Annotated in this window: 55 protein-coding genes, 1 tRNA gene and 1 pseudogene (2 of these 57 running past the window's edge); 17 read left to right on the top strand and 40 right to left on the bottom strand. The window is 58.3% G+C overall.

Annotation, left to right across the window (positions count from 1 at the left end; genetic code table 11):
- From truB to rlmE, 12 genes are all read right to left on the bottom strand, one after another.
- A protein-coding gene (gene truB, locus SOP97_RS10405) for a tRNA pseudouridine(55) synthase TruB (protein ID WP_322949174.1) crosses the window boundary here: on the bottom strand, window positions 1-765 show its 5' portion. Its footprint begins 156 nt before the window's first position; 765 of the gene's 921 nt are visible here — the first part of the coding sequence; the start codon lies at window positions 763-765; the stop codon falls past the left edge of the window.
- Window positions 766-769: 4 nt separating this feature from the next.
- A complete protein-coding gene (gene rbfA / locus SOP97_RS10410) occupies window positions 770-1,177 on the bottom strand; it encodes a 30S ribosome-binding factor RbfA (RefSeq protein WP_274086203.1) in 408 nt (135 codons plus the stop codon).
- 108 nt (window positions 1,178-1,285) lie between these two features.
- Complete coding sequence (infB, locus tag SOP97_RS10415; protein WP_274086204.1) at window positions 1,286-3,775, bottom strand: translation initiation factor IF-2; 2,490 nt, start codon at window positions 3,773-3,775, stop codon at window positions 1,286-1,288.
- A gap of 27 nt (window positions 3,776-3,802) precedes the next feature.
- Window positions 3,803-5,284 (bottom strand): transcription termination factor NusA, encoded by a 1,482-nt coding sequence (gene nusA / locus SOP97_RS10420; RefSeq protein WP_274086205.1) that lies wholly within the window; start codon window positions 5,282-5,284, stop codon window positions 3,803-3,805.
- Window positions 5,285-5,352: 68 nt separating this feature from the next.
- Window positions 5,353-5,814, bottom strand: coding sequence for a ribosome maturation factor RimP (rimP, locus tag SOP97_RS10425; RefSeq protein WP_322949175.1), 462 nt, complete (start codon window positions 5,812-5,814; stop codon window positions 5,353-5,355).
- Window positions 5,815-6,115: 301 nt separating this feature from the next.
- A tRNA-Leu gene (locus SOP97_RS10430) sits at window positions 6,116-6,201 on the bottom strand.
- Window positions 6,202-6,233: 32 nt separating this feature from the next.
- A complete protein-coding gene (gene secG / locus SOP97_RS10435) occupies window positions 6,234-6,617 on the bottom strand; it encodes a preprotein translocase subunit SecG (RefSeq protein WP_322949176.1) in 384 nt (127 codons plus the stop codon).
- Between the two features lie 4 nt (window positions 6,618-6,621).
- On the bottom strand, window positions 6,622-7,377 hold the full coding sequence (gene tpiA, locus SOP97_RS10440; RefSeq protein ID WP_274086208.1) for a triose-phosphate isomerase: 756 nt from the start codon (window positions 7,375-7,377) through the stop codon (window positions 6,622-6,624).
- A gap of 65 nt (window positions 7,378-7,442) precedes the next feature.
- Complete coding sequence (gene glmM, locus SOP97_RS10445; RefSeq protein WP_274086209.1) at window positions 7,443-8,780, bottom strand: phosphoglucosamine mutase; 1,338 nt, start codon at window positions 8,778-8,780, stop codon at window positions 7,443-7,445.
- Window positions 8,781-8,798: 18 nt separating this feature from the next.
- A complete protein-coding gene (folP, locus tag SOP97_RS10450; RefSeq protein WP_274086210.1) occupies window positions 8,799-9,650 on the bottom strand; it encodes a dihydropteroate synthase in 852 nt (283 codons plus the stop codon).
- A gap of 8 nt (window positions 9,651-9,658) precedes the next feature.
- Window positions 9,659-11,575: an ATP-dependent zinc metalloprotease FtsH gene (ftsH, locus tag SOP97_RS10455; RefSeq protein ID WP_274086211.1), complete on the bottom strand. Its 1,917-nt coding sequence runs from the start codon at window positions 11,573-11,575 to the stop codon at window positions 9,659-9,661.
- A gap of 162 nt (window positions 11,576-11,737) precedes the next feature.
- Window positions 11,738-12,379: a 23S rRNA (uridine(2552)-2'-O)-methyltransferase RlmE gene (gene rlmE, locus SOP97_RS10460; protein WP_274086212.1), complete on the bottom strand. Its 642-nt coding sequence runs from the start codon at window positions 12,377-12,379 to the stop codon at window positions 11,738-11,740.
- Window positions 12,380-12,480: 101 nt separating this feature from the next.
- On the opposite strand from rlmE, the gene SOP97_RS10465 reads away from it, so the two are divergent.
- Window positions 12,481-12,792: a YhbY family RNA-binding protein gene (locus SOP97_RS10465; RefSeq protein ID WP_274086213.1), complete on the top strand. Its 312-nt coding sequence runs from the start codon at window positions 12,481-12,483 to the stop codon at window positions 12,790-12,792.
- Between the two features lie 65 nt (window positions 12,793-12,857).
- On the opposite strand, the gene SOP97_RS10470 is transcribed toward SOP97_RS10465, so the two are convergent.
- The 8 genes from SOP97_RS10470 to grpE all read right to left on the bottom strand — a co-directional run bounded on the left by SOP97_RS10470 (window position 12,858) and on the right by grpE (window position 23,070).
- Entirely contained in the window at window positions 12,858-13,304 is a 447-nt protein-coding gene (locus tag SOP97_RS10470) for a DUF4149 domain-containing protein (RefSeq protein ID WP_274086214.1), read from the bottom strand.
- Window positions 13,276-13,752: a transcription elongation factor GreA gene (gene greA, locus SOP97_RS10475; RefSeq protein WP_274086215.1), complete on the bottom strand. Its 477-nt coding sequence runs from the start codon at window positions 13,750-13,752 to the stop codon at window positions 13,276-13,278. The genes SOP97_RS10470 and greA overlap by 29 nt, the downstream gene beginning before the upstream one ends.
- On the bottom strand, window positions 13,749-16,970 hold the full coding sequence (gene carB / locus SOP97_RS10480) for a carbamoyl-phosphate synthase large subunit (protein ID WP_274086216.1): 3,222 nt from the start codon (window positions 16,968-16,970) through the stop codon (window positions 13,749-13,751). Before carB ends, greA begins: the two co-directional genes overlap by 4 nt.
- Window positions 16,971-17,006: 36 nt before the next feature.
- Complete coding sequence (gene carA, locus SOP97_RS10485) at window positions 17,007-18,155, bottom strand: glutamine-hydrolyzing carbamoyl-phosphate synthase small subunit (RefSeq protein ID WP_274086217.1); 1,149 nt, start codon at window positions 18,153-18,155, stop codon at window positions 17,007-17,009.
- A gap of 209 nt (window positions 18,156-18,364) precedes the next feature.
- Complete coding sequence (gene dapB / locus SOP97_RS10490; RefSeq protein ID WP_274086218.1) at window positions 18,365-19,168, bottom strand: 4-hydroxy-tetrahydrodipicolinate reductase; 804 nt, start codon at window positions 19,166-19,168, stop codon at window positions 18,365-18,367.
- A gap of 65 nt (window positions 19,169-19,233) precedes the next feature.
- Complete coding sequence (gene dnaJ, locus SOP97_RS10495; protein WP_274086219.1) at window positions 19,234-20,361, bottom strand: molecular chaperone DnaJ; 1,128 nt, start codon at window positions 20,359-20,361, stop codon at window positions 19,234-19,236.
- Window positions 20,362-20,483: 122 nt separating this feature from the next.
- Complete coding sequence (gene dnaK / locus SOP97_RS10500) at window positions 20,484-22,400, bottom strand: molecular chaperone DnaK (RefSeq protein WP_274086220.1); 1,917 nt, start codon at window positions 22,398-22,400, stop codon at window positions 20,484-20,486.
- Between the two features lie 100 nt (window positions 22,401-22,500).
- On the bottom strand, window positions 22,501-23,070 hold the full coding sequence (gene grpE / locus SOP97_RS10505) for a nucleotide exchange factor GrpE (protein ID WP_274086221.1): 570 nt from the start codon (window positions 23,068-23,070) through the stop codon (window positions 22,501-22,503).
- A gap of 155 nt (window positions 23,071-23,225) precedes the next feature.
- Here grpE and recN point away from each other — a divergent pair, with 155 nt between their 5' ends.
- Window positions 23,226-24,899 (top strand): DNA repair protein RecN, encoded by a 1,674-nt coding sequence (recN, locus tag SOP97_RS10510; protein ID WP_274086222.1) that lies wholly within the window; start codon window positions 23,226-23,228, stop codon window positions 24,897-24,899.
- A 71-nt stretch (window positions 24,900-24,970) separates the two neighbouring features.
- Here the strand turns inward: recN and fur are convergent, their stop codons facing one another.
- Window positions 24,971-25,375, bottom strand: a complete 405-nt coding sequence (gene fur / locus SOP97_RS10515) for a ferric iron uptake transcriptional regulator (RefSeq protein WP_090255961.1) — start codon at window positions 25,373-25,375, stop codon at window positions 24,971-24,973.
- Window positions 25,376-25,472: 97 nt separating this feature from the next.
- On the opposite strand from fur, the gene SOP97_RS10520 reads away from it, so the two are divergent.
- Window positions 25,473-25,991 (top strand): outer membrane protein assembly factor BamE, encoded by a 519-nt coding sequence (locus tag SOP97_RS10520; RefSeq protein ID WP_274086223.1) that lies wholly within the window; start codon window positions 25,473-25,475, stop codon window positions 25,989-25,991.
- A 75-nt stretch (window positions 25,992-26,066) separates the two neighbouring features.
- Here the strand turns inward: SOP97_RS10520 and SOP97_RS10525 are convergent, their stop codons facing one another.
- Genes SOP97_RS10525 through SOP97_RS10535 form a run of 3 tightly spaced genes read right to left on the bottom strand, consistent with a single transcriptional unit; the run spans window position 26,067 to window position 28,252 of the window.
- On the bottom strand, window positions 26,067-26,387 hold the full coding sequence (locus SOP97_RS10525; RefSeq protein ID WP_274086224.1) for an RnfH family protein: 321 nt from the start codon (window positions 26,385-26,387) through the stop codon (window positions 26,067-26,069).
- Window positions 26,380-26,814 carry a type II toxin-antitoxin system RatA family toxin gene (locus tag SOP97_RS10530; protein ID WP_274086225.1) on the bottom strand — a complete coding sequence of 145 codons (435 nt, stop codon included), beginning with the start codon at window positions 26,812-26,814 and terminating at the stop codon, window positions 26,380-26,382. The genes SOP97_RS10525 and SOP97_RS10530 overlap by 8 nt, the downstream gene beginning before the upstream one ends.
- A 34-nt stretch (window positions 26,815-26,848) precedes the next feature.
- Window positions 26,849-28,252 carry a sodium-dependent transporter gene (locus SOP97_RS10535; RefSeq protein WP_274086226.1) on the bottom strand — a complete coding sequence of 468 codons (1,404 nt, stop codon included), beginning with the start codon at window positions 28,250-28,252 and terminating at the stop codon, window positions 26,849-26,851.
- 153 nt (window positions 28,253-28,405) lie between these two features.
- Between SOP97_RS10535 and smpB the strand changes: the two genes are divergently transcribed.
- A complete protein-coding gene (gene smpB / locus SOP97_RS10540) occupies window positions 28,406-28,888 on the top strand; it encodes an SsrA-binding protein SmpB (RefSeq protein ID WP_274086227.1) in 483 nt (160 codons plus the stop codon).
- Between the two features lie 61 nt (window positions 28,889-28,949).
- Here the strand turns inward: smpB and SOP97_RS10545 are convergent, their stop codons facing one another.
- The gene (locus SOP97_RS10545) at window positions 28,950-29,579 is read right to left on the bottom strand and encodes a LysE family transporter (protein ID WP_274086228.1); all 630 of its coding nucleotides are present in this window, start codon (window positions 29,577-29,579) and stop codon (window positions 28,950-28,952) included.
- Window positions 29,580-29,660: 81 nt separating this feature from the next.
- On the opposite strand from SOP97_RS10545, the gene SOP97_RS10550 reads away from it, so the two are divergent.
- The 4 genes from SOP97_RS10550 (at window position 29,661) to SOP97_RS10565 (ending at window position 33,028) form a co-directional block, all read left to right on the top strand.
- A complete protein-coding gene (locus tag SOP97_RS10550) occupies window positions 29,661-30,626 on the top strand; it encodes a 2-hydroxyacid dehydrogenase (RefSeq protein ID WP_274086229.1) in 966 nt (321 codons plus the stop codon).
- A 28-nt stretch (window positions 30,627-30,654) separates the two neighbouring features.
- Window positions 30,655-31,653, top strand: coding sequence for a class I SAM-dependent methyltransferase (locus tag SOP97_RS10555; RefSeq protein WP_274086230.1), 999 nt, complete (start codon window positions 30,655-30,657; stop codon window positions 31,651-31,653).
- 244 nt (window positions 31,654-31,897) lie between these two features.
- Window positions 31,898-32,482 carry a TMEM165/GDT1 family protein gene (locus SOP97_RS10560; protein WP_274086231.1) on the top strand — a complete coding sequence of 195 codons (585 nt, stop codon included), beginning with the start codon at window positions 31,898-31,900 and terminating at the stop codon, window positions 32,480-32,482.
- A gap of 102 nt (window positions 32,483-32,584) precedes the next feature.
- Window positions 32,585-33,028, top strand: coding sequence for a ketosteroid isomerase-related protein (locus SOP97_RS10565; RefSeq protein ID WP_274086232.1), 444 nt, complete (start codon window positions 32,585-32,587; stop codon window positions 33,026-33,028).
- 67 nt (window positions 33,029-33,095) lie between these two features.
- On the opposite strand, the gene SOP97_RS10570 is transcribed toward SOP97_RS10565, so the two are convergent.
- Window positions 33,096-33,908: a M48 family metallopeptidase gene (locus SOP97_RS10570; protein ID WP_322949177.1), complete on the bottom strand. Its 813-nt coding sequence runs from the start codon at window positions 33,906-33,908 to the stop codon at window positions 33,096-33,098.
- Window positions 33,909-35,171: 1,263 nt separating this feature from the next.
- Between SOP97_RS10570 and SOP97_RS20390 the strand changes: the two are divergent.
- Window positions 35,172-35,375, top strand: a pseudogene (locus tag SOP97_RS20390) (HAMP domain-containing protein); the annotation flags it as partial.
- A gap of 111 nt (window positions 35,376-35,486) precedes the next feature.
- Window positions 35,487-36,230 (top strand): methyl-accepting chemotaxis protein, encoded by a 744-nt coding sequence (locus SOP97_RS20395; protein ID WP_411912050.1) that lies wholly within the window; start codon window positions 35,487-35,489, stop codon window positions 36,228-36,230.
- A 78-nt stretch (window positions 36,231-36,308) separates the two neighbouring features.
- On the opposite strand, the gene SOP97_RS10580 is transcribed toward SOP97_RS20395, so the two are convergent.
- The 3 genes from SOP97_RS10580 to SOP97_RS10590 all read right to left on the bottom strand — a co-directional run bounded on the left by SOP97_RS10580 (window position 36,309) and on the right by SOP97_RS10590 (window position 37,604).
- A complete protein-coding gene (locus SOP97_RS10580) occupies window positions 36,309-36,926 on the bottom strand; it encodes an SOS response-associated peptidase (RefSeq protein WP_322949179.1) in 618 nt (205 codons plus the stop codon).
- Between the two features lie 235 nt (window positions 36,927-37,161).
- On the bottom strand, window positions 37,162-37,422 hold the full coding sequence (locus SOP97_RS10585) for a putative signal transducing protein (RefSeq protein ID WP_274086236.1): 261 nt from the start codon (window positions 37,420-37,422) through the stop codon (window positions 37,162-37,164).
- The gene (locus SOP97_RS10590; protein WP_274086237.1) at window positions 37,422-37,604 is read right to left on the bottom strand and encodes a CPXCG motif-containing cysteine-rich protein; all 183 of its coding nucleotides are present in this window, start codon (window positions 37,602-37,604) and stop codon (window positions 37,422-37,424) included. The genes SOP97_RS10585 and SOP97_RS10590 overlap by 1 nt, the downstream gene beginning before the upstream one ends.
- Window positions 37,605-37,732: 128 nt before the next feature.
- Here SOP97_RS10590 and SOP97_RS10595 point away from each other — a divergent pair, with 128 nt between their 5' ends.
- Window positions 37,733-38,899: a 1-acyl-sn-glycerol-3-phosphate acyltransferase gene (locus SOP97_RS10595; RefSeq protein WP_322949180.1), complete on the top strand. Its 1,167-nt coding sequence runs from the start codon at window positions 37,733-37,735 to the stop codon at window positions 38,897-38,899.
- 58 nt (window positions 38,900-38,957) lie between these two features.
- Here the strand turns inward: SOP97_RS10595 and SOP97_RS10600 are convergent, their stop codons facing one another.
- Entirely contained in the window at window positions 38,958-39,245 is a 288-nt protein-coding gene (locus SOP97_RS10600) for a hypothetical protein (RefSeq protein WP_322949181.1), read from the bottom strand.
- Between the two features lie 259 nt (window positions 39,246-39,504).
- Here SOP97_RS10600 and SOP97_RS10605 point away from each other — a divergent pair, with 259 nt between their 5' ends.
- On the top strand, window positions 39,505-39,711 hold the full coding sequence (locus SOP97_RS10605) for a hypothetical protein (RefSeq protein WP_322949182.1): 207 nt from the start codon (window positions 39,505-39,507) through the stop codon (window positions 39,709-39,711).
- An 84-nt stretch (window positions 39,712-39,795) separates the two neighbouring features.
- Here the strand turns inward: SOP97_RS10605 and SOP97_RS10610 are convergent, their stop codons facing one another.
- Complete coding sequence (locus SOP97_RS10610) at window positions 39,796-40,380, bottom strand: YajG family lipoprotein (RefSeq protein WP_274086241.1); 585 nt, start codon at window positions 40,378-40,380, stop codon at window positions 39,796-39,798.
- Window positions 40,381-41,289: 909 nt separating this feature from the next.
- On the opposite strand from SOP97_RS10610, the gene mqo reads away from it, so the two are divergent.
- Window positions 41,290-42,792 (top strand): malate dehydrogenase (quinone), encoded by a 1,503-nt coding sequence (gene mqo / locus SOP97_RS10620; protein WP_322949184.1) that lies wholly within the window; start codon window positions 41,290-41,292, stop codon window positions 42,790-42,792.
- A 73-nt stretch (window positions 42,793-42,865) separates the two neighbouring features.
- Here the strand turns inward: mqo and SOP97_RS10625 are convergent, their stop codons facing one another.
- From SOP97_RS10625 to SOP97_RS10635, 3 genes are all read right to left on the bottom strand, one after another.
- Window positions 42,866-43,228: a PilZ domain-containing protein gene (locus tag SOP97_RS10625; protein WP_322949185.1), complete on the bottom strand. Its 363-nt coding sequence runs from the start codon at window positions 43,226-43,228 to the stop codon at window positions 42,866-42,868.
- Between the two features lie 60 nt (window positions 43,229-43,288).
- A complete protein-coding gene (locus SOP97_RS10630; protein WP_322949186.1) occupies window positions 43,289-43,711 on the bottom strand; it encodes a DUF4124 domain-containing protein in 423 nt (140 codons plus the stop codon).
- 67 nt (window positions 43,712-43,778) lie between these two features.
- Window positions 43,779-44,153 (bottom strand): tetratricopeptide repeat protein, encoded by a 375-nt coding sequence (locus SOP97_RS10635; RefSeq protein WP_322949187.1) that lies wholly within the window; start codon window positions 44,151-44,153, stop codon window positions 43,779-43,781.
- Between the two features lie 172 nt (window positions 44,154-44,325).
- On the opposite strand from SOP97_RS10635, the gene pyk reads away from it, so the two are divergent.
- Window positions 44,326-45,777 carry a pyruvate kinase gene (gene pyk / locus SOP97_RS10640; protein ID WP_322949188.1) on the top strand — a complete coding sequence of 484 codons (1,452 nt, stop codon included), beginning with the start codon at window positions 44,326-44,328 and terminating at the stop codon, window positions 45,775-45,777.
- 203 nt (window positions 45,778-45,980) lie between these two features.
- Here the strand turns inward: pyk and SOP97_RS10645 are convergent, their stop codons facing one another.
- Genes SOP97_RS10645 through SOP97_RS10655 form a run of 3 tightly spaced genes read right to left on the bottom strand, consistent with a single transcriptional unit; the run spans window position 45,981 to window position 48,862 of the window.
- Window positions 45,981-46,754: an enoyl-CoA hydratase gene (locus SOP97_RS10645; RefSeq protein ID WP_322949189.1), complete on the bottom strand. Its 774-nt coding sequence runs from the start codon at window positions 46,752-46,754 to the stop codon at window positions 45,981-45,983.
- 46 nt (window positions 46,755-46,800) lie between these two features.
- The gene (locus SOP97_RS10650; protein WP_322949190.1) at window positions 46,801-47,742 is read right to left on the bottom strand and encodes an iron-sulfur-binding ferredoxin reductase; all 942 of its coding nucleotides are present in this window, start codon (window positions 47,740-47,742) and stop codon (window positions 46,801-46,803) included.
- Complete coding sequence (locus SOP97_RS10655; RefSeq protein WP_322949191.1) at window positions 47,735-48,862, bottom strand: GGDEF domain-containing protein; 1,128 nt, start codon at window positions 48,860-48,862, stop codon at window positions 47,735-47,737. Before SOP97_RS10655 ends, SOP97_RS10650 begins: the two co-directional genes overlap by 8 nt.
- Window positions 48,863-49,126: 264 nt before the next feature.
- Here SOP97_RS10655 and SOP97_RS10660 point away from each other — a divergent pair, with 264 nt between their 5' ends.
- Window positions 49,127-50,650 (top strand): fumarate hydratase, encoded by a 1,524-nt coding sequence (locus SOP97_RS10660; protein WP_274086251.1) that lies wholly within the window; start codon window positions 49,127-49,129, stop codon window positions 50,648-50,650.
- Between the two features lie 47 nt (window positions 50,651-50,697).
- On the opposite strand, the gene SOP97_RS10665 is transcribed toward SOP97_RS10660, so the two are convergent.
- From SOP97_RS10665 to SOP97_RS10675, 3 genes are all read right to left on the bottom strand, one after another.
- Entirely contained in the window at window positions 50,698-51,069 is a 372-nt protein-coding gene (locus tag SOP97_RS10665) for a hypothetical protein (protein WP_322949192.1), read from the bottom strand.
- 158 nt (window positions 51,070-51,227) lie between these two features.
- The gene (locus tag SOP97_RS10670; protein WP_322949193.1) at window positions 51,228-51,971 is read right to left on the bottom strand and encodes a phosphatase PAP2 family protein; all 744 of its coding nucleotides are present in this window, start codon (window positions 51,969-51,971) and stop codon (window positions 51,228-51,230) included.
- Between the two features lie 50 nt (window positions 51,972-52,021).
- Window positions 52,022-53,980, bottom strand: a complete 1,959-nt coding sequence (locus tag SOP97_RS10675; RefSeq protein ID WP_322949194.1) for an LTA synthase family protein — start codon at window positions 53,978-53,980, stop codon at window positions 52,022-52,024.
- 105 nt (window positions 53,981-54,085) lie between these two features.
- Between SOP97_RS10675 and SOP97_RS10680 the strand changes: the two genes are divergently transcribed.
- The gene (locus tag SOP97_RS10680; protein WP_274086255.1) at window positions 54,086-54,769 is read left to right on the top strand and encodes a response regulator transcription factor; all 684 of its coding nucleotides are present in this window, start codon (window positions 54,086-54,088) and stop codon (window positions 54,767-54,769) included.
- A protein-coding gene (locus SOP97_RS10685; RefSeq protein ID WP_322949195.1) for a sensor histidine kinase crosses the window boundary here: on the top strand, window positions 54,759-55,989 show its 5' portion. The gene runs 62 nt beyond the window's last position; the window shows 1,231 of its 1,293 coding nt (coding positions 1-1,231); the start codon lies at window positions 54,759-54,761; its stop codon lies off the right edge, out of view. The genes SOP97_RS10680 and SOP97_RS10685 overlap by 11 nt, the downstream gene beginning before the upstream one ends.

Here is a 55,989-nt window from a genome sequence, read left to right on the forward strand (position 1 = left end):
CGAACTGTGCTCGGAGAACTGCAACAGCGGCCAATGCTGCAAACCGCTGTCAGCCGGCAGCAAGAACTGATCAACCGCTTCGTTACCGCCTTCAGCATGCACGCGCTCAAGCTCTTCGAGCGTGACGGTACGGCTCAAGTCGAACGGCCCGGCTTTGGTTCTGCGCAGCTCTGCAACATGTGCACCGCAACCCAGCAAATGGCCAATGTCCTCGACCAGCGTGCGGATATAGGTGCCTTTGCTGCAATCGACCGCCAGACGCGCCTGCTCCGCCTCACAGCCCAGTAATTCCAGGCGCGCAATAGTAACAGAACGCGGCTCGCGCTCCACTACTTCACCGGCACGGGCCAGCTTGTAAAGCGGCTGGCCGTCACGCTTGAGCGCTGAGTACATCGGCGGTATCTGGCTGATTTCGCCACGAAACTGCGGCAATACCGCTTCGATATCGGCGCGACCAACGGTCACTGGACGACGCTCCAGCACGTCACCTTCGGCATCTGCGGTGGTGGTGGTCACCCCCAGCTGCATCAAGGTTTCGTAGCCTTTGTCGGCATCCAGTAGGTACTGGGAAAACTTGGTCGCCTCGCCAAAGCACAACGGCAATACGCCAGTGGCCAAAGGATCGAGACTGCCGGTGTGCCCAGCCTTCTCAGCATTCAGCAACCAACGGACCTTTTGCAGGGCCGCGTTGGAGCTAAAGCCTTTAGGCTTATCCAGAAGGATGATGCCATCGACGGCACGACGAATACGTTTCACCTGGGCCACGCGCTTACTCCTTGGCCTCAGTCGATTCGTCATCGTGCTGGCGGTCTTCGCTGACCGCACGCTCGATCAGTGCAGACAGCTGCGCACCGCGAATCACGCTTTCATCGTAATGGAAGCGCAGGTTCGGCACGCTGCGCAGCTTCATCGCACGGCCCAACTGCATGCGCAGGAAGCCACTGGCATCGTTGAGCACCTTGATGCTCTGCGCCACGGTATCGACACCTTCTTCCGGCTCGCCACCCATAACGGTGACGAACACCTTGGCGTGACTGGAGTCACGGCTGACTTCCACCGCGGTGATGGTCACCAGGCCGCCAAGACGCGGGTCTTTGACTTCCAGGCGGATCAACTGCGCCAACTCGCGCTGTATCTGGTCGCCGATGCGCTGGGCCCGGCTAAATTCTTTGGCCATTTTTACTACCTTCACTCGCCGCACTGCCCGAAAAAGCAGTGGACCTAAAAGCGGCAAACGCCCGGCCGCGCAAAAGCGGGGCCGGGCGCTGCATGTTGCGACTCGTGCTTACAAGCTACGAGCCACTTGGACTTTCTCGAACACTTCGATCTTGTCGCCGACCTTAACGTCGTTGTAGCTCTTCACGCCGATACCGCACTCCATGCCGTTACGCACTTCGGAGGCATCGTCTTTAAAGCGACGCAGGGATTCCAGCTCGCCCTCGAAGATCACCACGTCATCGCGCAGTACGCGGATCGGACGGTTACGGTAAACAGTCCCCTCGATCACCATACAACCGGCAATCGCACCGAATTTCGGCGAGCGGAACACGTCACGCACTTCCGCCACGCCCAGAATGTTCTCGCGAACATCGCTGCCGAGCATGCCTGTAAGGGCCTTCTTAACGTCTTCGATGATGTCGTAGATGACGTTGTAATAACGCATATCCAGACCTTCCTGCTCGACGATCTTGCGCGCGCCAGCATCGGCACGCACGTTGAAGCCGAACAGTACAGCATTGGAGGCCAGCGCCAGGTTGGCATCGGATTCGGTGATACCACCGACGCCGCCACCGACCACACGCACTTGCACTTCATCGTTACCCAGACCGCTGAGCGAGCCTTGCAGCGCCTCCAGCGAACCACGGACGTCAGACTTGAGGACGATATTGAGCGTCTTCTTCTCTTCCTGACCCATGTTCTCGAAGATGTTTTCCAGCTTGCCAGCGTGAGCACGAGCCAGTTTCACTTCGCGGAACTTGCCTTGACGGAACAAAGCAACTTCACGGGCTTTCTTCTCATCAGCCAGCACGCTCATGTCGTCGCCAGCTTCCGGCGTACCGTCCAGGCCGAGGATCTCGACAGGGATCGACGGGCCGGCTTCTTTAATCGCCTTACCGTTTTCATCGAGCATGGCGCGGATACGGCCGTAGTTGGAACCGATCAGCACCATATCGCCTTGGCGCAGCGTGCCGTCCTGAACCAGTACGGTCGCAACAGGGCCACGGCCCTTGTCGAGACGCGATTCAACCACAACACCACGGCCTGGAGCCGACGGTGTGGCTTTCAGCTCAAGCACTTCAGCTTGCAGCAGTACGGCTTCGAGCAGGTCATCGACGCCGGTACCGGCTTTAGCCGAGACGGAGACGAACGGTGTATCACCACCCCACTCTTCCGAGGTCACGCCGTGAACCGACAACTCGCTACGGATGCGATCAAGATCGGCGCCCGGCTTGTCAATCTTGTTCACTGCAACCACCAGAGGTACACCAGCAGCCTTAGCGTGCTGAACGGCCTCAATGGTCTGCGGCATCACGCCGTCATCGGCGGCAACCACCAGAATCACGATGTCGGTCGCTTTGGCACCACGGGCACGCATTGCGGTAAACGCGGCGTGACCCGGGGTGTCAAGGAAGGTGACCATGCCACGATCAGTTTCAACGTGGTAAGCACCGATATGCTGGGTAATGCCACCGGCTTCGCCAGCAGCAACCTTGGCACGACGAATGTAGTCGAGCAGCGAGGTCTTACCGTGGTCAACGTGACCCATGACGGTCACGACCGGCGCACGCGAAATCGCTTCACCTTCGAACTTCAACGACTCAGCCAATTGCTCTTCCAGGGCATTGTCGCTGACCAGCTTGACCTTGTGGCCCAGCTCTTCGGCGATCAACTGGGCAGTTTCCTGATCCAGAACCTGGTTGATGGTCACCGGGGTGCCCATCTTGAACATGAACTTGATAACTTCAGCAGCCTTGACCGACATCTGATTGGCGAGATCGCCAACAGTGATGGTTTCGCCGATTGCCACGTCACGTACCACTGGGCCGGTTGGGCTCTGGAAGCCATGAGCATTACGCTTCTTCAGCTTGCCCTTGCCACGACCACCACGACGGAAGCTGTCGCTTTCCTCGTCGATGGAGCGCGGAGCAACACGTGGCGCAGGAGCCTTTTCCTTAACGGTCGGACGATGCTGGGTGGTCTTACGATCACCACCGCGACGGTCTGCATCATCATTACGCGGCTTGTCTGGACGGCGTGGTTCGTCTTTCTTGCGCTCGTCTGCTGCAGGAGCAGCCACAGCAGGACGCTCAACGGCGACAGCCGGAGCGGCCTCAGTCGCGGCAGCACCGCCAGCAGGGGCAGCACGCGACGCTTCTTCTGCGGCGCGACGCTTGGCTTCTTCGTCAGCTTTGGCCTTGGCGGCTTCAGCTACCGCACGCTGTTCAGCCAGCTCACGCTGCTTTTCAGCTTCAATTTCTTCAGCGCTGCGCTTGACGAAGGTCTTCTTCTTGCGCACTTCAACGCTAATGGTCTTGCTACCGCCAGCACGCAGGGTGCTGGTGGTTTTGCGCTGCAAGGTAATCTTGCGCGGCTCTTCTGTTTTGCTGTCGCCGTGACTGCTTTTGAGGTGGGCCAACAGGGCCTGCTTCTCACTATCAGTGACCGCTTGCTCAGCGCTCATGTGCGGCAAACCAGCCTCGCGCATTTGCTGCAGCAGGCGTTCAACCGGCGTATTGACCACTTGGGCCAGTTCTTTAACCGTGACTTGCGTCATGCATTTCTCTCCTCAGGCCGCAACTGCTTACTCGAACCAATGGGCTCGGGCGGCCATGATCAACTTGCCGGCTCGCTCAGCGTCGATACCGTCGATGTCGAGCAGGTCATCAATAGACTGCTCGGCCAGGTCTTCGCGGTTAATAACGCCGCGCACTGCCAGTTCATGCGCAAGCGCCTTATCCATCCCCTCTAGCGAGAGCAAGTCTTCGGCTGGGTGGGCATCTGCCAGCTTTTCCTCGTTGGCGATGGCTTTAGTCAGCAAGCGATCTTTGGCACGGGCGCGGAGCTCGCTGACGATATCCTCGTCAAAGCCATCAATGCTGAGCATTTCTTCCATCGGTACGTAGGCAATTTCTTCAAGGCTGGTGAAGCCCTCTTCGACCAACACCTGGGCCAGCTCTTCGTCGACTTCCAACTCATCGATAAAGCGCTGCAGGATGTCGCCTGTTTCCGCTTGCTGCTTGGCTTGGATGTCCGCCTCGGTCATCACGTTCAAGGTCCAGCCAGTCAACTGACTGGCCAACCGCACGTTCTGACCGCCACGACCAATGGCCTGAGCAAGGTTGTCTGCGCCAACGGCGATGTCCATGGCATGGGCATCTTCGTCAACGATAATGGCGGCCACTTCAGCCGGCGACATGGCGTTGATCACGAACTGTGCAGGATTGTCATCCCACAGCACGATATCCACACGTTCACCCGCCAACTCACCGGAGACCGCTTGTACGCGCGAACCACGCATGCCGATACATGCACCCTGCGGGTCGATACGCTTATCTTTGGAACGCACGGCCAGTTTAGCGCGCGAACCCGGGTCACGGGACGCACCCATGACTTCGATCAGCTCTTCGGCAATTTCCGGCACTTCAATGCGGAACAGCTCAATCAGCATTTCCGGCGCAGTACGCGACAGAATCAGCTGTGGGCCGCGGTTCTCGGTGCGAATTTCCTTGAGCAGCGCACGCAGGCGCACGCCGACACGGAAAGTTTCGCGCGAAATAATGTCTTCACGCGCCAGCATGGCTTCTGCGTTGTTACCCAGATCAACGATCACGCTGTCACGGGTCACTTTCTTCACGGTGCCGGAGATGATTTCTCCCAGACGCTCGCGATAAGCCTCAACCACCTGAGCACGCTCAGCTTCGCGGACTTTCTGCACAATCACCTGCTTGGCGGTTTGCGCGGCAATACGACCGAATTCGATGGACTCGATCTTCTCTTCCAGCACATCACCCACTTTAGCGTTGGCTTCAACAGCACGCGGCATATCAGTGGTGACCTGGTGTGCAGGATCATCAAAGTCACTTTCTTCCACTACCGTCCAGCAGCGGAATGTTTCGTAGTTGCCCGTCTGACGATTGATCGCCACACGCAACTCGACTTCATCTTCAAAACGCTTCTTGGTAGCCGTGGCCAAAGCCAACTCCAGCGCTTCAAAAATTACGCTAGCCGGCACGCCCTTTTCGTTGGAAACCGACTCAACAACCAGCAGTACTTCTTTGCTCATCGTACGCCTCGCCTTTCGCAATCCATTGGATCCTGCGCAATCCGCGCAGCTCTCGCGGGATCCGCGTCTCAGTCAAACCTGGGGATAATGTTGGCCTTGTCGATCATGTCGATCGGCAACAGGAATTCATGGTCATCCACCTGCACTACCACGTCCTGCTCTTCCACACCGCGTAGAAGGCCCTGAAAGTTGCGTCGCCCTTCAAAAGGCGATCGCAGCTTGATCTTCACTTGCTCGCCGGCATGAGTGGCAAACTGTTCAAGAGTGAACAGCAGACGATCCATGCCCGGCGAGGACACCTCAAGGGTGTACTCGGCGCTGATCGGGTCCTCGACATCGAGCACACCGCTGATCTGCCGACTGACAATTTCACAGTCCTCGATCAGTACGCCGTCAGGCTGCTTATCAATATAAATTCGCAGCAGAGAATGCCGCCCCTGTGACAGGAACTCGACACCCCAACATTGATAGCCTAGAGCCTCGACTACCGGGGCCACCAAGGCTTGCAACTGTTCTAGCTTGCTCGACACCTGAACCCCTCGCGCATGCTGTAAAAATAAAAAATGGGCGAATCGCCCATCATCAAACCGCCCTCTAAAGGCCGGCAAAGCTGTCGCCCAGCTAGCAAAAAGCCCCTTTAAAGGGGCTCCTCTGCAACTCAATGCGGGGGCTGGTTTAACCCAGCCATCATCGGATTCAACACCCGAGGAGAGACCTTACTGCTCAATCCCACATCAAAGCTGGGGCCGGATTATACGACTTAACCCCAAGCAGGGTCAATCGACACTCCAGCAACAAAAAGGCCCGCATCATGCGGGCCCTTTTGAAAATTGGTACCGAGAAGGGGACTCGAACCCCTACAGCCTATGGCCACTACCACCTCAAGGTAGCGTGTCTACCAATTCCACCACCTCGGCAAAATCACTTACTGCGTACAACTTTTTACGTGTTACTGCTGCTCTGGAGCCTGAGGTACGTCCGCCGCATTAGTAGCCGGCTTAGTTGCATCTAGAACAGGTACATCTTCAGCAGCTGGAGTAGCCTGCTGTACTTCCAAGACTGCTGGATCAGGCAAACCAACCTGAGCCATGCCATCAGCTTTGTCTTTAGCAAAGAACGCTAAACCCAAGCTAGTCATGAAAAAAGCGGTGGCAAGTATAGCAGTAACTCGACTCAGAAAGGTAGTACTTCCTTGACTGCCGAATACAGTAGAAGAAGCACCCGCGCCAAAAGAGGCGCCCGCGTCTGCACCCTTACCCTGCTGCAGCAAAACCAGCACAACAACACCGACGGCACCCAGCAGATGAAGAACAACGATAACTGTTTCCAGCATTTTCTCAGCTTCCTGCGGCGCGACAAATCGCACCGAACTCATCCGCATTCAGAGAGGCTCCACCCACAAGCCCTCCATCGATATCCGGCATACCGAATAACTCGGCTGCACTGGCGGCCTTAACACTGCCCCCATAAAGAATTCTTACCTTGCCAGCCAACCCAGGGCTTTTCGACGCCAACTGCGCACGAATGGCCGCATGCACCTGCTGAGCCTGCTCCGGCGAAGCGGTTAAGCCAGTACCAATCGCCCAAACAGGCTCATAGGCAATGACCGCATTCGCAAACACCTCAACACCCAACGCATCAGTTACCGCAGACAACTGCGCAACCACCACATCAAGTGTCTGACCAGCCTCGCGCTGCGCAAGCGTCTCCCCGACACACAACACCGGAACAAGACCACAAGACTGCGCCGCAGCAAACTTGCGCGTCACAAGCTCATCCAACTCACCCAGCAACAACCTGCGCTCGGAGTGACCAACCAACACCAGCGAGCAACTCGCATCACTCAACTGAGTTGCGGCCACTTCACCAGTTAAAGCACCCTGCAGGGCTTCGCCGGCGCAATCTTGCGCACCAACCGCTACAGCCGTTCCAGCGAGACCATCAACTACCTGAGTGAGATGTAAACACGATGGAAACACCGCGACATCTACGCCAGCAGGCAAATCCTGCTCAGTAAGACCGTTTATCAGCTCTGCAACGCTGGCGCGGGTACCGTGCATTTTCCAGTTACCAGCAACCATTGGGCGACGCATGCTTTACCTCGTCGGTCAAAGAGGGCGCAGATGTTACCCAACAGCCACCCCGCTGGCAAGCCGAATCAAGCACATACATCCGCAACAACTTTAGCTAATTCATTGGCATAGCTGCGCACCATGGTTTCGTCATCACCTTCAACCATCACACGCACCAAAGGTTCGGTGCCCGATTTGCGCAACAGCACCCGGCCACGGCCGGCCATTTTCTCGGTGACCTGCGCGCTCGCCTCCTGCACTGCCGGGTGCTCCAGCGGATCTACACCACCGGCAAAGCGCACATTCACCAGCACCTGAGGACACTTGCGCATACCCAACCGGGCCTCACCCAGCGTTTGCCCACGACGCTTCAGCGCCATAAGCACCTGCAGGGCTGCAATAATCGCGTCACCTGTAGTGGTGTGCTGGAAACACACCAGATGCCCCGAATTCTCGCCACCCAATTGCCAGTTACGCGACAGCAACTCGGCAATCACATAACGGTCACCCACCTTGGCCCGCACAAAAGGAATGCCCTGGTCAGCCAAACCGAGTTCCAGCCCCAGGTTACTCATCAGCGTACCAACTACGCCGCCCTGAAGCTTGCCGCGCTCCTGTAGGTCGCGAGCGATGATAAACAACAACTCATCACCATCAACCACAGCACCCGAATGATCGACCATCAACACCCGATCAGCGTCACCATCAAAGGCGATACCCAGATCAGCATGCTGCGCCTGCACTTCTGCTTGTAACGCCTCGATATGCGTGGAGCCGCACGCATCGTTGATATTTAAACCATTGGGCTGCGCCGACAACACCGTCACCTGCGCACCTAGCTCGCGAAATACGCTGGGCGCCACTTTATAGGCAGCCCCATGAGCACAGTCGACGACTATCTTCAGACCGGCAAAGCTTGTACTGGTAGGCACACTGCTCTTACAAAATTCGATATAGCGCCCGGCCGCATCATTGATTCGCGACACCTTACCCAACTGCTCGGACTCCACCACCGTCATCGGTGCATCGAGCAACTCTTCGATCATCAGCTCAATCTCATCCGGCAGCTTGGTGCCCTGCCCGGAAAAGAATTTGATGCCATTGTCGTAATGCGGATTATGCGAAGCACTGATCACAATGCCTGCCTCAGCTTGAAAGGTACGCGTCAAATACGCGATTGCTGGCGTCGGCATCGGCCCCAACAACATCACATCCGCCCCTGCAGCGGAAAGACCCGCTTCCAATGCAGACTCAAACATATACCCAGAAATGCGCGTGTCCTTACCGATCAGGATGCGGCACTTGCCGTGCTTACGAAACGCCATCCCAGCCGCCCAACCGAGCTTGAGCATGAATTCCGGGGTAATTGGAAAATCGCCAACACGCCCACGAATACCGTCAGTACCAAAATATTTTCTGCCCATACCAGCATTCCTTTTAACTTATTCTGCAGCTTGAACCGCGGCGATCATCCGCACCACATCAACTGTTTCAGCTACATCATGTACCCGCAGGATGTGTGCACCCTTGCTCAGCGCAAGCGCAGCCAAGGCCAGGCTGCCATATAAGCGCTCACCGACCTCATACCCTAAAACCTTGCCAATCATGCTCTTGCGCGACACGCCAACCAACAAGGGCCGACCCAACTCATGCAACACCTGCAGATGCTTGAATAATGAAAGATTGTGCTCAAGGCTTTTTGCAAAACCAAAGCCTGGATCAAGAACGATGCGCTCAGCAGTAATTCCCACCGCCGCACAGGCCGCCAGTCGCTCAAGCAGGAATTCGCGGACCTCAGCCACCACGTCAGGGTACTGAGGGTTGTGCTGCATCGTGGTTGGCTCACCGCGCATATGCATCAAGCACACCGGCAAACCGCTATCAGCAGCCGCATCCAGAGCACCATCGCACTGCAATGAACGCACGTCATTGATCAAGCCGGCACCTAACCGCGCCGTCTCACGAATGACCGCAGGCGTCGAAGTATCCACCGAGATGATCACATCCAACTCGCGAGCAATTGCCTCGACAATAGGCGCAACCCGCTCCAACTCTTCGACTGGAGAAACCGCACGAGCACCCGGGCGCGTCGACTCACCACCAACATCAATCAGGGTTGCACCAGCCCGCCACATCGCTTCAGCGTGACGCAAGGCTGCATCACACTGAGCAAAGCGACCGCCATCAGAGAAAGAGTCAGGGGTGACATTTAGGATGCCCATCACTTGCGGGCTGCTTAAATCAAGAAACCGGCTGCCACAGGGCAGCCGGTTAAAGGTTGAAACAACAGACATGGAGAACCTTAGATTTCTGCGGCAGGACCACCGATTGGCTTGCCCACAGGCTTTGAGACCTCAACAGGCGCAGTGGGCGTGCCGTTATTATCATCACCGCCCTGCCAGCCTTTGGGCTCACGCGGAGCAAGACCATTCATGATGTCTTCAATCTGCTCGGCGTCGATGGTTTCGTACTTCATCAGCGCTTCAGCCATCGCATCCAGCTTGTCGCGATTCTCTTCCAGCAGGCGCTTGGCAATGCCATAGCACTCATCAATGATGCTACGCACTTCTTGATCAATCAGCTTAGCAGTATCAGCAGAAACGTTGCTCTGGTTGCTGCCCATGCTGCGCCCAAGGAAAACCTCACCCTCTTCTTCCGCATACATCAGCGGGCCAAGCTTTTCCGACAACCCCCACTTGGTGACCATATTCTTGGCCAATTGGGTGGCACGCATGATGTCGTTGGATGCCCCGGTGGTCACACCATCAAAGCCCAGGGTCATTTCCTCGGCGATACGACCACCAAACAACGAGCAAATCTGGCTGATCAGCGCACGCTTGCTCAGGCTGTAGCGATCTTCCTCAGGCAGGAACATGGTCACACCCAGGGCGCGACCGCGCGGAATAATCGAAACCTTGTAAACCGGGTCATGCTCAGGCACCAGGCGCCCAACAATCGCGTGACCGGCTTCGTGGAAGGCTGTATTGAGCTTTTCCTTGTCGGACATGACCATGGTTTTGCGCTCGGCGCCCATCATGATCTTGTCTTTAGCCAGCTCGAACTCTTTCATCTCGACGACACGCTTACCGGAACGCGCCGCAAACAACGATGCTTCGTTGACCAGGTTAGCCAGGTCGGCACCGGAGAAACCCGGCGTACCCCGCGCAATCACCGCAGGCGCAACGTCTTCACCCATCGGTACTTTGCGCATGTGCACTTTAAGAATCTGCTCGCGACCACGAATATCCGGCAAACCAACCACAACCTGACGGTCGAAACGACCCGGACGCAGCAGAGCAGGGTCAAGCACGTCAGGACGGTTAGTCGCTGCGATCACGATGATGCCGTCGTTCGCTTCAAAACCGTCCATCTCTACCAGCAGCTGGTTAAGCGTTTGCTCACGCTCATCGTGACCACCACCCATGCCGGCGCCACGATGGCGACCAACGGCGTCAATCTCGTCGATAAAGATAATGCAGGGCGCATGCTTCTTGGCTTGCTCAAACATATCGCGCACACGGGATGCACCGACACCGACGAACATTTCCACGAAGTCCGAACCCGAGATAGTGAAGAACGGCACCTTGGCTTCACCGGCAACCGCCTTAGCCAGCAAGGTTTTGCCGGTACCCGGCGAACCAACCATCAACACACCACGCGGGATACGCCCACCAAGGCGCTGGAACTTGCCCGGATCGCGTAGAAATTCGACCAGCTCGCTGACTTCTTCTTTCGCTTCATCGCAGCCAGCGACGTCAGCAAAGGTGGTTTTAACCTGATCTTCGGTGAGCAGACGCGCCTTGCTTTTGCCGAAGCTCATCGGCCCACCTTTGCCGCCAGCACCACCCTGCATCTGGCGCATGAAGAACATGAACACCGCAATGATCACCAGAATTGGGAAGCTGGCGACCAGCAACTGAGTCCAGATGCTCTGCTGCTCAGGCTGCTTACCAACGATCTCAACGTTGTTGTCCATCAGGTCCTTGATCAGGCCGTTATCCTGAATCGCCGGACGCACGGTCTCAAACGAAGAACCATCGGTACGGGTACCGCTGATGATGAAGCCATCGACCGTCACTCGCTTAACGCCGCCATCCTGAACCTGCTGGATAAACTGCGAATAGTTGAGTTTGTTCGACTCAGTCGGGCTGGAAAAATTGTTCATCACCGTCACCAAGACGGCGGCGATGATCAGCCACAGGACCAGATTCTTTGCCATGTCGTTCAATTAGCTACCCTCTGAAGCAGGCCCCGTGTCGAAGCGCACTTCGCATGACGACCAGTTATGTACCGATCTAACTTACTACACAACGCCCACCCCTGGCAGACGCCGTCTGTAACCCTTTATTTACTAATCAGACTGCGACAACCACGCAACCGTTCAATCAGCGCTCAGCGTTTTGATACCGCGATATCCACGCGCCAGCAGGTACTGCTCACGGGAGCGATCCCGCGAGGAAGAAGGCTTGCGCATCTGCACCTTGTCGAACAACTGGCGTACTTGCTTGTGGTACTCCGCAAAGCCTTCGCCTTGGAATATCTTGATTAAAAAATCACCGCCCGGGCGCAGCACGCGAGTGGACAAATCCAACGCCAGCTCGCACAGGTACATCGCGCGCGGCTGATCTGACTCTTTCACCCCACTCATATTGGGGGCCATATCGGAAATCACAAGGTCTACCGGACGCCCTCCAATCGCCTCAAGAAGCTGATCGAACACTGCATCCTCAGTAAAGTCACCCTGAATGAAAGTGACATCCGGGATACTGTCCATCTCAAGAATATCGGAGGCGATCAGCGTGCCTTTGTCGCCGATCACCCGACTGGTGACTTGTGACCAGCCACCGGGCGCCGAACCCAGATCGACGACAGTGATACCAGGTCGAAGGATGCGATCCTTCTCTTGGATCTCCAGCAATTTGTAGCTGGCGCGCGAACGATAGCCATCCTTCTGTGCCATTTTGACGTAAGGGTCGTTGAAATGTTCTCTCAGCCAACCTTGACTGCTCTTGGTACGGGCCACGCAATACCTCGGATGTGTAACGCATGAATATCTGGGCGGCCTCGAAGGCGCTCGGGTAAACTAGTTACCGTTTTTACCAGATTAAATGCAGGAATTAGATTATGCCGCTCACTCAAGAGCAGAAGAAACAATTCAAAACTATCGGCCACCATTTAAAGCCTGTATTGATTGTGGCTGACAATGGTTTGACCGAAGGTGTACAGGCTGAACTGGAGCGCGCGCTGAGCGACCATGAGCTTATTAAAGTACAACTGCGCATCACTGAGCGCGAAAGCCGCCTGGCAGCCATTAACGAGCTGTGCAAGGCCGGCAAAGCCGACTTGGTTCAGGTGATTGGCAAAATGGCGCTGATTTACCGTAAAAACCCGAAAGTGAACAAAAACCTGTCTAACGTTCATCGCCATCACGGCTGATTGATCAGTGACTGCAAGGCGCGCTTAGCGCCTTTGCAATCACCCATCACAAGCAAAGCCAAGACTTAAGGCTTGCGCACATACCGCTGCGGTAGCGGCTGCAACACCAGCAGCAGGCCACAAAAGGCCATAACCAAGTAGCTGAACATCAACCACAGCTCAGTTCCCGCCAGCAGCCTAGGCACCGCGAAATAACTTCCCGCCATCACCACAACCACTAACAACAACTGCCCGCGCGTATCGCGCCACAGGCTTGTCAGCGACTCTGCGCGAACCAACACCACCACCTGTAACCCGGCGCAGACAGCCGCCAAACCGACCAGCAGTGGCCGCAGCGCATCACTGATCTCCTCGACCAGCAATGACGCTAGACCAATCTTGGCAATCGCAGGCAGCAATAAAAAGTGCAGCAGCCAGAGGCCGCCAACCCAAAGCGTCTGGGCCAGCAGCCAGCTGATCGAGCCCGCATCACGCGAGTCCGACTTAGAGATGGCGAACCTCGACGATCTCATACTCAATCGCGCCGCCCGGTGTTTGCACCACAACCACATCCCCTTCGCTCTTGCCGATCAAGGCGCGCGCGATAGGTGAGCCAACGGATATCTTGCGCTTCTTAATATCGGCTTCATCCTCACCGACGATCTGGTAAACCACGGCTTCATCGGTTTCGCAGTTAGCGATCTCAACCGTTGTACCGAAAATCACCTTGCCGGTGTGCTCGATCGTGGTGACATCAATGATCACCGCATTTTGCATGCGCCCTTCGATATCACGGATACGCGCCTCGACCATACCCTGCTGCTCACGAGCAGCGTGGTATTCGGCGTTTTCCTTAAGATCGCCCAGCTCACGCGCCGTACCAATTTCCTGGCTCAGCTTGGGGCGCAGCACCTTAGTCAGGTGCGCGTGCTCTTCTTCCAGGGCGCGAGCGCCCTGGACGGTCATGGGGTATTTAGTCATGCCTTGATTCCTGCATGCAGTTCCTGCAGCCGACGCACGGTCTTTTCTGGACCAAACTTCAGCGCTTCACAGATCGCCTGCCCCGCCGCAATAGTGGTGGTGCAGTAGATCTTATGCTGCAGAGCGTTACGACGAATGGAGTAGGAGTCAGCGATGGACTGACGCCCCTCAGTGGTGTTGATGATCAGGGTGACCTCGTCATTCTTGATCATATCAACCACGTGTGGACGGCCCTCGGTCACCTTGTTGACGCGACGCACTGGCAAACCAGCGGCCTCGATCACTTTGGCGGTACCGGCCGTGGCCACTACTTCGAAGCCTAACGCGACCAGATCGCGCGCAACCTGCACAGCTTCCGGCTTATCGTCTTCACGCACGCTGATAAACGCACAGCCGGTGTTTGGCAGTATTTCACTGGCGCCCAACTGAGCCTTAGCGAAGGCCTCACCGAAGGTGTCACCGACACCCATAACTTCACCGGTGGACTTCATTTCCGGGCCGAGGATCGGGTCAACACCCGGGAACTTGGCGAACGGGAACACCGCTTCTTTAACGCTGAAGTATGGCGGGATGATTTCCTTGGCGTAACCGGCTTCAGCCAGCGACTTACCCGCCATCACACGGGCAGCCACCTTGGCCAGGGAAACACCGACGCACTTGGAGACAAACGGCACGGTACGCGAGGCGCGCGGGTTCACTTCGATCACGAAGATGTCCTCGCCCTGCACAGCCATCTGCACGTTCATCAAACCCACCACACCCAGCTCCAAGGCCATTTTCTTGACCTGGTCGCGGATCTCATCCTGGATATGCATCGGCAGCGAGTAAGGCGGCAGCGAGCACGCCGAGTCGCCGGAGTGCACACCCGCCTGCTCGATATGCTGCATGATCGCGCCAATCACCACAGTTTCGCCGTCGCATACTGCATCCACGTCCACTTCAATGGCGCAGTTGAGGAAGTGATCGAGCAGAACCGGGCTGTCGTTGGAAACCTTCACCGCTTCGCGCATGTAACGCTTGAGCTCATCTTCCTGGTAGACGATCTCCATCGCACGACCGCCCAATACATAGGACGGACGCACCACCAGCGGATAACCGATAACCTTCGAGGCTGCCAGCGCTTCATCTTCGCTGCGTGCGGTGGCGTTGGCCGGCTGACGCAGACCAAGGCGCTGAACCATCTGCTGGAAGCGCTCGCGGTCTTCGGCGCGGTCGATGGCATCAGGCGAAGTACCAATGATCGGCACACCGGCTTCTTGCAGGGCACGGCAGATCTTCAGCGGAGTCTGACCACCGTACTGCACGATCACACCTTTCGGCTGCTCGACACGGACGATTTCCAGCACGTCTTCCAGAGTTACCGGCTCGAAATACAGACGATCAGAGATGTCGTAGTCGGTCGATACGGTTTCAGGGTTGCAGTTGACCATGATGGTTTCATAACCATCTTCACGCAGCGCCAGCGCCGCATGCACACAGCAGTAGTCAAATTCGATGCCCTGGCCGATACGGTTCGGCCCGCCACCGAGGATCATGATCTTGTCACGGCCCGACGGATTCGCTTCGCACTCTTCCTCATAGGTCGAGTACATGTAGGCGGTGTCGGTGGCGAACTCGGCGGCGCAGGTGTCGACGCGCTTGTAGACCGGCAGCACCTTGAGTTTTTGACGCTGACTGCGCAGAGTTTTCTCAGTCACACCCAACAACTTGGCCAAGCGAATATCGGAGAAGCCTTTGCGCTTGAGCTTGTACATGGCATCACGGTCGATGCTGGACAGCGCCAAGGTCTTGATACGCTCTTCGTCCTTGATCAGGTCTTCGATCTGCACCAGGAACCATTCATCGATATTGGTCAGTTCGAAGACTTCTGCAACGGTTTTACCCGCACGGAAAGCGTCGCCGATGTACCAAATACGATCAGCACTTGGCACGGTCAGCTCACGGCGCAAGGTGCTTTCGGCTTCCGGATCAGCCAGATCGAGCTTCTCATCAAAGCCGGCCACGCCCACTTCCAGGCCGCGCAAGGCTTTCTGCAGGGATTCCTGGAAGGTGCGGCCAATCGCCATGACTTCGCCGACGGACTTCATCTGAGTAGTCAGGCGGGCATCCGCTTTCGGGAACTTCTCGAAGGCAAAACGTGGAATCTTGGTCACGACATAGTCGATGGCCGGCTCAAACGAAGCCGGGGTGCGACCGCCGGTGATGTCGTTGCTCAGCTCGTCGAGGGTGTAACCCACAGCCAGCTTGGCGGCGATCTTGGCGATTGGGAAGCCGGTGGCCTTGGAAGCCAGCGCCGAAGAACGCGACACGCGCGGGTTCATCTCGATGACGACCATACGGCCAGTGTTCGGGCAGATGCCGAACTGCACGTTGGAGCCACCGGTTTCTACGCCGATCTCACGCAGGACCGCCAGCGAGGCGTTACGCAGAATCTGGTATTCCTTGTCGGTCAGCGTCTGCGCCGGAGCAACAGTGATCGAGTCACCAGTGTGCACACCCATCGGGTCGAAGTTTTCAATCGCGCAGACGATGATGCAGTTGTCCTTCTTGTCGCGGACTACCTCCATCTCGTATTCCTTCCAGCCGATCAGCGACTCGTCGATCAGCAACTCACTGGTCGGCGACAGATCGATACCGCGGGCGCAGATTTCTTCGAACTCTTCACGGTTGTAAGCGATGCCACCACCGGTGCCGCCCATGGTGAAGGACGGACGGATGATGCACGGAAAGCCGACCTTCTCAAGGACCGCATAGGCCTCTTCCATGTTGTGCGCAATGCCGGAAACCGGGCAGGCCAAGCCGATGTCTTTCATCGCCTTGTCAAAGCGCGAACGGTCTTCGGCCTTATCGATGGTGTCGGCGTTGGCACCGATCATCTCGACGCCGAACCTCTCCAGAACACCGTGCTTTTCCAGGTCCAGCGCGCAGTTCAGCGCAGTCTGGCCACCCATGGTTGGCAACAGGGCGTCCGGACGCTCCTTCTCGATGATCTTGGCCACGGTGGACCATTTGATCGGCTCGATGTAGGTGGCATCAGCCATGGCCGGGTCGGTCATGATGGTGGCTGGGTTCGAGTTCACCAGAATGACGCGATAGCCCTCTTCTTTCAGCGCTTTACACGCCTGGGCACCGGAGTAATCGAACTCGCAGGCCTGGCCGATAACAATCGGGCCAGCGCCGAGGATCAGGATGCTTTTTATGTCTGTACGTTTTGGCATGTTCTTTCTCTCGAATCCTGGGGTCAGTCGGCGGGTTTAACGGCGCTTGGCCATGGTTTCGATAAAACGATCAAATAACGGTGCAACGTCAGCCGGGCCAGGGCTGGCCTCTGGGTGACCCTGGAAGCTGAACGCCTGCTTGTCGGTCCGCTCAATGCCTTGCAGGGAGCCGTCGAACAACGATTTGTGAATCGCGCGCAGATTGCTCGGCAAGCTGTCTTCATCCACAGCAAAACCGTGGTTCTGGCTGGTGATCATCACCACGCCGGTGTCGAGGTCTTGCACGGGGTGGTTGGCACCGTGGTGACCGTGGCCCATTTTCAGGGTCTTGGCACCGGAGGCCAGGGCCAGCAATTGGTGGCCGAGGCAGATACCGAATACCGGAATATCGGTTTCCAGCACCTGCTTGATCGCAGCAATGGCGTAATCGCAAGGCTCAGGATCGCCAGGACCGTTGGACAGGAACACGCCGTCGGGATTCAAAGCCAGTACTTCAGCAGCAGGGGTCTGCGCCGGTACTACGGTCACGCGGCAACCACGCTCGACCAGCATGCGCAGGATGTTCCACTTAACGCCGTAGTCATAGGCCACCACGTGATACTTGAGCTCACTGGCCGGCACTTCTGGGTGGCTGTCGCTTTGCAGGTTCCACACGTTGGAGCACCACTCGTAGCGCTCAGTGCAGCTGACAACTTTGGCCAGGTCCATGCCCTTGAGCCCCGGAAAGCTGCGCGCCAGCTCCAGTGCTTTTTCTTCAGTGGCGTCATCGCCAGCCAGAATGCAGCCGTTCTGCGAACCCTTCTCACGCAGAATGCGCGTCAGGCGACGGGTATCAATACCCGCGATGGCAACGGTGCCGTTTTCCTTGAGGTACTCATCCAGTGGCTGCTTGTTACGCCAGTTGCTGGAGGTCAGCGGCAGGTCACGAATAATCAGGCCGGCGGCCCATACGCGATTGGACTCGGCATCTTCCGGCGTGGTGCCGGTGTTGCCGATATGCGGATAGGTCAGGGTAACAATCTGCTGGGCATAGGAAGGATCGGTAAGGATTTCCTGATAGCCGGTCATGGCGGTGTTAAAAACCACCTCTCCAATAGTTTGGCCATCGGCACCGATGGCCTCGCCGCGAAAAATACTGCCATCAGCTAGAGCCAAAATGGCAGGTTTAAGGGCTGGCTTACTCAAGAAAACCTCCGGAGATCAAATCGTGAAGCAAACGCAGATTGTAAAAAAGCGGGATGACGTATGAACCGTCACCCCGCTTTTTTATCTTATTCATTCTGCGCAACTTTAGTGGACACACTAAAGCAGAAAGCTTACAGGAATGCGCCTTTTGGGTCCACTGCCAGATGCGAGTAATACCCAGGCAAAAGCCATTCCTGTGACAAACAGTCTCAGTTAAGGCCCAACACGTCCTGCATGTCGTATAACCCAGGCTGACGATTTTGCAGCCACAGCGCCGCACGCACCGCCCCTTTGGCAAACGTCATGCGACTCGATGCCTTGTGGGTAATCTCTACGCGCTCACCCTCTGCCGCAAACAGCACGGTGTGATCGCCGACCACATCGCCCGCACGCACCGTGGCAAAACCGATGGTTTCGCGCTCACGCGCACCAGTCTGACCTTCACGGCCATAGACAGCGACTTTCTGCAGATCACGTCCCAGGGCATTGGCCACTACCTCACCCATACGCAAGGCGGTGCCAGACGGCGCATCGACCTTGTGGCGGTGATGGGCTTCGATGATCTCGATATCCACATCATCGCCCAGCACCCGCGCTGCGGTATCCAGCAGCTTCAAGCACAGGTTGACGCCGACACTGAAGTTGGCGGCAAACACGATTGGGATCTGCTTGCCGGCATCCGCTAACAATTGCTTTTCCTCCGGCGAAAAGCCGGTGGTGCCAATGATCATGGCCTTGCCAGCCTGACGGCAGACTTCCAGGTTCTTCAGGGTGACCGAGGGGTGGGTGAAATCAATCAACACATCAAACTGATCCAGTACCGCATGCAAATCACCGGAGAGATTGACACCCATCTTGCCTTGCGCGACTAACTCACCAACATCCACGCCAACCAGGCTGCTGTCGGCACGATCAATTGCCGCACTCAGGCTTGCGCCATCCGCCAGCTGCACAGCCTCGATCAGGGTTTTGCCCATGCGCCCAGCGGCGCCCATCACAGCAATTCGTTGCATAACCATCTGCTCCTAGCCGCGCGACAGACGGCGATCACTAACGACCGCCGCCTGCCACGGGTGTTTTACAGGTCGCCGAAGAAGCGCTTCACGCCTTCAAACCAGCCATTGGCCTTGGGCGAATGTGAACTGTCGCCTTCCAGGGTTTTGCGGAACTCATCAAGCAACTCACGCTGACGCTTGTCGAGCTTGACTGGCGTTTCGACCGCCACCTTGCACATCAAGTCTCCCGCACCACCGCCACGCACCGGCGCCACACCTTTACCGCGCAGACGGAACATCTTGCCGGTTTGCGTGCCTTCCGGAATCTTCAGCTTGACCCGACCATCCAGGGTTGGCACTTCAAGCTCGCCACCCAAGGCGGCATCCGCAAAGCTGATGGGCACTTCGCAGTACAGGTGCTTGCCGTCACGCTGGAAGATCGCGTGCTCGCGCACGTTCACCACCACGTACAGATCACCCGCCGGGCCACCCATGGCGCCCGCCTCACCTTCACCCGTAAGACGGATACGGTCGCCCGTATCAACACCAGCCGGCACCTTCACCGACAGCGTCTTGTGCTCTTCGACTCGACCCTGACCGTGGCATGAACCGCACGGATCGGTGATCATCTTGCCCTGGCCGTGGCAACGCGGGCAGGTCTGCTGCACCGAGAAGAAGCCTTGTTGCATGCGCACCTGACCAATACCGCCACAGGTGGTACAGGTCACAGGCGTAGTGCCCTTCTTAGCCCCAGAGCCATCGCATGGTTTGCAATTGACCAGAGTCGGCACACGAATGGTTACTGTGGTGCCACGCACCGCCTCTTCCAAGTCCAGCTCCAGGGTGTAACGCAGATCACTGCCGCGCTGGGCGCCACCGCGACCGCCACCACGACCACCGCCGCCACCGAAGAAGTCACTGAACACATCACCGAAAATATCGGAGAAGTTCGCACCACCTGGACCGCCACCGCCACCCATCTGCGGATCAACGCCGGCATGGCCGTATTGATCGTACGCCGAGCGTTTAGCGGCATCGGAGAGCACTTCGTAAGCCTCGTTGGCTTCCTTAAACTTCTCTTCCGAGGCCTTGTCGTCAGGATTGCGATCCGGGTGATGCTTCATGGCCAGGCGACGATAAGCTTTTTTCAGCTCCGCCTCGCTGGCACCGCGCTCAACACCGAGCACCTCGTAAAAGTCACGTTTAGCCATAAGTCTTCAACACCTTAAAATCGTCTACTCCAGACACGCCAACGCGGGAGCAAGCTCCCGCGCGGCGAATCATGCCGGGCGCAACTCGCGTCACACCCGGCCAAAGCGGCATAAGCTTGCGCTTACTTGTTGTCTTTGACTTCTTCGAACTCAGCATCAACCACGTCGTCACCGGCGTCTTTGGCTTTTTCGCCACCTTGCTCAGCAGCACCTGGCTGCGGTTGCTCAGCGTACATCTTCTGCGCCAACGGAGCGGTCACTTCGGACAGCGCGGTCATCTTGGCTTCGATTTCAGCTTTGTCGTCGCCCTTAACCGCCACTTCCAGCGCGCTCAGCGCCGCTTCAATTGCAGTCTTCTCGTCGGCAGTCGCCTTATCGCCAGCCTCGGTAATCATCTTACGGGTGGCGTGCACCAGCTGATCACCTTGATTGCGGGCACTGGCCAGCTCTTCGAACTTGCGGTCTTCTTCAGCGTTAGCTTCAGCGTCACGCACCATCTGCTCGATTTCTTCCTCGGACAGACCGGAGTTGGCCTTGATCACGATGGACTGAGTCTTGCCAGTGGCCTTGTCTTTAGCGCCGACATGCAGAATGCCGTTGGCGTCGATATCGAAGGTCACTTCGATCTGCGGCACGCCACGTGGCGCTGGCGGAATCTCGGCCAAGTCAAATTTACCCAGCGACTTGTTACCGCTGGCCTGCTTACGCTCACCCTGCAGCACGTGAATAGTCACCGCGCTCTGGTTGTCGTCAGCCGTCGAGAACACCTGCGACTTCTTAGTCGGGATGGTGGTGTTCTTCTCGATCAGCGCGGTCATCACGCCACCCATGGTTTCGATACCCAGGGTCAGCGGCGATACGTCGAGCAGCAACACGTCTTTCACGTCACCGGCCAATACGGCACCTTGGATAGCAGCACCCATGGCAACGGCTTCGTCCGGGTTAACGTCCTTACGTGCTTCTTTGCCGAAGAATTCGGTTACCAGCTTCTGCACCAACGGCATACGGGTCTGACCACCGACCAGAATCACGTCGTTGATCGCACCCACATCAATACCGGCATCTTTCAACGCAATGCGGCAAGGCTCGATGGTGCGCTGCACCAGGTCTTCAACCAGCGCTTCCAACTTGGCGCGCGAGATCTTCACGTTCAAGTGCTTAGGACCAGTGGCGTCTGCAGTGATGTACGGCAGATTGACGTCGGTCGACTGGCTCGAAGACAGTTCGATCTTGGCTTTCTCGGCAGCTTCTTTCAGGCGCTGCATCGCCAGCGGATCACCCTTAAGGTTCATGCCGGTTTCTTTCTTGAACTCGTCAACCAGGTAATCGATCAGACGAATATCAAAGTCTTCACCACCCAGGAAGGTGTCACCGTTGGTCGCCAACACTTCAAACTGGTGCTCGCCATCAACTTCCGCGATTTCGATCACGGAAACGTCGAAGGTACCGCCACCCAGGTCATAAACGATCACGGTGTGATCGCCTTTAGCCTTGTCCATACCGTAAGCCAGAGCAGCAGCGGTCGGTTCGTTGATGATGCGTTTTACGTCCAGACCAGCAATACGGCCGGCGTCTTTGGTGGCCTGACGCTGGCTGTCGTTGAAGTAAGCCGGCACGGTGATCACCGCCTCGGTCACTGGCTCGCCGAGGTAGTCTTCGGCGGTCTTCTTCATTTTCTTCAGAATTTCAGCCGAGATCTGTGGCGGCGCCATTTTCTGGCCGTTCACTTCAACCCAGGCGTCATTGTTGTCCGCCTTGACGATCTTGTAAGGGACCATCTGGATGTCTTTCTGCACAACTTCTTCGTCGAAGCGACGACCGATCAGACGCTTAACCGCGTACAGCGTGTTATGCGGATTGGTCACAGCCTGACGCTTAGCCGACTGACCCACGAGGATTTCGCCATCGTTGGCATAGGCGATAATCGATGGCGTAGTGCGGGTGCCTTCGGCGTTTTCAATAACTTTGGCTTTGCCGTTTTCCAGAACAGAGACGCAGGAGTTGGTTGTTCCCAGGTCAATACCGATAATTTTGCCCATATTCATTCTCCCGAAATTTTGATATTTCCGCCGCTGGTTAATTGCCAGCGGCGGTAGAACTAAAACGCTTGACTGTTAAATGGGGGCAGCTCGATGAATTTCAAGCCTGCTCATCAATCGATGGCGGCGCTTCTGCCGGCGCCTTGCTGACCACCACCATGGCGGGGCGCAGCAAACGGCCATTGAGCATGAAGCCCTTCTGGAACACCTTGAGCACGCTATTGGGCTCAACATTGGTGCTTTCCTGCATCGCCATCGCCTGATGGTGCTCAGGGTTAAACGGCGCACCATGAGGATCAATGACTTCCAACTGGAAGCGCTTGAGGGTGTCGAGGAACAACTTGAGCGTCAGCTCCATGCCCTCACGCACCGCCTTGATCGCTTCATCATCTGGATTCGACAGCTCAAGGCCGCGCTCCAGGCTATCCACCACCGGCAACAAGTCGTTGGCGAATTTTTCCAGCGCAAACTTGTGCGCTTTCTCTACATCTTGCTCCGCGCGACGGCGCACGTTCTGCAGATCGGCGGCCATGCGCAGCGACTGATCCTGCGCAGCAGCCAGCTGCTCTTCCAGCGCATGCACGCGAGCAACCAGATCATCACCCGCAGCAGCCTCGGCAGCTGTATGTGGATCAGGGTTCTGCGTATCCAGGGTCTGTTCGTCAGCCATGCGTCTCTCCTTTTGAATTCTGTCGCGAGCCTTAACTCACGTACCTGGCGGTTATATGGGGTCAAAAATTATCGTTTCAAGGATGAAAGACGGATTGTCAGCCCATAAAAAAACACTGTATAAATAACCAGACATGAACTTGGGAGGCCCTCGCCATGCTGGTGCACCTGTCCGTACACAACTACGCCATTGTCGAACACCTTGATCTAGAACTGGATGCCGGCATGAGCGTAATCAGCGGCGAAACCGGCGCTGGCAAGTCGATCATGCTCGACGCTCTCGGCCTGACCTTAGGTGATCGCGCCGACAGCGGTGTGGTGCGCCCTGGCGCGGACAAGGCCGACATCCTCGCCAGCTTCGACCTGCGCGACATCCCAGAAGCCCGCACCTGGCTGGCCGAACGCGACCTGGACAACGACGGGCCGTGCATCCTCCGTCGCGTGATTACTGCCGAAGGCCGTTCGCGCGGTTACATCAATGGCGCGCCCAGCCCACAAGGCGACCTTAAGGCGCTCGGCGAGCTGCTGATCGACATCCACAGCCAACATGAACACCAGTCACTGCTCAAACCCGAGACCCACCGCCGCCTGCTTGATGAATACGCCGGCAGCCAGGAGCTGGCGCGCCAGGTGCAACTCGCCGCGCAGCGCTGGAAACAAACCAAGAATGAACTGCAACGGATTTCCAGCCTCGGTGACGAGCAGCGCGCTCGCCACCAACTGCTCAGCTACCAACTGGAAGAGCTGGATAATCTAGCCCTCGGCGAAGATGAACTTGAGCAACTGGAGCAGGAACACAAAAACCTGACCAATGCCGAAAGCCTACTCAGCGCCTGTCGCCTGGTGATTGAACAATGCAGCGAGAATGATGCCGGCAACGTGCTGTCCGCCCTTACCAACAGCCTCAACCGCCTTGGCAACTTCCAGGGCCAGCCAGGCGCGCTGAGCGAAGCGACCAACCTACTGGCCAGTGCACAGATCCAAGTTGAAGAAGCCGTCGGCGAGCTGAACCGCTTTCTCGACCACTTCGATGCTGACCCTGAGCGCCTGCAACAGATGGAAGAGCGCCTGGACGCGATCTACACCCTGGCACGCAAGCACCGTATCCAGCCAACCGAACTAGGGGCGATGCAGCAACAGTTATTCGAAGAACTGGAAAGCCTCAACGCTGACGACCAGGCGGCCGAGCGCCTCAGCGAGGAGCTGACAGCCTTCGAACGGCATTACCAGGAAAAAGCCACGGAACTCAGTACGCTGCGCAATAACGCCGCCGACCAACTGGCCAACGCGGTAGAAGTGGAGATGCAAACCCTCGGCATGCCCGGCGGACGCTTTACCATCAAGCTGAGCGCCAACAGCAACAGCGAGCCGCACCCCAATGGCTTGGAGCAATTGGAGTTTCTGGTCAGCGCTAACCCCGGCCAACCGCTCAAAGCCCTGGCCAAAGTGGCCTCGGGCGGCGAACTGTCGCGCATCAGCCTGGCGATCCAGGTGATCACCGCTCAAACCTCACGGGTACCAACCCTGGTATTCGATGAAGTCGACGTCGGCATCGGCGGCCCCACCGCAGAAGTGGTCGGACAGCTGCTGCGCAAGCTCGGCGAACGCGGCCAGGTGCTCACCGTGACTCACCTGCCGCAAGTTGCAGCACAAGGGCATCAGCATCTGTTTGTACATAAGGTCCGCGAAAGCGATGCCACACGCACCGCGGTGAGCAAGCTCAGCTCAGCGCAGCGCGTAGAGGAAATCGCCCGCATGCTCGGCGGCGTAGACCTAACCGAAGAATCCCTGGCCCACGCACGGCAAATGGTCAGCAGCGCCCAAGCCTGATTCAATCGCCCTAGAACGCTAGAAAGCACAAAGGCGACCCGAGGGTCGCCTTTGTCATTCAAACAGGCTGATCAGCTTTTCTTGCGCACGTACAACACAAGATTATGATCAACCAGCTCAAAACCGTGCTCTTTGACGATTTCTTTCTGGCGTTTTTCGATCTCCGCATCGAAGAACTCAATCACTTCGCCAGAATCAACACAGACCATATGGTCGTGATGGCCGCTGTCCGCCAACTCGAAGACCGCATGACCGCCATCAAAATTATGGCGAACCACCAGGCCTGCGGCTTCAAACTGGGTCAGTACGCGGTAGACAGTCGCCAAACCTACGTCGTCACCAGCCTCCATTAAAGCCTTATATACGTCTTCGGCACTCATGTGACGCTGGCCGGCAGAGTCGAGCATTTGTAGTATCTTGACCCGTGGCAGGGTCACTTTCAGGCCAGCCTTGCGTAGTTCGCTATTTTCAACCATGGTCTGCTTTCTCACGGAAGCGGCTTCGCAGCTTCCTTTATTGCGGGTATGATCCGGGGTTATATTGCCCAGCCAAGATAGTGGAAGTCGCCCACCGATGCAAAAGACCAAACTCCTGCTGACCAGCCTCTCCCTTACGGGGCTACTCGCACTCGCCGGTTGTTCATTCCCCGGGGTTTACAAAATCGACATCCAACAGGGCAATGTCGTCACGCAGGACATGATAGACCAGTTGCGTCCGGGAATGACCCGCAAGCAAGTGCGGTTTATCATGGGCAACCCCTTGCTCACCGACACCTTCCACGCCAACCGCTGGGATTACCTGTACAGCATCCAGCCAGGTGGTGGTCAGCGCTTGCAAGAGCGCGTGAGTGTGAACTTCAGTGCTGACGACCAACTAGTCGGCTTGTCGGGCGACTTTATGCCAGGCGTGAGCCGCGACCAGGCAATCCTCGGCGAAAGCAGTGGTGTTACCACGCCGCAGGCGGCGCAGCCGACTCAAACAGAAGATAAGCCTGCCCCCGGCTCCCTGCTCGAGCAGATTCAGCGTGAAGTAGACGATGTAAAAGTCGTCCCAGTGCCTACACCAGAGCCCCTGGAAAGCACGCCGCAGTAATAGTGCGCTAATAAAAAGCCCGGACATGTCCGGGCTTTTTTGTGCCTCGCCATCTCTGACGACACGCCTTTATCACTACTCCCCGCTACTGTCCGCCTTGGCTTGCGCAGCCTTGGCCGCACGCTGCTTACGCACCTCTTTGGGGTCAGCAATCAGCGGACGATAGATCTCCACCCGTTCACCCTCTTCCAGCACACGCTCATCGGGCTTGCTTACCGCCTTGCCGAAAATACCCAGCGGGCTGTTGTGTAGATCCAGAGCTGGGAAGTGCGCCTGCATACCAGACTGCAACGCCGCCTGACGCACCGTGGTGCCATAGGGCACGCTCAGACGCAGCAGTTTATGCTTGTCAGCCAGAGCGTACACCACCTCGACCACAATATTTGGCTTATCCATAAAGTTGCTTGGCCCTTTGGCAAAACGCATCAACCAGGGTGTTGGCCGCCTGATTGAACAATGGCCCGAGCGTTGCGCGCACCAACGGCCCAGCGTAGTCGAATGTCAGGTCCAGACTGATTTTGCAGGCTTTGTCGCCCAACGCTTTGAACTCCCAATGCCCGAACAACTGGGTGAACGGCCCTTCAACCAGGTTCAAGTTAATTCGCTCGCCTGGCACCAGCACATTGGCGGTAACAAACCGCTGGCTTAAGCCGCCCTTGGCCACAGAAAGACAGGCGCGCATGTGCGTATCACTGACTTCAAGTACCTCACTGGCCGAGCACCAGGGCAAAAATTGCGGGTAACTGGCCACATCATTGACCAGGTCATACAGCGCTCGCGCCGGATACGGCAACAACGCCGAACGCTGAATATGCGTACTCATAATCCAACCACTGGGTTAAACGGGACACAGGTGATCATTTATTCAGCTCGGCCACAAACACGATCAGCACACCAATCGGCGCGACCACGCGAATAAACCAATACACCACGTTAAACAGCAACGGGCTCTTCATCGCCAGCTCTTCACGCACGGCTTCACGCTTGAGCACCCAACCGGCAAAGAGGGCAAACGTCAAACCACCGAGCGGCAGCATGATACGGCTGGTCAGGTAATCGATGCTGTCGAAGAAGTTCCGACCACCCTCGGCACCCCACTGGAATAGATGAAAGCCGTCTTCGGCAAATACAAAGAACTTCGCCTCAGCGGCCAGATTGAAGGACAGCACAGTGCCCATACCAATCACCCAGCACACAAATGCCAACACACTGGTCACCAACACCCGGCTGCGTTTACTGCGTTCAACCAGATAAGCCACTGCGGGCTCCAGCATGGAGATTGACGAAGTCCACGCGGCAATCAGCACCAACACAAAGAACAGCGTGCCCATTACCTGACCGAAAGCGATATTGCCGAATGCCACAGGCAGGGTGACAAACATCAGACCCGGTCCCGCACTCGGCTCCAAACCACCGGCGAAGACAATTGGAAATAGCGCCAACCCCGCAGTAAGCGCCACCAGGGTATCGAGGATGCCCACGGTGAGGATGGTACTGCCAATCGAAGCCTGCTTCGGCATATAGGAGCCGTAGACCATGATCGCGCCTACGCCGACGCTCAAGGTAAAGAAGGCATGCCCCATGGCGGCCAGCACACCATCAAGAACCCGCTCAGGCTGGAAATTAAACAAAAAATGGAAGCCTTGCATGAAATGCCCGGTGGTCATGCTGTACCCCAGCAACACCAACAGCAGCACAAACAGCAGCGGCATCATGATGCGCAAACTACGCTCCAGCCCCGCCACCACGCCTCGGGCAATCACAAAACCGGTCAGCAACATAAACAGCGTGTGCCACAGGGTCAGCCGCCACGGATCGGCGGTCAGCGCACCAAACGCCGCACCGGCTCCTTGCGCACTGACACCGGCAAACTGCCCGCTGCCCATGCTGAGGATGTAATCCAGCGACCAGCCGGCCACTACGCTGTAAAACGACAGGATCAACAGCGCGGCAATCATCCCGACCAGCGCCGCCCAAGACCATTTCGGCGAAGCACCCGATTCAATGGCCAAGGTTTTGAGGGTATTGACCGGACTTTGCCGGCCGCGTCGACCGATCAGCGTCTCCGCGAGCATGATCGGTAGACCCACCATAAAGATGCACACCAGGTACATCATCACAAAAGCCCCGCCACCGTACATGCCAGTCATGTAGGGGAACTTCCAGATATTACCCAGGCCTACAGCCGACCCGGTCGCCGCCAGAATAAACACCCAACGGCTGGCCCAGGCACCGTGTATCGAAACCTTATCGTTCGCCATGCTCGGCTAGCCTGCTCTATTTAAAAAAGATCGCGCATTGTCGGGGATTCGCCAAGGCGGCTCAAGCGCAGCCGACACTGGATAGCCCGTGAATGCTTTTGCCTGATCGCACACATAGCTTCCGCGCCTGGGACTCCCTATAATGCGCGCCCTATGGCTAAACAAAAGAAACACCCACAAGGCACCATCGCGCAAAACAAGAAGGCGATGCATGACTACTTCGTCGAATCCAGATTCGAGGCGGGCTTGGTCCTGGCCGGCTGGGAAGTGAAAAGTCTGCGCGCTGGTAAGGCTCAGTTGGTCGACAGCTATGTGCTGCTGAAAAACGACGAAGCCTGGCTGATGGGCTGCCACATCACCCCATTGACCACGGCCAGCACCCACGTGATTGCCGACCCCATCCGCACCCGCAAGTTGCTGCTGAACAAGCGCGAGCTGGACAAGTTGTTCAGTGCCGTGCAGCAGAAAGGCTATGCCTGCGTAGCGCTGTCGATCTACTGGAAGGCGCACCTGATCAAGTGCGAAATTGCCCTGGCCAAGGGTAAAAAAGACTTCGACAAGCGTCACACCGAGAAAGAGCGCGACGCTAACCGTGAAGTCCAGCGCGCCATGCGCAGCAAAGGCAAAGACGACTAAACGCGCCGAACCAAATCAAAACGCCCCGCTGATGCGGGGCGTTTTTGTTACAGCAATTCGCTTAGCGCAGCTCGGTAAACGCCAGCTTAACGCCCAAACCAATCAATACCGTGCCCATCAACCGATCAAACCAGTGCCCCATTCGCGCGAAACCAGCGCGTACCCGCTGGTGACTGAACAGCTGGGCAACCATGCAGAACCACAGCGCAGTCGCAACCGCCAGGTACACCCCATACCCCGCCTGCACCAGCAACGGCGTATGCGGATTGATCACCACGGTAAACAACGACAGGAAAAACAGCGTGGCCTTAGGGTTCAGGCCATTGGTCACAAAGCCCGCCATAAAGGCTGCACGGGGTGAGCGCTCACCCTCCTGCACACGCAACTCTGCACTGTTCGCACCGGCCGGCTTGGCACGCAACGCCTTGATGCCGATGTAAAGCAGGTAAGCAGCCGCCAGCCACTTCAACGCATTGAACAGCACCAGTGATTGCGACACGATTAAACCAATGCCCAACAGCGAATAGGCTACGTGGATAAAAATACCGCAGCCCACGCCTAGCGCACTGAACATGCCCGCACGTCGCCCATGACCAACACTTTCGCGCACCACAATCGCAAAATCCGGCCCAGGGCTGGCCACTGCCAGAAAGTGGATCAGGGCCACAGCTAAAAACTCAGTCCAATACATGGGCGACTCCGCGACGACGAAATGATTCTGTTAGGCTCGCAACCTTACTCCCCTCCCAAACTCGCAGGATAGATACAGCTGATGAGTAACAGTCACCGCGCCGTCTTTCTCGACCACAGCTCACTCGACTTGGGCGACCTTGATTTATCCAGCCTGAGCGCCTGCTTTGCCGACCTGCAACTGTATCCGCACAGCACGCCGGCGCAGACCATCGAACGCCTGCAAGGTGTACAGGTTGCGATCAGCAACAAAGTACCGCTGACTGCCGAGGTATTCGCCGCCTGCCCTGAGCTGAAACTCATTTTGGTGGCGGCCACCGGCATCAACTCGATTGACCTGGCCGCCGCCCGTGCCCACGGCATCAGTGTGAGCAACTGCCAGGGCTACGGCACACCCTCGGTGGCGCAGCACACCCTGATGCTGCTGCTCGCGCTGGCCACGCGCCTGCCGGACTATCAGCAGGATATTCGAGCCGGTCGCTGGCAACAGGCGCAGCAATTTTGCCTGTTAGACCACCCGATTATCGAACTACACGGCAAAACTCTCGGCATGCTTGGCCATGGTGAGCTGGGCAGCGCCGTAGCACGACTGGCCGAAGCCTTTGGCATGCGCGTACTCCTCGGCCAGCTACCCGGCCGCCCAGCCCGAGCAGACCGCCTGCCGCTGGACGAACTGCTGCCCCAGGTCGACGCACTCACCCTGCACTGCCCGTTGAACAGCGACACCCTGAACCTTATCGATGCCCGCGAGCTCAGCCTGATGAAGCCTGGCGCCCTGCTGATCAACACAGCGCGTGGCGGTTTGGTCAACGAACAGGCCCTAGCTGATGCGCTGCGCGCGGGTCACCTCGGCGGCGCAGCCACCGACGTACTGACCCAGGAGCCGCCCAAGGATGGCAACGTGCTGCTCGCCGCCGACATTCCTCGACTGATCATCACGCCGCACAGCGCCTGGGGCAGCCGCGAGGCACGGCAACGCATCGTCGGCCAGCTGGCAGAAAACGCTCAGGCATTTTTCAACGGCGCACCGGTGCGCGTAGTCGGCTAAGCTACGCAACTTTTTTCCAGGAGCGTCCATGGACCCGCGAAGTGAAGTACTGCTGCGTCAGGCCAATCTATTCACCGGTCGGCTACTGCTGGCTGGCTTGCCGGCGGATGATCTGCTCGGTCATTTCCCAGAGGCCCATGGCTGGAGCTGGCACGCCGGTGAGCATGCCCTGCTGGATGCGCGCTTCAGCAACCGCTGCCAGTTTGCCACCCAGCCTGACGAACGCGACTTCCAGGCGGCGGTGTTGTTTCTGCCGAAATCCCGCGAACTGACCGAATACCTGCTCAACACCTTGGCCGCGCGCCTGGGTGGCCGCGAGTTGTTCCTCGTGGGAGAAAAGCGCGCGGGTGTCGAGCGTGCGGCCAAACAATTGGCAGCGTTTGGCCAAACGCGCAAACTCGACAGCGCACGGCACTGCCAACTCTGGCAAGTCAGGGTTGAGCACACACCGGCCACGCCGGATCTGCACAGCCTGGCGCAGCACTATGAATTACCCCTGAGTGACGGCCCCCTGAAAGTCCTCAGCCTGCCCGGCGTATTCAGCCATGGTCGTCTAGATGTAGGCAGTGCACTGCTGCTGGAGCATCTGGATAACCTGCCGAGCGTGCACATACTGGATTTCGGCTGTGGCGCCGGGGTTCTCGGCGCGGCGCTAAAACGCCGTTACCCAGATAGCCAGGTGACGATGCTGGATGTCGACGCCTTTGCCGTCGCAAGCAGCCGCCTGACGCTCGCCGCCAATGGCCTGCAGGCCGAGGTCATCAGTGGTGATGGCATTGATGCCGCCCCCACTGGCCTCAGCGCAATCCTCAGCAACCCGCCCTTCCACCAGGGCGTACACACCCACTACCAAGCTACCGAACATTTACTGCGCCAGGCAGCCCGACACCTGGCCAGCCAAGGCGAGCTGCGCCTGGTCGCCAACAGCTTCCTCAAGTACCCGCCGCTGATTGAGCAGCACCTCGGCACCTGTCAGACCCTGGCCGATGCCAAGGGCTTTCGCATCTACCGCGCCCGCAAAAACTAAAACACGCTTGCCCTCTTGCGGGTGCACGGGCAGAATGCGCGCGTCCTAGGGGAGTAGTCTCCCGCGAGCGCCAGCTCGCCCGGCACGTGTCAACATACTTGCTCAACAGAGCATGGCGCGTGCGACCCCAGGCCCACTCAGCGGGGCCTGCGGTTTGACAAGACCTATGACACGCACACCTTACCCGGGGCGGGAAGGCTGTACGTGTCATAGCCATGTCGACCCGCCCCTTTAGGAAAGCCTGATGCTCGAATCCCTGTTTGTTCCAACCTTCATCGTTGCCTTGGCCGAAATCGGTGACAAGACGCAATTGCTTGCCTTGCTCCTGGCCGCACGCTTTCGCAAACCCTGGCCGATCATCTGGGGCATCGTGGTCGCCACACTGGCCAACCATTTCGCGGCGGGTGCTGTCGGCAACTGGGTAGCCAGCTTCTTCTCCCCAGCCACCCTTAGCTGGGTGCTCGCCGCCAGCTTTGTCGCTGTTGCGCTCTGGACACTGGTACCAGACAAGCTCGACGAGGACGAAGAATCCGGCCTGAAAAAATACGGACCCTTCCTCACAACGCTGATCGCCTTCTTCATCGCCGAAATGGGCGACAAGACCCAAGTGGCAACAGTGATGCTCGCGGCACAATACCCACACTTCATCTTGGTGATCATCGGTACGACCCTGGGCATGTTGCTGGCTAACGTGCCGGTGGTACTGGCCGGTAATTTTGCCGCCGAGCGCCTGCCCTTGACCCTGATTCGCCGCGTGGCCGCCTGCGCCTTTGCAGCCCTGGCCATCTATGCCGGGTACCAGGCTATGAAATTCAGCGGGCTGATTTAACCAGCAACGACGCCAGGGCACTGGCGTCAATCCACTACCTCGGCCCGTAGACGACTGCTACAGTGGGAAAAAACCTGCCTACAGGCCGTCACGGAGACATGCATGCCGCTGGATGATCGGAAAAAGCTGGTACGCCAGCATATAGAGTTGTCGTGGAACAAAGGTCGCTCGATGCTGGCAGAGCAACTGCACAGCAAGGACTTTCTCTATAAGAGTTCGTTCATGGGTAGACCACTCAACAGCCCGGCGTTTTCACAGATGGTGAAGGACATCCGTCACGCCATGCCGGATTTGCAGGTGGTGGTTGAGGAATGCATTGCCGAAGGTTACAAAGTGGTGACCTGGAGCACCCTGATCGGCACCATCCAGCGACCTGCCCTCGGCTATCAACCCAGCGACAAAGTGCTGAGCATCTCGGCCATGGCCTTCTGGACGCTCACCCCAAGCCATGAAATCCAGGAAATCTGCACCATGTTCGACATGGAAAGCTTCCGCTCACAGCTGGGCATGCCCACGCAATCCTTTGCCGCCAAGGCCCTGCCTTAACCGCGAAAAATCTGCCCAAACAAAAAAGCCCGGCATGCGAGCGGGGCTTTTTTGTATTGATCGCGACTTAACGCGCCCGCTCATACAGCGGCATTACTTTAGGAATCGCCGCTTGCAAGGATGAGATACGGCTATTCGACGACGGGTGAGTGCTCATAAATTCAGGCGGCGCGCCTTCACTGGCGGCAGCCATCTTCTGCCACAGGCTAACCGCGGCGTTAGGGTTGTAGCCCGCGCGGGCCGCCAACTCCAAACCAATCAGATCGGCCTCGTTCTCATTGCCACGGCTATTGGGCAAGGTCATGCCGTATTCCACCGCTGCATCGGCCAGCGCCAGGGTGTCTGAGCCCAGCCCCAGCAAAGCGCCGGCGCCTTGCTTGGCCATTTCGATGCCGTAGGCCTTGGACATTGCCTCACGGCTGTGTTCGCGCAGCGCGTGAGCCATTTCGTGGCCCATGATCGCGGCGATCTCGTCGTCAGTCAGGTCCAGCTTATCGATTATGCCGCTGTAGAAAATAATCTTGCCGCCCGGGCCGCAGTTGGCGTTAAGTTCGGGGCTTTTGATCAGGTTGACTTCCCACTGCCACTGCGCCGAATCCGGGCGAAACAGCGGCGCCTGCTTGATCAGGCGATCGGCAATCGTACGCAGACGCTTGGCGTTATTACTGGTTTTATCCAGCACACCCTTACTGGAAGCCTCGCCCAGAGTCTGTTGATAGGACTGCGCATACATCTGATTAACTTCCTGAGTCGAGAGCGCGCTGAACATGTACTGCTTGCGCTCTACACCCACTGCGCCGCCACTGGTGGTATTGACGGCCTGGCATCCTGCCAGCAGCAAGGCCGCAGCCAGCGCAGATAATGGCAACAAGTGTTTCATGCTGAATCTCCCGATGAACAAGGTTCGTATGCTAGGCCGCCCCCTCCAACCGAGCAACAGCTGAACTTGCACAATCAGCCTTAGCCATCTTTTATCTGCATACAGGCACTACGGATTCCATCCTCGCCTGCCGATAGCTATGGATAGCACCCTACTCTCGCCGGAGCATCCATGAAGCTTAAATCCATTCAGTTTTCAGTTGCCGCAATGGCCGGCGCGAGCGTCCTCGCCGTGGTCGCTGCACTGGTGATGTATGCAGTTTTTGCCAGCAACAGAAGCCAGACTTTGGTGCAGGAGCGTACTCGCGACCTACTCGAACAGGTCATCCAGCAACGTTTGACGGCTCTGGCGCAAACCCAGGTCTTACAGATTCAGCGTGAGTTGGACATACCCCTGCAGATCACTGCCGACCTGGCGCGAACTAACGCGCTACTCGGCATGCAAGACAGCACTGGCAGCCCGCTGTTATCCATTAGCCGGGAAGAGCTGGCAAACCTCGTGCACGAAACCACGGCACAAAATCCTAAACTGCTGGGCAGTTATATCGGCTGGGAGCCAAATGCCTTCGACGCCAATGATGACGTCTACGCCGGCATAAAAGACAACGGCTACGATGGCTCGGGGCGCTTCAACCCATGGTGGTTTCGCAATGCCGATGGCAGCTTAGGTATTGATGCCCTTGGCGATATGGAGACCGAAACGCTGCTCCCTACCGGTGTTCGCGCTGGCGAGTACTATCTGTGCCCCAAAGAGAGCAAAAAAACCTGCGTGATTGACCCGGCACCCTACGACGTCGGCGGCAAGATGATCATGCTCGCCTCCTTTACCTCTCCGATTCTCGTCAATGGCCAGTTTCGGGGCATTGCTGGGGCAGACCTGGCGGTTAACTTCATTCAGGAGTTATTGCTCAAAGCAGACAGCAAACTCTATGACGGCGCGGGGGAAATGGCGCTTATCGCGAGCAATGGCCGCCTGGTCGCGTCAACAAAAGCACCGGACAAGCTGGGTAGCCCGGCAACTGAGCTGCTCGACGCTAACGAAGTAGCCAACTTGCAAAGCATGACTGCCGGCCAAGTCATCTATGACATTGACGAGCAAGAAGATCCGTCTAAGAACCACATCGAGCTGTTTCTCAGCTTCAACATTGGCGATAGCGATACTCGCTGGGTGCTCATGCTGGTGCTCCCGGTCAATACCGTCATGGCTGATCTACAGAGCATGCAGGCCGACCTCCACGCACAAGGCGAGGCCGACACCCTGGGCATGGCGCTGGTCGGCTTATTAATTGCGGCTATTGGCTTATTGGTGGTGTGGTTTGTTGGCTACGGCATTGCCCGCCCACTAAAACAAATGGTGGCCATGCTCGATGACATCGCCAAGGGTGAAGGCGACCTAACCCGCCGCCTGACAACCGACCGAGCGGACGAGCTGGGCATGATCGCGCTCGGCTTCAACACCTTCCTGAGCAAGCTGCAGGCCATGATCAGCCAAGTGGTGAGCTCGGTACAGAAAGTCAGCGACTCATCCGAGCACACTGCCGACATTGCCATCCGCACCAACCAGGGCGTGCAGAAACAAATGGCGGAAATCGAACTGGTTGCCACTGCTGTGCATGAGATGACCGCTACCGCTCAGGATGTGGCACGCAACGCCACCCATGCCGCTGAAGCCGCGAACCATGCAGACCGCGCCGCCAATCAAGGCAAGCAAACGGTGCAGAACACCGCGGACTCGATTGCTGCACTGGCCCAGGAAATCGGGCGTGCGGTGACGGTGGTGCAAACGCTGGCCAAGGACAGCGAGAACATTAACGCCATCTTGGTGGCGATTCGCGGCATTGCCGAGCAGACCAACCTGCTCGCGCTCAACGCGGCCATCGAGGCCGCACGCGCCGGCGAACAGGGCCGAGGTTTTGCCGTAGTGGCCGACGAGGTGCGCAACCTGGCGCAAAAAACCCAACAGGCCACTGAAGAAATTCAGACCATGATCCAGCAGCTGCAACAAGGCACCCGCGACGTCGTCAATGTGATGGAAGACAGCCAGAGCAAAACCGAAATCAGCGTGAAGCAGGCCAGCCAGGCAGCCGCAGCGCTGGAGTCCATCACCCAGGCGGTTTCAGTGATCAACGACATGAACACACAGATCGCCAGCGCGGCCGAGGAGCAAAGCGCAGTGGCCGAAGACATCAACCGTAACGTCACCAATATCGGCCAGGTGGCCAACGAAGTTGCAGGTGGCGCCGACGAGGCCAGCCAGGCCAGCGCAGAGCTGACCAAACTGGCCGAACAGCAACGCCGCCTGATCAACCAATTCAAGGTCTAACTGGGCAGGCAAAAAGGGCGGACTGCCGCGCAGTTCGCCCTTTTTTATTGTTAAGACTTTACAAGGAGCGCCCGCCAGCTAGGCAGGCGTCAGGCACTCAGGTGCATCCAGCTTGGGATCATTGATCAGATTGGCCAGCACCCGCTCGCGCAGTCCGGGTTGCGGCCTTGCCAGTAGTGCCTGCAACTCAGCTGGCGAGGTCTCGGCCGATAACCAGGCCGCTTGCCCGGCCTCATCGAGAATCAACGGCCGACGCTGACTGGCAGCCGCCTGGGTGACGACCGCAGCACTGAGGTAGACAAAACCCTCAACCGGATAAGCCTCCCACAAGGCCGCAAAGTAAAGCGGCGTGCCCTCACCAGTCAGCCAGTACGGGCGTTTGCGCGCCGTGCCTCGCCATTCGTAAAAGCCATTAGCCGGCAGCAGACCTCGGCGCAGACGAAACGCCTCACGAAACATCGGCTGCTCGGCCAGGGTTTCCGCACGCGCCTGGGCCGGGGTCTTGGTGAGATCCGTCAACCAGGGCGGCGTCAGCCCCCAGCGCGCGCGCGCCAGCTGGCGCTCGCCGTCGACATTACGCAGCAGCAAGACCTGGCTGTGCGGCGAGATACTCCAGTGCGGTAACTGGTCAGCAGGGAAGCCGGGAATCGCCGCAAATGCAGGCGTCCAACGGAACAGGGCATAACGTCCACACATGGGAAACTCGATAGCGTTTGAATAGAGACAGTAGCTGCACAGCGGCGTTTGAAAACTTGCTTTATGGTCTCGCGAGCTAGAGTCCTGTAAGGCGCTACGTTAGTAACAGCCTTCGGCTGGTCAAAACGGCGAGGAAGCGGACAGGACTCGCACACGAGTGTACTTTTGTACATGAGCATTCTGAGCCTGTTTTTAACGCCGCAGGGCCGACGCGCAGCAGACCATAACCAGGCAATCAGCAGAGCAACGTACCTTGGAAGTTATCCGGCTCATCGCCGGGCAGCGGCTGCGCGGCATTGTACGCGGCGATTAGCTGTTGTGCGCGGTGCGCTTGCGCATCCTCGACCATCACCCCGAGCAAGCCGCAGGCAGGTAACTCACCCACCGCCCCAGCCAGGTGCTGCCCGGTGAGGTAGGCGTCGATGCCCTCACTGGCCAGCATGCCGAGCAGCAATTCAGCTTCCATCAGGTCTTGCGGCTCATAAATGCGTTGCATCAGTCATTCTCCCCGCGCACATCGAGGCACCAGTCCTCACCATCGGTCTGCAGCGAAAACACGATCGGCCGGCAGCACACCGGACAGTCTTCGATGTATTGCTGATCGCCAGCAGACAAGTCGAGTAAGGCCTCGACCTGCTCGCCACAATAAGGGCACTGGTAGTCCTGAGTTTCCAGCATCGCGGTCTCCTTGTGACTTGGGCGTATAATCGCCGGTCTATAGCTGGCCCTGCAGTCGCGCAACAGCCCATGCTGAGCGCGACGACCAGAGCGGTGAGCATCTCCACAGCCAACCACGACAAGAGAACATGATGGGCGAATTCGATACCATCCGACCTTACGCTGACGCAGAAGTCCCTGCCGTACTTGCGCGCCTACTGGCCGACGATGCGTTTCTCGGCATCCTCACTCAGTTCCGCTTCCCGCGCCTGGCTGGGCCTTTGGGCTGGCTGCTTAAACCACTTATAGCCTATCGCCTGCGTCTTGAGTTCCGTGACGTGAGTTCGGTGGCGCAATTGCAATCGCGTATCGCCAGTTATGTCGACCACACCATTGAGCAAGCGACCGATGGCGTGAGCTATTCCGGCATCGAGCATCTGCAAGCCGGCCAAGCCTATCTATTCCTCGCCAACCACCGCGATATCGTGATGGATCCGGCGTTCGTCAACTATGCGGTGTACCACGCGGGGCTGCCAACGCCACGCATCGCGATTGGCGACAACCTGCTGCAAAAGCCGTTTGTCAGCGACCTGATGCGCCTGAACAAGAGCTTTATCGTGCACCGCTCGCTCACCGGCCGGCGCGAGAAGCTGGCGGCTTACCAGTTGCTCTCGGCCTATATCAATCACTCGATCCGCGTTGATGGCGAGTCGATCTGGATCGCCCAGGCTGAAGGGCGCGCCAAGGACGGTGATGACCGCACCGACTCGGCGATCCTCAAGATGTTTCATATGAGCCGGAAAGCCGAGCCGTTTGCCGAGCTGATCAACAGCCTGCGCCTGACGCCGGTGTCGATCAGCTATGAATACGACCCTTGCGATCAGGCCAAGGCCCGCGAACTGTCAACCCGCGCCAGCAGTGGCAGTTACACCAAGGCCGCCGGCGAGGATGACCAAAGCATCGCGCTCGGCATCACCGGCTACAAAGGCCGCGTACATGTGCATTTCGGCGCGCCTGTGAAGCAATGCCTGGAGGACAGCAAGGTCCTGGCGACGGAGATGGATCGGCAAATTCTTACCGGCTACCGGCTGTTCCCTGTGCATTACCTGGCGTATGCCATGTGGGCGGATCGCGACCCTGCACTGGCTGTACCCGACGCTGCCGAACTGTTCCCTGCCGCAGAACTCAGTGCGGCAAAAAGCGAGTGGAAGCGCCGCTTGGCCAACTGCCCGAGCGAGCAGCAACCCTACCTGATCCTGCAATACGCCAACCCGGTGCGTAACCAGTACCGAATCAAGGCCGGCCTGCCCCTTTAGCGCCCTTACCCGCAATAAAAACGGCAGCCATTGGCTGCCGTTTTTGTCTAAAACGATCCTACAGCTGGGTACTGAGCCAGGACAGCAGCAGCGCCAAGGCCAGGCAGGTATAACCAAAGCGATAGAAGAAGCGGTTGAGCCGCCGGGTCGGCTCATCACAAGCATCAGCCTGCTGCGCCAGCGCGTTTAGCGCATTACCGGCCAACAGCCGCGCCTGCGCAAGCTGCTCACGCAGGCGGGTGGCCAACAGCAACCAGGCGCCGGCCAGGGCAAAAAACAGCGCCAATCCATTCAACCACTGCCCGGGCTGCCCTTCGATCAGCCACCAGAGCGCTTGCAACGACATGTTCGACCTCAACTTCTTAATGGCATGCGAGCAGTGTCGCGCCAGACCATCAGCACACCCAATACAGCAGCGGGCAGTCCAATTACGGGCGCGGAGTCTACCGAAGGATGCCGCTCTCGCGGCTCGATTCCGACGAATCGCAGTGACTGTGAGCGTACTGTCACATGCTTGATTTAGGGTTTAACGCGCGCCGCAACGCCGCATCCAAATGGCTTCGCGCGCGAAGCAAAGCCTCTTACTCGCCATGGAGAATTGCCCCATGCTGCATGCCCAACCCCAAGACCGCGACTACCTGATCGACTCGCTGGACGACGTTGAAGCCGTCATCGACGGGCTGTCATTCAACGTGCAAGACGAGCACTGGCTGGTGTACTGCGCCCTCGGCGGCCATGAACATTACGCCCTGCCTGATATCGACACGCGCACGGGCATCAGCCTGCCCGCGCTTTACAGCGAAGCCGCCTAAGGCGCGGTCGTTCGCTGCAGGCAAGAAATCGCAAATAGAAAAAAGCCCGGAATACTCCGGGCTTTTTTATTACGCCAACACCGCTTACTGCGCGAGCACCTGACCGATGGTCGGGTCCTTGAAGGCGCGGGTCAGGGCATCACTCAACACATCGCTCACCAGCTTGGTGTTTGTGGCCTGATTAGGTGCCATGCCAAAACGCTGATTTAACGACGCACCGTAGCGGCCGCTGTAGCGACGGCTAGAGTTCTGCACATCAACACGGAAGGTCGCGGTCATGTCAGCCTCAGTCACGTACAGGCCTTCTTTCGGCGACTGGTACTTCAGCTCGGCCAGGGTCAAGGTCAACTGAGGGGCGTTGTAGGCATTGGCGCTTGGGGTAAACCCGAGCAAACGTACAGCCGCTTCAGCCTGGGCCTGCAGCTTGGGCAGGATATCCTGACCAGTCACACTGATGGCGCTGGTTTCCGGGTAGAGGCCACCGCGGGTGCCTAACACCGGCGAAGGACGCCCATCGGCCACTCGCACGACCACAGGCTGGCCCTGGCCAACGGCCGTGATCGGGCTATTGAGTTTGGGTTGTGGGCTGAGTTGTTGCGGGCTGTGGGCACAACCCACCAGAGTAAGGCTGGCAACAGCCACCAGACCAAACAGCAGACGATGCAGCATGCTCAACTCTCCATAGATAAGGGGCAGATGTGGCGCGCAGTATAACCAGCGCGATATGTGCCTGACAGCGCTGGTTGGGATCAGTTAGCGCTGTGTGTAGTGCTAATCCAGCACAGCACCAGCTACTGATCTGACGCACAGGGGAGTAACAGGTTCCCGTAATGCCTTTGTCATGCGCATCGGGCATAAGACTTTAGTCTTCCCTACCCGTGAGAGATCGCCATGTTTACCCTGCGTAGCCTGCTCGCCCCCAAGCGTCCGATGCGCTCATTCGCCCTACTCGACGCGCAGGGCATTTGCACTGCACTGCGCCAGTCAGCCCAAGCCCCGCAAGGCCCTGGCTGGGTTGAGGTGCAACAAAGTTGCTCCAGCTGGCTTAATCGGCCGCTGCCAGCCAGCGCCCGAACCATACAAATAAAGCCATGCATGCACGCCCGACAAACGCTGGCGGCTTGACAGACAACAGAAGAAAAGTCACACCAGGCGATCAATTTTCCTGCTTTGCCCTTATAATCGCGCCCCGAATATAAGGACGCCTCCTGTTCGGGCCCTGCCGTCACGCTGATGCACCACTCATCGGCCGCGCCCCAGAGAGTCGCCCACTTCACGCTGCCTCCTAGCTAGCGCTTTTCCCAACTGTGAAATGCCATGCAGCTTCTGCAAAGGTCGTTTCACGTCGGTGAAAAGCTGGTTAAAGCAGACGTGTTTTGAGGTTCACGACTCCAAAAGAGCGTGGAAAAAACGGTTTGGAAAACTTCACAAGAGTGTGGCGAAAATGAACGATCTCGCGGTTGGCATCTGCTCCCAGAAGCCTGCTTCCTTCAACCCTGAACGTCTCACCGACTGCTGATTGCCTGTTTATCCTGGCTGATTAACGTCTATTGAGTGCTGGTTTGCGGAGAAGTGGTAATGGCGCAAAACGAATACGAAACAATGGATGTGGTGCTGGTTGGTGCCGGCATCATGAGTGCGACCCTGGCCGTACTGCTGAAAGAACTCGACCCAGCCATCAAGCTGGAAGTGCTCGACATGATGAGCACCGCATCGAGTGAAAGCTCTTACCCGTGGAACAACGCGGGTACTGGCCATGCGGCCCTGTGCGAACTGAACTACACGCCAGAAGCGGCTGATGGCTCGATCGACATCAAAAAATCGGTGTCCATCAATGCTCAGTTCGAGGAGTCCAAGCAGTTCTGGGCTTACCTGGTCGAAAAAGGTCGCTTTGGCTCGCCCAAATCCTTTATCAGCCCGGTTCCACACTTAAGCTTCGTTCGTGGCCAGAAAGGCATCGACTTCCTGAAGAAGCGCTTTACCGCGCTGACCGCTCACCACGCCTTCAGCGAAATGGAATACAGCGAAGACCGCGCCACCATGGCCGAGTGGATGCCGTTGATGATGCCGGGCCGCGACCCGAACGAGCCCATCGCCGCCACCCGCGTAATGGCTGGCACCGACGTTAACTTCGGCGCATTGACCCTGCACCTGCTCGACCACCTCCGTCAGCAGAACGAAGCCAAAGTCACCTGCAGCCAAAAGGTTGTTGGCCTCAAGCGCAGCGGTCAAGGCTGGCGCGTCAGCGTCAAGAACCTGCAAAACGGCAGCACGCGGGAAATCCAAGCCAAGTTCGTCTTCCTCGGCGCCGGCGGCGCGGCACTGCCGCTGCTGCAGATGTCTGGTATTCCTGAAGGCAAAGGCTTTGGCGGCTTCCCGGTCAGCGGCCAGTGGCTGCGCTGCGACAACCCGGAAATCGTCAAACAGCATCAGGCCAAGGTCTACAGCCAGGCAGCCGTTGGCTCGCCACCGATGTCGGTCCCGCACCTGGATACCCGCGTAGTCGAGGGCAAGACCTCGCTGCTGTTCGGCCCTTACGCCGGTTTCACCACCAAGTTCCTCAAGCGTGGTTCGTTCCTTGACCTGCCGCTGTCGATACGCTTCAACAACATCGGCCCCATGCTGGCCGTGGCGCGCGACAACTTCGACCTGACCCGCTACCTGATCAAGGAAGTGCTGCAGTCCGAAGAGAAGCGCCTGGAAACTCTGCGCGGCTTCTACCCAGAAGCCAAAGCCGAAGACTGGCGCATCGAGATCGCCGGCCAACGCGTGCAGATCATCAAGAAGCATGCAAAAAACGGTGGCATCCTGCAGTTCGGCACCGAACTGGTGGCCGCACAAGACGGTTCTCTGGCCGCCCTGCTGGGCGCATCGCCAGGCGCTTCGGTAACCGTTTCGATCATGCTTGACCTGATCCAGCGCTGCTTCGGCGAGCAGGTGAAGTCTGAGCAATGGCGCACCAAGCTGAACGATATCTTCCCGGCCATGGCTGACGTTTTGGCCAGCGATGCTGAGCGCTACCGCGAAGTGCAGTCGCGCTCCGATGCCTTGCTGCAACTGGAACAAAGCGTTAACGCCTAAACCGCTTAGGTAATAAAAAAACCGCCTTTCGGGGCGGTTTTTTTATTGCGTGTTCAGTCCGCGCAACAAGCATTCAGGCAGAAGTAGTCATCTGCCTGAAACTGAAGTAATGGCGCAGCGCATCGACCATCTCCACATAGTCGGCGGGTGGCGCCACCAGCGCAAAACCCGAATCATAGTAGCCGGGGGTGACATCCTCACGGGACCATTGGCAGGTGGCCGAGAAATCAATGTGGCGCGGCGCATCATGCCCTGGGATTTTCAAACACATATCAAAACGCGCGCCCACCAGCAGGGGAAGCTGGCTGATCAGCAGTAGACCGTCCAGAGAGACGTTACCGATATAGCCCATGGGCTTGTCGGTGATGCGATTGAACACCTTCAGGTAGTACGGCAGCTGATGACGTTCGATGCGGCGCTGAACATGCGTTGGCATAGTGGCAAATCGCTATAAACGGCCATTAAGTATGGCCCCACTACTGCGCTTAAACCAGTTTCAGGAACAGCGTTCGGATACGCGGCCTTGCAGTTGCTGACGGGTGGTATCCATTTGCTTGTCGCTGTAATAACTGCGCTGGCCATCGGCCTCATCCCGGTAGTAGCTACGCCCCTCAGGAATAGAGGCCAGGCGCTTACGCAGCTCGCGACACTCTTGGGCACGCTTGGTCTGCTGCTCGGCTGCAACTGCGGAGGCCTGCGCCTGCTCTGCACGGCGGGCATCGTAAAACCGACTGGTACGCTCTTGCCGCTCACGGGTCAGTTGGTCACGCTCAACCACCTGTGGTTTCACTTCAACCTTTTCCGCCCCCGCGACTGCAGGGCGCTGGCCGAAGTGCACCTGGCCATTGGCATCCGTCCAACGATAAATTTCCGCAGCGGCCAGCCCCGGCAACAACAATAAGCACAACAAAACGCGCATGGATTCCCTCCCGAAAGCCTCAGCTTACTGCCGCGATAAGCCTTCTGTCAGCGATGACGACCAGTGGTCAAGGCTTTGCCGGGCTGACCTTAACCGCCACATCAACCCCCTCATGCCCAAGCTGGCGCAGGGTGTTGATGCGTGCACGGGCACGGTAGGCATATTCGCTCGCCGGGTATTGGTTGATGATGAACTGATAAGTCTGCATGGCATCGACAAACAGCGCCTGACGCTCCAGGCACTGGCCCCGCAGCAGAGAGATTTCGGGCTGCATATAACGTCGCGAACGGCTGTTACGCTCAGCCTTGGACAACGACAAAATGGCTGCTTCGCACTCACCGCGATCATATGCCTCGTAAGCACTATTGAGATCGCGGTCGAACGAATAGCGGTTGCAGCCGGCCAACCCCACTAGCAACAAAACAATCAACAGTATGCGCATAAGCCTCTCCTCCGATGTGCAGTGTATCGACTGCCCTGGGGAATTCTGCAGCAGCGTATCGCGCAATAACTCATGCTGCATCATGTGGCCGCCAGAGGTAGTGCAGTGGAACAATGACTACAGGGTTGCGGCATAGTAGCCTCGTCTGCAGTTGCCATTCAGGAGTCTGTGCATGACCGTTCGCCGCACCAAAATCGTCGCCACCCTCGGCCCATCGAGCAACAGCCCCGAGGTTCTTGAACAACTGATCATCGCTGGGCTAGATGTTGCCCGCCTGAACTTCTCCCACGGCTCGCCCGACGAGCACAAAGCCCGCGCCAAGCTGGTGCGCAAACTGGCCGCCAAGCACGGTCGCCACGTAGCCCTGCTGGGTGACTTGCAAGGCCCGAAAATACGCATCGCCAAATTCGCCAACAAGCGCATTGAGCTCAAGCTCGGTGACCGCTTCACCTTCTCCACTAGCCATCCGCTGACCGCCGGCACGCAAGACATCGTCGGCATCGACTATCCGGACCTGGTCAAGGATTGCGGCGTCGGCGACGAACTGCTGCTCGACGATGGCCGTGTGGTCATGCGCGTTGAAAGCGCCACCAGCGATGCCCTGCACTGCGAAGTGATCATCGGTGGCCCGCTGTCCGACCATAAAGGCATCAACCGTCGCGGCGGCGGCCTGACTGCGCCAGCCCTGACCGAGAAAGACAAAGCCGACATCAAGCTCGCCGCCGAGATGGAGCTGGATTACCTGGCCGTGTCCTTCCCGCGCGATGCCGACGATATGCACTACGCGCGCAAGCTGCGTGATGAAGCCGGCGGCACCGCCTGGCTGGTGGCCAAGATCGAACGCGCCGAAGCCGTAGCCGACGACGAAACCCTCGACGGCCTGATCCGCGCCAGTGACGCGGTGATGGTGGCCCGTGGCGACCTGGGCGTGGAAATCGGCGATGCCGAGCTGTGCGGCATCCAGAAGAAAATCATCCTGCACGCACGCCGCCACAACAAGGCGGTGATCACGGCGACGCAGATGATGGAGTCGATGATCCAGAATCCGATGCCGACCCGTGCGGAAGTCTCCGACGTGGCCAACGCCGTGCTCGACTACACCGATGCGGTGATGCTCTCGGCGGAAAGCGCCGCCGGTGCCTACCCGCTGGAAGCCGTGCAAGCCATGGCGCGCATCTGCCTGGGCGCGGAAAAACACCCAACCAGCAAGAAGTCCAGCCACCGCATGGGCACCGAGTTCGAGCGTTGCGACGAAAGCATCGCCCTGGCGGCCATGTACACGGCTAACCACTTCCCCGGTGTGAAAGCGATTATCGCCCTCACCGAAAGTGGCTACACGCCGCTGATCATGTCGCGTATCCGTTCTTCGGTGCCGATCTTCGCCTTCTCCCCGCACCGCGAAACCCAGGCCCGTGCGGCCATGTTCCGTGGCGTCTACACCGTGCCGTTCGACCCAGCCGCCCTGCAACCGGCGGAAGTCAGCCAGGCCGCGGTGGACGAGCTGCTCAACCGCGGCGTGGTGCAGGCCGGTGACTGGGTGATCCTGACCAAGGGCGACAGCTACCACACCATCGGCGGCACCAACACCATGAAGCTGCTGCATGTAGGTGAAGCACTGGTGTAAGAGCCTGTTTATGATCTGCTGCGCGTCGGCCCTGCTGCGTTAAAAACAGGCTCGGAATGCTCATGTACAACAGTACACTCCGCTTCCTCGCCTGTTTTTGCCTTGCAGGTCTCTAGCTCGCGAGATCGTAAAAAGGCTCTAGGCTACCCAGCGCAGTGCAAAAGGCCGCTCAATCGAGCGGCCTTTTTATTTGCCTCAGGGCATCAGGCGAACTTGCTGAAATCCGGCGTGCGCCGCTGCATAAAAGCTGTCAGCGCCTCGATGGCTTCCGGCGAGCGCAGGCGTTGACCGAACAGCGCGCCCTCCTCCTCGATCACCCGGCGCAGTTGCTCACGATCCGGCGCGCGCATCAGGCGTTTGCTATCCGCCACTGCAGCCGGTGCCAGTTGCTGAAAGCGCAGGGCCATTTCGCGGGCCTTGGCCAGGGTTGCCTCACCGCCGTCCAGCGCCTGATTGGCGACACCCCAGGCTGCGGCCTGCTCACCGGTAAAGCTCTGCCCAAGCAGCAGCAATTCTGCAGCGCGGGCGTGGCCGAGCAGGCGCGGCAGGATAAGGCTGGAACCGTATTCAGGGCACAGGCCCAGGTTGACGAAAGGCATCTTCAGCGTGGCCTCGCGGCTGACATAGACCAGATCGCAATGCAGCAACATGGTCGTACCAATGCCCACCGCAGGGCCGTTGACCGCGGCCACCACCGGCTTGCTGAACTCGAACAGCGCCTGCATAAACTGGAACACTTCGCTGTTGAGTCCAGTCGGTGGTGCCTGAATAAAGTCGGCCACATCATTGCCGCTGGTGAAGCAGCTCTCGCCGCCAGTGATCAGCACGGCGCGCACGCTTTTATCCTGATCAGCCTGCGCCAATACTTCGGCCATGCCGCTGTACATGGCGCGGGTCAGGGCATTTTTCTTGTCGGGGCGGTGCATGCGCAGGGTTAGCACCCCTTGTTCACGCTCAACCAGCAGATGCTCGCTCATCACTAATCCTCACGGTAGGCCACCCGCGAGCTGATCACCGGAACGGCTAGCGCGCGTGAGGCAAAAATATGTCAGCGAAAACCTGACTACGCGGCAAACCCGCCAGATACAGACGGCGCGCAAAGGTTTCGACACTGTCAGGGTGGCCGCAGAGTAAGGCGATGGTTTGCCGTGAAACAAGGCGCAGTTCGGCCAAAGCAGCCGGCAACTCGGCCGCCACAACAAGCTCGACTTGCACCTGCGGATGGCTGACGGCCAATGCTCGCAAGGGTTCGGCCAAGTAATGCGCGGAAGCATCATGGGCCACGTGAATAACCCGAATAGCCCCCTGATGCTGCTGACGCAGCGCCTCGCGCAGCACGCCATACAACGGTGCCAAGCCCGTACCTGCGGCTAACAGCCAGAGCGGCCTGGCTTGCCAATCGGGATCATAGTGCAACGCTGCACCGCGCAACTCACCCAAACGGAGGTTGTCGCCCGGCTGAAAAGCCCGCGCTGCTGAGGCAAATGCGCCACCCTGACGGCAATCGATATGAAACTCCAGCCAGGCATCCTCCCCCGGCACGCTAGCCAATGAGTAAGGCCGGGCAATCCCGCTGGGGGTCCAGAGTTGCAGGTGCTGGCCGGCGCCGTAACGCACTGGCTGCGGTGGGATCAGACGCAGGCGCAGGACATCGCGGCTTAGCCAATCGCAGCTGTGAATGACCGCCGGAACCGCATCACGCAACGGATCGAATACCTCAATCTGCACGTCATCCACCACTCGACATTGGCACGCCAGCCGCCAGCCCTGCTCACGCTGCGCTTCGTCCAGAGCCTCAGGCTTGGCATCAAGCAACTCGCCACGCACGCAACGCACCAGGCAGGCATGGCAGCTGCCGGCGCGGCAGCTATAGGGCACAGCGATACCAGCAGCCAACAAGTTATCCAACAGGTTACTGGCAGGGGCGACTTCGAGGCTGCGTTCAGCGGCCCGTAACTCAGGCATCCACATCCTCCCAGGTCGCCGCGCAACGGTTACGCCCATCACGTTTGGCCTGGTACAGCGCCTGATCGGCACGCTGCAGGGCCTCATCAAGGTCATCGTCAGCGCTCAGCAAGGTCATGCCAATGGATACACTCAGATTGGCCACCTGCACGCCCAGCGGCTCGGCGCGGCTAAAGGCTTCGCGCAAGCGTTCGCAGCAGGCCGTGAACTGATCGGCTTCGGTATTGGGTAACAGCAAGACAAATTCCTCACCGCCATAACGCGCCACCACATCGCCATCGCGCAGGCAGGCGCGGGCAACAGCGGCAAACGTTTGCAGGACACGATCACCCGCCGCGTGACCGTGAATATCATTGATGCGCTTGAAATGGTCGAGATCCAGCAACGCCAGGCCATGCTGACGGTCACCTCGCAGATTTTCCAGCTCGCAACTGGCTAAGCGCAAAAAGTGCCGACGGTTGCACAACCCGGTTAACTCGTCAGTCGCGGCCAGGTCTTCCAGCTGGCGCATCATCCCGCGCAGTGTGTCCTGGTGGGCTTGCAGGGCGAAACGGCGCTGACGCATTCGTTGGCGCATGGCCTGAGCATAACTGGCAAACAGACAAAGCCACACCAGCACCACAGCCAATACACAGGCCTGCATCAGCGCCATACGCGGCGCACGCAGCTGCAGGGTATAGGCCTCATACAGGTTCAACCCGGCAAAGCCCAGAAAGGCAACCAATGCGCAACGGGCAAAGACCTTGGGCGGCAACTGAAACACGCCGAACAGCAAAATCAGCATGTACATCACCAACAGGCTGCCGCGCCCCTCGCTGAACTGCGATAGCAGCGCTGTGAGCCAGAGCAATGCCACCAGCACCTGAGGCTCAGTCAAACTAGGATCGGCAAGGCGTAGATTGAGGCGCGACAGAAACAGCCCGAGAAAAACTAATTGGCTGAACGTCGCCAAAGCGCCGATACCCAGTACGGCTAACGGCGGCGCATTAAACAACCCGGCAAACACGCCAACGCCGCACAACAGCCCGGTCAACACGTAAGTGCCTACGGCCATGCCGAAACGCTTTAGCAGTAGGCTTTGCAAGCTGCGTCGGGTACCTGCTTGACTGCTTGGGGTCATAGGAATTATGGGCTCCATCCCATACTGGCATCTAGCCGCTACTCTACCCCTGCGATTGCAGCATGCCTAGTCAATTAATCGACGTCAGTAACCGATCAGCGCCCATGATCTAAGCCTGCCGAGGTGTCCGCCAGGCCACGTGCACGGTATACTTTCGCGCCTTTTTATCTTGTCCTCTGGCCCTGATAAGCCTGCGCCGGGTATGCCCCCTGCGCGCTTCGAAGTTCCTGCCCTACTCCTACCCATATAAAGGGAGCGCATAGCATGACCGTGATCAAGCAAGACGACCTGATTCAGAGCGTCGCCGACGCCCTGCAGTTTATTTCCTACTACCACCCCGTAGACTTTATCCAGGCCATGCATGAGGCCTACCTGCGCGAAGAATCGCCCGCTGCGCGCGACTCCATGGCACAGATTCTGATCAACTCACGCATGTGCGCCACCGGCCACCGGCCGATCTGCCAGGACACCGGCATCGTCACCGTCTTTATCCGCGTGGGCATGGATGTCCGCTGGGATGGCGCGACCATGGGCGTCGACGACATGATCAACGAAGGCGTGCGCCGCGCTTACAACCTGCCGGAAAACGTCCTGCGCGCCTCGATCCTAGCCGACCCAGCCGGTGCACGGAAGAACACCAAGGACAACACCCCAGCAGTCATCCACTTCTCCATCGTCCCTGGCGACAAAGTGGAAGTGGACGTTGCTGCCAAAGGCGGTGGCTCCGAGAACAAGTCGAAGATGGCCATGCTCAACCCGTCCGACTCGATCGTCGACTGGGTACTCAAGACCGTCCCGGAAATGGGCGCCGGCTGGTGCCCGCCAGGCATGCTCGGCATTGGCATCGGCGGCACCGCCGAAAAAGCCGCAGTCATGGCCAAGGAAGTGCTGATGGAGTCCATCGACATCCATGAGCTGAAAGCCCGCGGCCCACAGAACAAGATCGAGGAAATGCGCCTCGAACTGTTCGAGAAAGTGAACCAGCTGGGCATCGGCGCCCAGGGCCTGGGCGGCCTGACCACCGTGCTCGACGTGAAGATCATGGATTACCCGACCCACGCCGCCAGCTTGCCGGTGTGCATGATCCCCAACTGCGCGGCCACCCGTCACGCCCACTTCGTGCTCGACGGCACCGGCCCAGCCGAGCTGGAAGCGCCGGACCTGTCCGCCTACCCGGAAATTGTCTGGGAAGCCGGCCCGAGCGCGCGCCGCGTTGACCTCGACACCCTGACCCCAGAAGACGTGCAGAGCTGGAAGCCGGGTGAAACCGTGCTGCTCAACGGCAAGATGCTCACCGGCCGCGACGCCGCGCACAAGCGCATGGTCGATATGCTGAACAAGGGTGAAGAGCTGCCGGTCGACCTGAAAGGCCGCTTCATCTATTACGTCGGCCCGGTCGATCCGGTACGTGAAGAAGTGGTCGGCCCAGCTGGCCCGACCACCGCCACGCGGATGGACAAGTTCACCCGGCAGATCCTCGAAAGCACTGGTTTGCTCGGCATGATCGGTAAATCCGAGCGCGGCCCGATTGCCATCGAAGCGATCAAGGACAACAAGGCCGTGTACCTGATGGCTGTTGGCGGCGCCGCTTATCTGGTCGCCCAGGCGATCAAGAAGTCGCGCGTGGTGGCCTTCGCCGAACTGGGCATGGAAGCCATCTACGAGTTCGACGTGAAAGACATGCCAGTCACCGTGGCAGTCGACACCAAGGGCGAGTCGGTGCACATCACCGGTCCAGCGATTTGGAACAAGAAGATCCACGACAGCCTGGCGGTCGAGATCAAGTAAGCATTACAGCGTTAACACAAACCCGGCCAAGTGCCGGGTTTGTTGTTTTAGCGACGCCGCAATGCCTGCGCCATGGACTGATCAACGTGCGTGCGCCACTCGCGGTCACGCCAGTCGTCGTCATGCCATTCACGCTCAAAGGCGCTTTGCTGGGTGGCCTGACATTGGCGAAAACCATCGTCCCAGCCCTGGGCATACAGCGGCGCTGCCAGGTAACGCGGCACATCCTTACGAAAAGCATCAAGCGCGCCTGCTGCTTGCCGGCCACTGCTGCAACCCGCTTCAAAACCATCAATAAAGGCCGGCGGATAACCTTCGGCCTGCATCTGCTCGCGGGTATTTTGGCAAGCGCACAGCAACACTGCAGCCACGCCAAGCGCGGCCATTCTTAAGCGGCTCAAAGCAGGCAGGCAGATCATCCGCTGCCGCCTCAAGCGCCCTGGGTAAGCGAGCATAGCGGGCTTGGCAAAACAGCCTCTGCACTCCAGGCCATGCTGTAAGGCAGTGCCACTAAGGCGAGCGTAAAGAGCAGTGCGGCAAAACCAAGACGACACAGGTAACCAATGCGTGCCATTGACTAGCCCTCCAGCGGTTTAAGTACAGGTTGTTCGGCGTGCTGAGGCAGCGGCGCGCGATAGAGCACCCAGCGATAGCAGAGCAGGCAAATCGTCCAGTCGAAGAGCAAGGTCCACAGGTTGTGCGACATAAAGTGCGCGCCCTGCATCATCCTTCCCAACGAAAACACCGCCCCCAGTCCCAACGCGAATACCAACGCCACACGCGCACTGCGTGGGCGCTTGTCACGCAGGAGAAAAAACAGCGCCAGCAAGGAGAACCCCGAGGAGGCATGGCCACCCGGCCAGCAACGACCTGGATTATCCGTTGCTGCGCGCTCGCTCAGCAGCGGGGTAAAGGTCTCCGTGCCGCCAAACTCACTCAAGCTCCAGGGGCAATGCACAGCGGTGAGCGCCTTCAAGGGCGTAACCACACTGGTCGAGATCCCCAGCGCCAGGACCAGAAAGCCCAACGAGCGCCGCCACACCCTAAAACGGCTGGGTAACAGGCTGATGACAAAGCCAATAATGGCCAGCACGCCAAACACGATAACCAGCTGCTTGGCCCGGTCGTGCAGGATGTCTTCCAACCAAAAGCTGTGTTTACCAATAAAGCCCTGGCCTGGTTGGTAGAACAGGCGCTCGATGGCGAAATCCAGGCCGCTGGGGTCAAGCAGTAACAGCAACGCCATCAGCAGCAGAGGGATGCCCAGGCCCAGCCGGAAATCAAAATAACGCGAGAACTCAGTAGACCGATTGGCCCGCATAACGGTGCTCCAGCCAAGGCAATGCGCGGCAGTGCCTGAAAGCTTTAGGATTAACGCTTACTCAGTCGCTCGCCAGGCAACAGGGTCGGCCGCCAGGCCATCAGGTGTTCTTTAAAGGCGTGGCTAGCGCCTTGGTAATAGGCGATGTTGCGACGCTGCAGCGCATCCGTGGCATCCACTGCAATCTCATGGCTCAGGCCGAGCGCATCATCATGGCGGCGCATGTTTTTACGCGGGCTCAGAATCGCCAGGCTGGAACCGTCGAACAGCCCCAGGTGCTGATAGTTACCCAACAGCGCACGCCCTGGCGCACGGTCATCGCGCAGCACATTGCGGCCGAAGAAGGTCGAGACATAGTCCATATTCAGCAGGCCCAGTAGCGTGGGCGCCAAGTCAATCTGACTGGCTACGTCATTGAGTTCGCGTGGTTGGATATGCGCCGGGGCGTAAATGAACAACGGGATGTGGTAATTGGCCACGGGCAAGTCTTCTTTGCCGGCACTGCCCGCCGTGTGGTCTGCGATAAAAATAAACACCGTCTGCTTGAACCAGGGCTTATCCCGCGCCTGGGCAAGGAATTGACCGATGGCATAGTCGGTGTACTTCACCGCCCCTTCGCGGCCATCGCCGGACGGGATGTCGATGTGACCTTCCGGGTAGGTATACGGCCGGTGATTAGAGGTAGTCATCAACTGCAGAAAGAAGGGTTTACCGGCAGCATGATCTGCATCGGCCACCTTCAGCGTCTGCGTGTAGATGTCCTCATCAGACATGCCCCAGGCGTTTTGAAACACCATATCCGCCTCGGCGACGCTGCTCTGGTCAACGATGCGATAACCATTGCCGCCGAAGAAGGCATTCATATTGTCGAAATAGCCGCGCCCACCGTAGATGAACACGCTGTCATAACCCTGCGCGCTGAACTGCTGTCCGAGGCTGCCGTAGCCAGACTCACGGCCGATACGCTTGACGATGGAGCGCCCCGGCGTTGGCGGCATGGACAGGCTAATGGCCTCCAAACCACGATCGGTTCGCGTACCCGTGGCGTAGAAATTACTGAAACTCAGGCTCTGCTGGCGCAATTGATCCAGATTTGGGGTCAAGCCACGGTTGTCACCGAAGCTGCCCAGGTACTTGGCACTCAGGCTTTCGATGGTCACCAGCACCACGTTCAGCCGCTCGGGCTTGCCCGGGTTGTCGATCACCCGGCGGATGTCTTGCGGGTCACTGCCAATAAAACGCGCATTCGGCTCACGCACCTCATTGCGCAGCAGACCGGCCACGTCAGCATCCGCCAGGGTGGCGTAGAACTGCAGGTAATCCAGTTCGTTATTACGAAACGCGGCAAAGAACTGGAATGGACCATTGCTCGCTAACTCGCGCTGGTAGGCGTTGCCATCCGTGCCACGCGGGGCATCCTGACCAATCAGTGCGCTACTCAACGCGGCCGATAGCAGTATGCCCACCACGCTAAACAGGGCCGGCAAAGTCCCTAGACGCGGGGCATCTAGAGCCGCCAGCACCGGCTTACGCAACAGCGCAGTGGTGGCAATAGCCACGATCGCCAGCATCGCCAGAAGTGGGTAGATCGGGTAGGACTCAAGGATGTTGTTGATCACCTCCTCGGAGTAGACCAAGTAGTCCACGGCAATAAAGTTGAAGCGCACGCCGAACTCATCCCAGAACAGCCACTCCGCCACCGCGGTAAACAGCATGACAAACAGGCTGACCCCGACCACACCGAGCAGCAACTGTTTATGCCAGCGCTGCTGCCACAGGCGGCGCGGACATAGCAGCAGGTACAAGGCAAGCGGCAGGCTGGCGTAGAGCAGGAAGCTCAGGTCATACACCACGCCAACCCCATACAGGCTGAACAACTGCATCACACTGACATTGGCGTCACTCAGGTGAGTGGCCAGCAGGGCACTGCGGGTCAGAAAAAACACCACCAACCATGCCGCGACGATGATCGACAGGTAACGAAGTTGCGCGAAGTGGAGCTGAGGCATCGTATGATCCTGCTTGGATGAACGTGCCGCAGTGTGCAATTGCCTCTGTGAGGCGCTTGTCAAAACAATGTGAAAAAAACGTCAACGCGAAAGGAACACCCGCTCATGCGTATTCTGGTCATCGAAGACAACCGCGATATTCTGGCCAACATACTCGACTACCTGCAGCTCAAAGGCTTTAGCGTTGATTGCGCACAGGATGGTTTGAGCGGCTTGCACCTGGCCAGCAGTGGCCACTATGACCTGATCGTGCTGGACATCATGCTGCCCGGCATTGATGGCTATCAGGTGTGCAAGCGCCTGCGTGAGGATGGCCACAATGAGGTGCCCATTCTCATGCTAACGGCCCGCGATGCCCTGGATGATCGCCTGCAAGGCCTGAACGCCGGCGCTGACGACTACCTGATCAAACCCTTCGCGTTGTCCGAACTGGTGGCGCGCATTGAGGCGATCCTGCGGCGCAGCCAGGGCAGCCGCAAACGCCAGTTGAAAGTCGCCGACCTGGTTTATGACCTCGACACGTTGCATGTCAGCCGTGCAGGGCAGCCACTCAAGCTCAACCCCATCGGCCTCAAATTATTGGCCGTACTGATGCAGAAGAGCCCAGCGGTGATCCGCCGTGAAGCCCTGGAAGAAGCGCTCTGGGGGGACGACAGCCCAGACAGTGACAGCTTGCGCAGCCACATCCATCAACTGCGCCAGGTGCTGGATAAACCCTTCGCGACCCCGCTGCTGCATACCTTGCACGGCGTCGGCTATCGCCTGGCGGAGCATGCCAATGGCGTCTAAGCAACCGTTCGCCAGGCGCATCCTGATCGCCTTTGTGCTGATGACGACGCTGGTCAGCGGCCTTTTTTCGTTGAGTATCGTGGCGGTGGTGCATGTTCTTGAAGAACACCTGGTGTCCGAGGAACTCAGCCGCGAGTTGGATACCGTGCTGCATGAAGACCTCAAATATGGCAACCGCCCTCGCCTGGATTCCAGCACACGCTTTTTTGCCTCCAATCTCGCCGGCTACGCCATTCCCGAGCAATACGCCGGGCTGTCGGAGGGCTTCAATGAGGTATTTGACGGGGACAAAGCTTTTTACGTTTATGTGCAGGAAATCAACGGCAACACCTACCAACTGGTGCAAGAGCAGCACGAATTCGAAGCCCGCGAGCAAGCCCTGTTCAACGTCGTACTCGCCGGCTTTCTGCTGACCGTCGTCGGTGCCTGGGCTTTAGGCCTGATCATGGCGCGCAGGGTCATGGCACCGGTCAGCCGCCTGGCGCAACAGGTTCGCCACCGCGACCAGTTGCACACCCTGGCCCCGCCGCTGGCACCGGACTACCCCGATGACGAAGTGGGCCAACTGGCCGCCGCCTTCGACAGCACCCTGGGGCAGGTACGCCAATCGCTGGAGCGTGAGCGCCTGTTCACCAGCGATGTCAGCCATGAATTGCGCACACCCTTGATGGTCATTGCCACCTCCTGCGAACTGCTTGCAGAAGCCGCCCTGTCACCCCGTGAACGCCAACAGCTTGAGCGCATTACCAGAGCCTGCGAGGAAATGCGCGAGCTGGTGCAGACCTTCTTGCAACTGGCCCGCAGCAAAGCCAATGAAAGCGCTTTTGTTGCAGACAGCAGCCTCACCAGTGTCGCGGCGGCACAAATAGAGCGCTGGGAGCCGATGTTCAATGACAAGGGTTTAGCCTTCCAACATGCGCAAGAGGGCAACGATAACGGCCTCTACAACGCCACCTTCCTCAGTACGGTCATGGCTAATTTGCTGCGCAACGCCCTGCATTACACCGAACACGGCGTAGTTCGCCTGGTGCTGGAGGAAGGCGGCTTTCGTGTAGAGGACAGTGGAGCGGGCATTCCCCACGAGCAGCACGAGCAGATCTTCCAACCCTTCGTACGCGGCCCGCAGGCACGCGGTGAAGGGCTCGGGCTGGGACTGTCGCTGGTAAAACGCATCTGCGCTAAGCAAGGCTGGAGTATCACTGTGCACAGCCGCGCAGAGG

Source organism: Pseudomonas spirodelae (genome assembly GCF_034653255.1).
In the GTDB taxonomy this organism is placed as follows: domain Bacteria; phylum Pseudomonadota; class Gammaproteobacteria; order Pseudomonadales; family Pseudomonadaceae; genus Aquipseudomonas; species Aquipseudomonas spirodelae.

What these genes read in the sequence shown, in the direction of transcription:
- rbfA (WP_274086203.1), bottom strand. Translation starts at nt 1,177, where the DNA reads ATGGCCAAAGAATTTAGCCGGGCCCAGCGCATCGGCGACCAGATACAG.
- infB (WP_274086204.1), bottom strand. Translation starts at nt 3,775, where the DNA reads ATGACGCAAGTCACGGTTAAAGAACTGGCCCAAGTGGTCAATACGCCG.
- nusA (WP_274086205.1), bottom strand. Translation starts at nt 5,284, where the DNA reads ATGAGCAAAGAAGTACTGCTGGTTGTTGAGTCGGTTTCCAACGAAAAG.
- secG (WP_322949176.1), bottom strand. Translation starts at nt 6,617, where the DNA reads ATGCTGGAAACAGTTATCGTTGTTCTTCATCTGCTGGGTGCCGTCGGT.
- tpiA (WP_274086208.1), bottom strand. Translation starts at nt 7,377, where the DNA reads ATGCGTCGCCCAATGGTTGCTGGTAACTGGAAAATGCACGGTACCCGC.
- glmM (WP_274086209.1), bottom strand. Translation starts at nt 8,780, where the DNA reads ATGGGCAGAAAATATTTTGGTACTGACGGTATTCGTGGGCGTGTTGGC.
- folP (WP_274086210.1), bottom strand. Translation starts at nt 9,650, where the DNA reads ATGTCTGTTGTTTCAACCTTTAACCGGCTGCCCTGTGGCAGCCGGTTT.
- ftsH (WP_274086211.1), bottom strand. Translation starts at nt 11,575, where the DNA reads ATGGCAAAGAATCTGGTCCTGTGGCTGATCATCGCCGCCGTCTTGGTG.
- SOP97_RS10465 (WP_274086213.1), top strand. Translation starts at nt 12,481, where the DNA reads ATGCCGCTCACTCAAGAGCAGAAGAAACAATTCAAAACTATCGGCCAC.
- SOP97_RS10470 (WP_274086214.1), bottom strand. Translation starts at nt 13,304, where the DNA reads ATGAGATCGTCGAGGTTCGCCATCTCTAAGTCGGACTCGCGTGATGCG.
- greA (WP_274086215.1), bottom strand. Translation starts at nt 13,752, where the DNA reads ATGACTAAATACCCCATGACCGTCCAGGGCGCTCGCGCCCTGGAAGAA.
- carB (WP_274086216.1), bottom strand. Translation starts at nt 16,970, where the DNA reads ATGCCAAAACGTACAGACATAAAAAGCATCCTGATCCTCGGCGCTGGC.
- dapB (WP_274086218.1), bottom strand. Translation starts at nt 19,168, where the DNA reads ATGCAACGAATTGCTGTGATGGGCGCCGCTGGGCGCATGGGCAAAACC.
- dnaJ (WP_274086219.1), bottom strand. Translation starts at nt 20,361, where the DNA reads ATGGCTAAACGTGACTTTTACGAGGTGCTCGGTGTTGAGCGCGGTGCC.
- dnaK (WP_274086220.1), bottom strand. Translation starts at nt 22,400, where the DNA reads ATGGGCAAAATTATCGGTATTGACCTGGGAACAACCAACTCCTGCGTC.
- grpE (WP_274086221.1), bottom strand. Translation starts at nt 23,070, where the DNA reads ATGGCTGACGAACAGACCCTGGATACGCAGAACCCTGATCCACATACA.
- recN (WP_274086222.1), top strand. Translation starts at nt 23,226, where the DNA reads ATGCTGGTGCACCTGTCCGTACACAACTACGCCATTGTCGAACACCTT.
- fur (WP_090255961.1), bottom strand. Translation starts at nt 25,375, where the DNA reads ATGGTTGAAAATAGCGAACTACGCAAGGCTGGCCTGAAAGTGACCCTG.
- SOP97_RS10520 (WP_274086223.1), top strand. Translation starts at nt 25,473, where the DNA reads ATGCAAAAGACCAAACTCCTGCTGACCAGCCTCTCCCTTACGGGGCTA.
- SOP97_RS10525 (WP_274086224.1), bottom strand. Translation starts at nt 26,387, where the DNA reads ATGGATAAGCCAAATATTGTGGTCGAGGTGGTGTACGCTCTGGCTGAC.
- SOP97_RS10530 (WP_274086225.1), bottom strand. Translation starts at nt 26,814, where the DNA reads ATGAGTACGCATATTCAGCGTTCGGCGTTGTTGCCGTATCCGGCGCGA.
- SOP97_RS10535 (WP_274086226.1), bottom strand. Translation starts at nt 28,252, where the DNA reads ATGGCGAACGATAAGGTTTCGATACACGGTGCCTGGGCCAGCCGTTGG.
- smpB (WP_274086227.1), top strand. Translation starts at nt 28,406, where the DNA reads ATGGCTAAACAAAAGAAACACCCACAAGGCACCATCGCGCAAAACAAG.
- SOP97_RS10545 (WP_274086228.1), bottom strand. Translation starts at nt 29,579, where the DNA reads ATGTATTGGACTGAGTTTTTAGCTGTGGCCCTGATCCACTTTCTGGCA.
- SOP97_RS10550 (WP_274086229.1), top strand. Translation starts at nt 29,661, where the DNA reads ATGAGTAACAGTCACCGCGCCGTCTTTCTCGACCACAGCTCACTCGAC.
- SOP97_RS10555 (WP_274086230.1), top strand. Translation starts at nt 30,655, where the DNA reads ATGGACCCGCGAAGTGAAGTACTGCTGCGTCAGGCCAATCTATTCACC.
- SOP97_RS10560 (WP_274086231.1), top strand. Translation starts at nt 31,898, where the DNA reads ATGCTCGAATCCCTGTTTGTTCCAACCTTCATCGTTGCCTTGGCCGAA.
- SOP97_RS10565 (WP_274086232.1), top strand. Translation starts at nt 32,585, where the DNA reads ATGCCGCTGGATGATCGGAAAAAGCTGGTACGCCAGCATATAGAGTTG.
- SOP97_RS10570 (WP_322949177.1), bottom strand. Translation starts at nt 33,908, where the DNA reads ATGAAACACTTGTTGCCATTATCTGCGCTGGCTGCGGCCTTGCTGCTG.
- SOP97_RS20395 (WP_411912050.1), top strand. Translation starts at nt 35,487, where the DNA reads ATGGCGGAAATCGAACTGGTTGCCACTGCTGTGCATGAGATGACCGCT.
- SOP97_RS10580 (WP_322949179.1), bottom strand. Translation starts at nt 36,926, where the DNA reads ATGTGTGGACGTTATGCCCTGTTCCGTTGGACGCCTGCATTTGCGGCG.
- SOP97_RS10585 (WP_274086236.1), bottom strand. Translation starts at nt 37,422, where the DNA reads ATGCAACGCATTTATGAGCCGCAAGACCTGATGGAAGCTGAATTGCTG.
- SOP97_RS10590 (WP_274086237.1), bottom strand. Translation starts at nt 37,604, where the DNA reads ATGCTGGAAACTCAGGACTACCAGTGCCCTTATTGTGGCGAGCAGGTC.
- SOP97_RS10595 (WP_322949180.1), top strand. Translation starts at nt 37,733, where the DNA reads ATGATGGGCGAATTCGATACCATCCGACCTTACGCTGACGCAGAAGTC.
- SOP97_RS10600 (WP_322949181.1), bottom strand. Translation starts at nt 39,245, where the DNA reads ATGTCGTTGCAAGCGCTCTGGTGGCTGATCGAAGGGCAGCCCGGGCAG.
- SOP97_RS10605 (WP_322949182.1), top strand. Translation starts at nt 39,505, where the DNA reads ATGCTGCATGCCCAACCCCAAGACCGCGACTACCTGATCGACTCGCTG.
- SOP97_RS10610 (WP_274086241.1), bottom strand. Translation starts at nt 40,380, where the DNA reads ATGCTGCATCGTCTGCTGTTTGGTCTGGTGGCTGTTGCCAGCCTTACT.
- mqo (WP_322949184.1), top strand. Translation starts at nt 41,290, where the DNA reads ATGGCGCAAAACGAATACGAAACAATGGATGTGGTGCTGGTTGGTGCC.
- SOP97_RS10625 (WP_322949185.1), bottom strand. Translation starts at nt 43,228, where the DNA reads ATGCCAACGCATGTTCAGCGCCGCATCGAACGTCATCAGCTGCCGTAC.
- SOP97_RS10630 (WP_322949186.1), bottom strand. Translation starts at nt 43,711, where the DNA reads ATGCGCGTTTTGTTGTGCTTATTGTTGTTGCCGGGGCTGGCCGCTGCG.
- SOP97_RS10635 (WP_322949187.1), bottom strand. Translation starts at nt 44,153, where the DNA reads ATGCGCATACTGTTGATTGTTTTGTTGCTAGTGGGGTTGGCCGGCTGC.
- pyk (WP_322949188.1), top strand. Translation starts at nt 44,326, where the DNA reads ATGACCGTTCGCCGCACCAAAATCGTCGCCACCCTCGGCCCATCGAGC.
- SOP97_RS10645 (WP_322949189.1), bottom strand. Translation starts at nt 46,754, where the DNA reads ATGAGCGAGCATCTGCTGGTTGAGCGTGAACAAGGGGTGCTAACCCTG.
- SOP97_RS10650 (WP_322949190.1), bottom strand. Translation starts at nt 47,742, where the DNA reads ATGCCTGAGTTACGGGCCGCTGAACGCAGCCTCGAAGTCGCCCCTGCC.
- SOP97_RS10655 (WP_322949191.1), bottom strand. Translation starts at nt 48,862, where the DNA reads ATGACCCCAAGCAGTCAAGCAGGTACCCGACGCAGCTTGCAAAGCCTA.
- SOP97_RS10660 (WP_274086251.1), top strand. Translation starts at nt 49,127, where the DNA reads ATGACCGTGATCAAGCAAGACGACCTGATTCAGAGCGTCGCCGACGCC.
- SOP97_RS10665 (WP_322949192.1), bottom strand. Translation starts at nt 51,069, where the DNA reads ATGATCTGCCTGCCTGCTTTGAGCCGCTTAAGAATGGCCGCGCTTGGC.
- SOP97_RS10670 (WP_322949193.1), bottom strand. Translation starts at nt 51,971, where the DNA reads ATGCGGGCCAATCGGTCTACTGAGTTCTCGCGTTATTTTGATTTCCGG.
- SOP97_RS10675 (WP_322949194.1), bottom strand. Translation starts at nt 53,980, where the DNA reads ATGCCTCAGCTCCACTTCGCGCAACTTCGTTACCTGTCGATCATCGTC.
- SOP97_RS10680 (WP_274086255.1), top strand. Translation starts at nt 54,086, where the DNA reads ATGCGTATTCTGGTCATCGAAGACAACCGCGATATTCTGGCCAACATA.